General features: G+C 61.0%; 44 protein-coding genes and 1 pseudogene. 22 read left to right on the top strand and 23 right to left on the bottom strand.

What is annotated here, in order from left to right:
- Nucleotides 1-172: 172 nt before the first annotated feature.
- Complete coding sequence (locus QTL94_RS14790) at nt 173-844, bottom strand: DsbA family oxidoreductase (RefSeq protein WP_289802388.1); 672 nt, start codon at nt 842-844, stop codon at nt 173-175.
- 105 nt (nt 845-949) lie between these two features.
- On the bottom strand, nt 950-2,755 hold the full coding sequence (locus tag QTL94_RS14785; protein ID WP_289802387.1) for an extracellular solute-binding protein: 1,806 nt from the start codon (nt 2,753-2,755) through the stop codon (nt 950-952).
- A gap of 270 nt (nt 2,756-3,025) precedes the next feature.
- Between QTL94_RS14785 and QTL94_RS14780 the strand changes: the two genes are divergently transcribed.
- Nucleotides 3,026-3,676, top strand: coding sequence for an invasion associated locus B family protein (locus tag QTL94_RS14780; protein WP_113521228.1), 651 nt, complete (start codon nt 3,026-3,028; stop codon nt 3,674-3,676).
- A 113-nt stretch (nt 3,677-3,789) separates the two neighbouring features.
- Here the strand turns inward: QTL94_RS14780 and hspQ are convergent, their stop codons facing one another.
- The 3 genes from hspQ to QTL94_RS14765 form a co-directional block, all read right to left on the bottom strand.
- Nucleotides 3,790-4,119 carry a heat shock protein HspQ gene (gene hspQ, locus QTL94_RS14775; protein WP_065693929.1) on the bottom strand — a complete coding sequence of 110 codons (330 nt, stop codon included), beginning with the start codon at nt 4,117-4,119 and terminating at the stop codon, nt 3,790-3,792.
- 152 nt (nt 4,120-4,271) lie between these two features.
- Nucleotides 4,272-5,681, bottom strand: coding sequence for a type I glutamate--ammonia ligase (glnA, locus tag QTL94_RS14770; RefSeq protein ID WP_065693928.1), 1,410 nt, complete (start codon nt 5,679-5,681; stop codon nt 4,272-4,274).
- Nucleotides 5,682-5,738: 57 nt separating this feature from the next.
- The gene (locus QTL94_RS14765; protein ID WP_018900556.1) at nt 5,739-6,077 is read right to left on the bottom strand and encodes a P-II family nitrogen regulator; all 339 of its coding nucleotides are present in this window, start codon (nt 6,075-6,077) and stop codon (nt 5,739-5,741) included.
- A 341-nt stretch (nt 6,078-6,418) separates the two neighbouring features.
- On the opposite strand from QTL94_RS14765, the gene QTL94_RS14760 reads away from it, so the two are divergent.
- The gene (locus tag QTL94_RS14760; RefSeq protein ID WP_289802386.1) at nt 6,419-7,894 is read left to right on the top strand and encodes an NAD(P)H-hydrate dehydratase; all 1,476 of its coding nucleotides are present in this window, start codon (nt 6,419-6,421) and stop codon (nt 7,892-7,894) included.
- A gap of 6 nt (nt 7,895-7,900) precedes the next feature.
- Here QTL94_RS14760 and QTL94_RS14755 read toward each other — a convergent pair whose 3' ends face one another.
- The 3 genes and pseudogenes from QTL94_RS14755 to uvrA form a co-directional block, all read right to left on the bottom strand.
- Nucleotides 7,901-8,707, bottom strand: a complete 807-nt coding sequence (locus QTL94_RS14755; RefSeq protein ID WP_289802385.1) for a DUF72 domain-containing protein — start codon at nt 8,705-8,707, stop codon at nt 7,901-7,903.
- Nucleotides 8,708-8,728: 21 nt separating this feature from the next.
- A pseudogene (locus tag QTL94_RS14750) lies at nt 8,729-9,186 on the bottom strand (GNAT family N-acetyltransferase).
- Complete coding sequence (gene uvrA / locus QTL94_RS14745; protein WP_289802384.1) at nt 9,183-12,104, bottom strand: excinuclease ABC subunit UvrA; 2,922 nt, start codon at nt 12,102-12,104, stop codon at nt 9,183-9,185. Before uvrA ends, QTL94_RS14750 begins: the two are co-directional and overlap by 4 nt.
- A 250-nt stretch (nt 12,105-12,354) precedes the next feature.
- On the opposite strand from uvrA, the gene QTL94_RS14740 reads away from it, so the two are divergent.
- Nucleotides 12,355-12,897 (top strand): single-stranded DNA-binding protein, encoded by a 543-nt coding sequence (locus QTL94_RS14740; protein ID WP_289802383.1) that lies wholly within the window; start codon nt 12,355-12,357, stop codon nt 12,895-12,897.
- A 61-nt stretch (nt 12,898-12,958) separates the two neighbouring features.
- Here the strand turns inward: QTL94_RS14740 and QTL94_RS14735 are convergent, their stop codons facing one another.
- Complete coding sequence (locus tag QTL94_RS14735; RefSeq protein WP_289802382.1) at nt 12,959-13,600, bottom strand: MarC family protein; 642 nt, start codon at nt 13,598-13,600, stop codon at nt 12,959-12,961.
- A gap of 225 nt (nt 13,601-13,825) precedes the next feature.
- Here QTL94_RS14735 and gyrA point away from each other — a divergent pair, with 225 nt between their 5' ends.
- Nucleotides 13,826-16,612 carry a DNA gyrase subunit A gene (gene gyrA / locus QTL94_RS14730; protein WP_289802381.1) on the top strand — a complete coding sequence of 929 codons (2,787 nt, stop codon included), beginning with the start codon at nt 13,826-13,828 and terminating at the stop codon, nt 16,610-16,612.
- Nucleotides 16,613-16,791: 179 nt separating this feature from the next.
- Here the strand turns inward: gyrA and QTL94_RS14725 are convergent, their stop codons facing one another.
- Nucleotides 16,792-17,190, bottom strand: a complete 399-nt coding sequence (locus tag QTL94_RS14725; protein WP_289802380.1) for a GFA family protein — start codon at nt 17,188-17,190, stop codon at nt 16,792-16,794.
- A 197-nt stretch (nt 17,191-17,387) separates the two neighbouring features.
- Complete coding sequence (locus QTL94_RS14720) at nt 17,388-23,900, bottom strand: apolipoprotein A-IV repeat region-like domain-containing protein (protein ID WP_289802379.1); 6,513 nt, start codon at nt 23,898-23,900, stop codon at nt 17,388-17,390.
- A gap of 461 nt (nt 23,901-24,361) precedes the next feature.
- On the opposite strand from QTL94_RS14720, the gene QTL94_RS14715 reads away from it, so the two are divergent.
- Nucleotides 24,362-24,730 carry an Hpt domain-containing protein gene (locus QTL94_RS14715; RefSeq protein ID WP_065693918.1) on the top strand — a complete coding sequence of 123 codons (369 nt, stop codon included), beginning with the start codon at nt 24,362-24,364 and terminating at the stop codon, nt 24,728-24,730.
- Between the two features lie 206 nt (nt 24,731-24,936).
- Nucleotides 24,937-25,257, top strand: a complete 321-nt coding sequence (locus QTL94_RS14710) for a 2Fe-2S iron-sulfur cluster-binding protein (protein ID WP_289802378.1) — start codon at nt 24,937-24,939, stop codon at nt 25,255-25,257.
- A gap of 290 nt (nt 25,258-25,547) precedes the next feature.
- On the opposite strand, the gene QTL94_RS14705 is transcribed toward QTL94_RS14710, so the two are convergent.
- Nucleotides 25,548-26,174, bottom strand: coding sequence for a DUF922 domain-containing Zn-dependent protease (locus tag QTL94_RS14705; protein WP_065693916.1), 627 nt, complete (start codon nt 26,172-26,174; stop codon nt 25,548-25,550).
- Nucleotides 26,175-26,272: 98 nt separating this feature from the next.
- On the opposite strand from QTL94_RS14705, the gene folP reads away from it, so the two are divergent.
- From folP to folK, 3 genes are read left to right on the top strand one after another with little or no spacing between them, the layout of a single operon-like run.
- On the top strand, nt 26,273-27,139 hold the full coding sequence (gene folP, locus QTL94_RS14700) for a dihydropteroate synthase (RefSeq protein ID WP_502944138.1): 867 nt from the start codon (nt 26,273-26,275) through the stop codon (nt 27,137-27,139).
- A complete protein-coding gene (gene folB, locus QTL94_RS14695) occupies nt 27,136-27,504 on the top strand; it encodes a dihydroneopterin aldolase (RefSeq protein WP_065693914.1) in 369 nt (122 codons plus the stop codon). The genes folP and folB overlap by 4 nt, the downstream gene beginning before the upstream one ends.
- Nucleotides 27,497-28,015, top strand: coding sequence for a 2-amino-4-hydroxy-6-hydroxymethyldihydropteridine diphosphokinase (gene folK, locus QTL94_RS14690; RefSeq protein ID WP_289802377.1), 519 nt, complete (start codon nt 27,497-27,499; stop codon nt 28,013-28,015). Before folB ends, folK begins: the two co-directional genes overlap by 8 nt.
- Before the next feature lie 34 nt (nt 28,016-28,049).
- Here folK and QTL94_RS14685 read toward each other — a convergent pair whose 3' ends face one another.
- The 4 genes from QTL94_RS14685 to QTL94_RS14670 form a co-directional block, all read right to left on the bottom strand.
- Nucleotides 28,050-28,601, bottom strand: a complete 552-nt coding sequence (locus QTL94_RS14685; RefSeq protein ID WP_289802376.1) for a hypothetical protein — start codon at nt 28,599-28,601, stop codon at nt 28,050-28,052.
- 201 nt (nt 28,602-28,802) lie between these two features.
- A complete protein-coding gene (locus QTL94_RS14680) occupies nt 28,803-29,891 on the bottom strand; it encodes a YcjF family protein (RefSeq protein WP_289802375.1) in 1,089 nt (362 codons plus the stop codon).
- The gene (locus QTL94_RS14675) at nt 29,888-31,363 is read right to left on the bottom strand and encodes a YcjX family GTP-binding protein (RefSeq protein ID WP_289802374.1); all 1,476 of its coding nucleotides are present in this window, start codon (nt 31,361-31,363) and stop codon (nt 29,888-29,890) included. Before QTL94_RS14675 ends, QTL94_RS14680 begins: the two co-directional genes overlap by 4 nt.
- A gap of 75 nt (nt 31,364-31,438) precedes the next feature.
- Entirely contained in the window at nt 31,439-31,930 is a 492-nt protein-coding gene (locus tag QTL94_RS14670) for a SixA phosphatase family protein (protein ID WP_113521076.1), read from the bottom strand.
- 273 nt (nt 31,931-32,203) lie between these two features.
- On the opposite strand from QTL94_RS14670, the gene dksA reads away from it, so the two are divergent.
- Nucleotides 32,204-32,623, top strand: coding sequence for an RNA polymerase-binding protein DksA (gene dksA / locus QTL94_RS14665; protein WP_065693908.1), 420 nt, complete (start codon nt 32,204-32,206; stop codon nt 32,621-32,623).
- 82 nt (nt 32,624-32,705) lie between these two features.
- On the opposite strand, the gene QTL94_RS14660 is transcribed toward dksA, so the two are convergent.
- Entirely contained in the window at nt 32,706-33,692 is a 987-nt protein-coding gene (locus QTL94_RS14660; RefSeq protein WP_289802373.1) for a flagellar biosynthetic protein FliO, read from the bottom strand.
- A 284-nt stretch (nt 33,693-33,976) separates the two neighbouring features.
- Between QTL94_RS14660 and cckA the strand changes: the two genes are divergently transcribed.
- Nucleotides 33,977-36,577: a cell cycle histidine kinase CckA gene (gene cckA / locus QTL94_RS14655; RefSeq protein ID WP_289802372.1), complete on the top strand. Its 2,601-nt coding sequence runs from the start codon at nt 33,977-33,979 to the stop codon at nt 36,575-36,577.
- 531 nt (nt 36,578-37,108) lie between these two features.
- Here the strand turns inward: cckA and QTL94_RS14650 are convergent.
- Together QTL94_RS14650 and QTL94_RS14645 are read right to left on the bottom strand one after the other, a co-directional pair.
- Nucleotides 37,109-38,035, bottom strand: coding sequence for a pseudouridine-5'-phosphate glycosidase (locus QTL94_RS14650; RefSeq protein WP_289802371.1), 927 nt, complete (start codon nt 38,033-38,035; stop codon nt 37,109-37,111).
- Nucleotides 38,036-38,063: 28 nt separating this feature from the next.
- Complete coding sequence (locus QTL94_RS14645; protein ID WP_289802370.1) at nt 38,064-39,008, bottom strand: carbohydrate kinase family protein; 945 nt, start codon at nt 39,006-39,008, stop codon at nt 38,064-38,066.
- Between the two features lie 240 nt (nt 39,009-39,248).
- Here QTL94_RS14645 and recA point away from each other — a divergent pair, with 240 nt between their 5' ends.
- Nucleotides 39,249-40,328: a recombinase RecA gene (gene recA / locus QTL94_RS14640; protein WP_289802369.1), complete on the top strand. Its 1,080-nt coding sequence runs from the start codon at nt 39,249-39,251 to the stop codon at nt 40,326-40,328.
- Between the two features lie 152 nt (nt 40,329-40,480).
- Nucleotides 40,481-43,141, top strand: coding sequence for an alanine--tRNA ligase (gene alaS, locus QTL94_RS14635; protein WP_289802368.1), 2,661 nt, complete (start codon nt 40,481-40,483; stop codon nt 43,139-43,141).
- Between the two features lie 240 nt (nt 43,142-43,381).
- On the opposite strand, the gene QTL94_RS14630 is transcribed toward alaS, so the two are convergent.
- Nucleotides 43,382-43,708 carry a hypothetical protein gene (locus QTL94_RS14630; protein WP_289802367.1) on the bottom strand — a complete coding sequence of 109 codons (327 nt, stop codon included), beginning with the start codon at nt 43,706-43,708 and terminating at the stop codon, nt 43,382-43,384.
- Nucleotides 43,709-43,976: 268 nt separating this feature from the next.
- On the opposite strand from QTL94_RS14630, the gene QTL94_RS14625 reads away from it, so the two are divergent.
- Nucleotides 43,977-44,828, top strand: coding sequence for an AraC family transcriptional regulator (locus tag QTL94_RS14625; protein WP_289802366.1), 852 nt, complete (start codon nt 43,977-43,979; stop codon nt 44,826-44,828).
- A gap of 2 nt (nt 44,829-44,830) precedes the next feature.
- Here the strand turns inward: QTL94_RS14625 and QTL94_RS14620 are convergent, their stop codons facing one another.
- From QTL94_RS14620 to QTL94_RS14610, 3 genes are all read right to left on the bottom strand, one after another.
- Nucleotides 44,831-45,460, bottom strand: coding sequence for a glutathione S-transferase family protein (locus QTL94_RS14620; RefSeq protein WP_289802365.1), 630 nt, complete (start codon nt 45,458-45,460; stop codon nt 44,831-44,833).
- A gap of 84 nt (nt 45,461-45,544) precedes the next feature.
- Nucleotides 45,545-45,991, bottom strand: a complete 447-nt coding sequence (locus tag QTL94_RS14615) for a GNAT family N-acetyltransferase (RefSeq protein WP_289802364.1) — start codon at nt 45,989-45,991, stop codon at nt 45,545-45,547.
- A gap of 80 nt (nt 45,992-46,071) precedes the next feature.
- Nucleotides 46,072-47,283: an NADP-dependent isocitrate dehydrogenase gene (locus QTL94_RS14610; protein ID WP_018902180.1), complete on the bottom strand. Its 1,212-nt coding sequence runs from the start codon at nt 47,281-47,283 to the stop codon at nt 46,072-46,074.
- 189 nt (nt 47,284-47,472) lie between these two features.
- Between QTL94_RS14610 and QTL94_RS14605 the strand changes: the two genes are divergently transcribed.
- The 8 genes from QTL94_RS14605 (at nt 47,473) to rpsD (ending at nt 57,114) form a co-directional block, all read left to right on the top strand.
- On the top strand, nt 47,473-48,003 hold the full coding sequence (locus QTL94_RS14605) for a hypothetical protein (protein WP_289802363.1): 531 nt from the start codon (nt 47,473-47,475) through the stop codon (nt 48,001-48,003).
- Between the two features lie 87 nt (nt 48,004-48,090).
- Nucleotides 48,091-50,052, top strand: coding sequence for an FUSC family protein (locus QTL94_RS14600; RefSeq protein ID WP_289802362.1), 1,962 nt, complete (start codon nt 48,091-48,093; stop codon nt 50,050-50,052).
- Between the two features lie 59 nt (nt 50,053-50,111).
- The gene (locus QTL94_RS14595; protein ID WP_289802361.1) at nt 50,112-50,942 is read left to right on the top strand and encodes an RNA methyltransferase; all 831 of its coding nucleotides are present in this window, start codon (nt 50,112-50,114) and stop codon (nt 50,940-50,942) included.
- The gene (murI, locus tag QTL94_RS14590) at nt 50,923-51,726 is read left to right on the top strand and encodes a glutamate racemase (protein ID WP_289802360.1); all 804 of its coding nucleotides are present in this window, start codon (nt 50,923-50,925) and stop codon (nt 51,724-51,726) included. Before QTL94_RS14595 ends, murI begins: the two co-directional genes overlap by 20 nt.
- Before the next feature lie 99 nt (nt 51,727-51,825).
- The gene (locus QTL94_RS14585; RefSeq protein ID WP_289802359.1) at nt 51,826-53,001 is read left to right on the top strand and encodes an MFS transporter; all 1,176 of its coding nucleotides are present in this window, start codon (nt 51,826-51,828) and stop codon (nt 52,999-53,001) included.
- Between the two features lie 96 nt (nt 53,002-53,097).
- Nucleotides 53,098-54,612 (top strand): ATP-binding protein, encoded by a 1,515-nt coding sequence (locus tag QTL94_RS14580; protein WP_289802358.1) that lies wholly within the window; start codon nt 53,098-53,100, stop codon nt 54,610-54,612.
- A gap of 171 nt (nt 54,613-54,783) precedes the next feature.
- Complete coding sequence (gene phoA, locus QTL94_RS14575; RefSeq protein ID WP_289802357.1) at nt 54,784-56,241, top strand: alkaline phosphatase; 1,458 nt, start codon at nt 54,784-54,786, stop codon at nt 56,239-56,241.
- Nucleotides 56,242-56,496: 255 nt separating this feature from the next.
- Nucleotides 56,497-57,114 carry a 30S ribosomal protein S4 gene (rpsD, locus tag QTL94_RS14570; RefSeq protein ID WP_065693889.1) on the top strand — a complete coding sequence of 206 codons (618 nt, stop codon included), beginning with the start codon at nt 56,497-56,499 and terminating at the stop codon, nt 57,112-57,114.
- The last annotated feature ends 158 nt before the right edge of the window (nt 57,115-57,272 follow it).

Below are 57,272 nucleotides of genomic sequence, written 5' to 3'. Positions count from 1 at the left end.
TCTATGTCTCGGCCAGCATAACGGTCCAAGCACGGAGGTCTCTCAATCACAATGTAGAACACGTCCAGTCCTCCACCGAAGGTGGAGGTTTATTTTGCTTACAAACAAATCCGGACGGCAAGCCTACGCTCGCCGTCCGGATTTGCATGCAACAGTTTCAGGAATCAGTCGATCAGTTCATCCCGGCGCGGGCTTCGGCCTTGGCCTTGGCGATGTCGCGCAGCGCGCCGGCGATCACGTCGGGCGTCTGGGCGCCGCTGACAGCGTATTGCTGGTCGAAGATGAAGAAGGGCACACCGTTCACGCCCATCTTCTGCGCCGATTCGATTTCCTCGACGACGAGAACCTTGTCGGCATCGGAGGTGAGCAGGGAGGCGGTCACCGCGCGGTCGAGGCCAGCCTTCTCGGCGATATCGAGCAGCACGGCGTGGTCGCCGACATTCAAGCCTTGCTCGAAATTCGCCTTGAACAGCGCATTGACCACCTTGTCGGCCTTGTCGCGATCCTCGATCATTGCCCAGTGAATGAGCCGGTGGGCATCGAGCGTGTTCGGGCCAATCTTGATGGCGTCGAAATTGAAATGAATTCCGACCTCACGGCCGAGATCCGTCAGCATCTTGTGACCCTGGGCCACACGCTCGGCGCCGCCCAACTTTGCTTCCAGCGCTTTCTTCTGATCAACGCCTTCCAGCGGATAGTCCGGGTTGAGCCTATAGGGACGCCAGTTGATATCGACGCCGACCTCGTCCTGGACTTCGGCGATCGCGAGCTCCAGTCGCGCTTTGCCGAGATAGCACCACGGGCAGACGACATCCGAGACGACATCGATCGTTATGCGTTCCATGGGCTTTCCTTTCCTGGATTCGACCTTGATTCAGCGGCTTCCGTTTCCAGCCATCTAGTCGTTGAGGGCGGAGACTTCAACCAGGCAGGAAAAGAGAACCACCTCCTATTGCGCGCTCTGGTCCCACCAGGTGGGCAGCTGGTAGCCGTAGAGCGGCACGGTATCCGGGTGGCCGATACGCTTGCTGCGCGCCACCCATTGCTTGTCGACGTGGTAGAGCGGCAGCACGTAATGGCCCGACAGCAGCATGCGGTCATGCGAGCGCACGGCGGCAGTGAAGTCTTCGGCCGAACGGGCGGTGAGGATGTGCTGGATCAGTGTGTCGACATCTGGATCGGCGACGCCGGCGAAATTGTCGGTGCCTTCCCGATCCTTCGAGGCGGACGACCAGCGGCCCAGCTGCTCGATGCCTGGCGACAGCGAAGAAGTATAGGACTTCACGATGACATCGTAGTCGAAGCTGCTGGTGCGGCTCTGATACTGCGAATCGTCGACCGTGCGGATCGACGCCCCGATCCCGAGCAGCTGCAGCGAGCGCTGGTAGGAAACCGCAAGCTTCTCCTGGTCGGTATTCTGGGTCATGATCTCGAAGGTCAGGGGTCTGCCGCTGGCTTCGCTCATCTTGCCGTTCTTGATCGTGTAGCCTGCCTCCTTGAGCAAGGCGGCCGCCTGCTTCAGGACATTGCGGTCGCGGCCTGAACCGTCGGTCACCGGCAGCTTGTAGGTGCCGTCAAGAATTGCCGGATTGATGCGATCCTTGATCGGACCGAGCAGCTTCAGTTCGCGCTCGTCGGCCGGAACGCCGAAACTCGAGAGCTCCGAATTCTGCCAGTAGCTTTGCGTCCTGATATAGGCGCTCGAGAACAGGTTCTTGTTTGCCCATTCGAAATCGAAGATCAGCGACAGGCCTTCGCGCAGCTTCTCATTGGCGAATACCGGCCTGCGCGTGTTGAAGACGAAGCCGAACATGCCGCTCGGCAGTTTCGGTTCAAAGACATCCTTGACGACGTTGCCCGAGGTCACCGCCGGGAAATTGTAGGCGCTCGCCCAGTGGCCGGGGCTGCCGTCCGGGTAGACATCGACGTCACCCTTCTTGAAGGATTCGAAGAGTGTCGTGTCCTGCAGGAAGTATTGAACGGTGATCTGGTCGTAATTGTCCATGCCGACCTTTGCCGGAATGTCCTTGCCCCAGTAGTTGGGATCGCGCTCGAAGGTGATGCTCTCGCCGGGTTTCAGCGATTTGACCTTGTACGGGCCGGAGCCAATCGGCGGCTCAAGGGAGGAGCGGTCGAAGCTGTCCGGCTTGATCGCATGCTGCGGCAGGATGGGCGTCGAACCGGCCAGGATGAGCGGGAATTCCCGGTCCGCCTTGTCGTTGAAGGTGAAGCGAACGCTGTGGTCGCCGACCTTCTCCATCTTCTCGACGGCATTCAATCGCGTGCTGAACGGTACGCGGCCTTTTTCCTTCAGCAGGTTGAACGAGAAGATGACGTCGTCAGGCGTGACGGGCTGCCCATCCGACCACTTGGCGGCCGGGTTGAGATTGAACTGGATATAGGTCCGGTCGTCGTTCCATTCGACGGATTCAGCCAGCAGTCCATACAGCGTGAAAGGTTCGTCACGTGAGCGCAACATCAGTGTCTCGTAGACGAGGTTGCCGTATTCCGGATCCCACATTCCGCGCGCGGTCGTGCGCATGCTCTTAAGGATGAATGGATTGAGGTTGTCGAACGTGCCGACCACGCCATAGGCGATCTTGCCACCCTTTTTCACATCGGGATTGACGTAGGGCAGGTGCTTGAAATCGGCGGGCAGCGCCGGGGCTCCGTGCATAGCGATTCCATGCACTGGTTCGGCAACGGCTGCCTCGCAAATCAGAGTGAAGACGATGGGAAGAACGATCCGGAGCATCCCTGAAATCCTTTCCGGAAGACGGTACGATTCGATCCCGACAGTATCATGCAGCTCAAGCAGTTCACCATCGGCAGCAGATTCTTTCCGGCGATGGTCAAATCGCCAAAGAAATACTGGATATCTTTAGCGACGCAATGTAACAGGAGAACCCGAAGCCGGGGGGTCATGCATTTGCCTCATTTTTTTAAGAGGTGGGGTGCGAACAACCCTGTTGGTGAGGACGGCATATCCGCTGTCCCAATGGGATACCAGGAGACGGAATTCGTTATGTTCAAGTCTGAAAAGAAAACGCGGGCAGCTCTGTCCGTTCTGGCCGTGATGCTCGGCGCCGCAGCGGCTCCGGTGTCTTCTTTCGCGCAGGATGCGTCGGCTGATGCTCCGGCCCAGGCTGCAGGCGCGCCCCGCCTTGGCTGGTACAAGACCTGCAGCAAGCAGGAAGACAACGACGTCTGCGTTGTACAGAACGTCGTTCTCGCCGGCGGCGGTCAGCTGGTCACGGGCGTTGGCCTCATCAGCGTTACGGGCAAGATCAACAACAAGAGCCTCCAGGTTTCGGTTCCTCCGGCACGCCTGATCCCGCCAGGCATCGCGATGCAGATCGACGGTGGCAAGGCCCAGAAGATCGACTACCTGATGTGCATGCCTGACCGTTGCGTCGCGCAGATCCCGCTGACCGACGCGATGATCGCAAGCCTGAAGAAAGGCACGGATCTCGTTCTGACCTCGATCAACTTCCGCCGCGCGCCGAACCCGATCAAGATTTCGCTTGAAGGCTTCACCGGTGCATACGACGGCGAGGCTGTATCCCAGTCGAAGCTGGCTGAAAGCCAGAAGAGCCTGCAGGACAGCATGCAGAAGAAGGCCGACGAAGCGCGCAAGAAGCTTGAAGACGCTCAGAAGGCCGCCAAGGCTCAGTAATCTGATCCTCTTGGAATTCACGAAGAACCCGGCTCCAAGCCGGGTTTTTTGTTGCGGGAAGGGCAAAGAAAAACCCCGCCGGGAAGCGGGGTTTGAATTGAGTATGCCTGGAGTTAGTGGGCGAAGCTCATCTTGGGTTTGAACTGCCCGGTCGGCGCCATATCGAAGATCTGATAGACCTGTTCGTTGCGGAGCGGGACGCCGCTCTCGTCATTCACGAGGTTCTGCTCAGATACGTAGGCAACATATTCGTTCTCGTCATTTTCGGCGAGCAGATGGTAGAAGGGTTGGTCCTTGCTAGGGCGCACTTCGGCGGGGATTGAGTTCCACCATTCTTCCGTGTTCGCAAATTCCGGATCGACATCGAAGATGACGCCGCGAAACGGAAATACCTTGTGCCGAACCACTTCACCGATACTGAACTTAGCTGTTTTTTCTTTCATGGTACGACTTCCTTTCATCACCTGATTTGGTGATTGGTCTCGCTCAAATCAAGATTTGTGCGAGATCTCGTCACATGAGTGTCACATCCACATAGATCGTCCGTGACGTCGGGCAGGCAAGAAGCCCCGGAAGACCGGGGCTTCTTCTATCATCAGGCAGAATAGTACATGTCGTATTCGACAGGATGCGGCGTCATGTCGTAGCGCATGACCTCGATCATCTTCAGTTCGATGAAGCTGTCGATCTGGTCGTCGTCGAACACGCCGCCGGCGGTCAGGAACTTGCGATCCTTGTCGAGGCTTTCCAGCGCTTCGCGCAGCGAACCGCAGACAGTCGGGATCTTCTTCAGTTCCTTCGGCGGCAGGTCATAGAGATCCTTGTCCATGGCCTTGCCGGGATGGATCTTGTTCTTGATGCCGTCGAGGCCAGCCATCAGCATCGCTGCGAAGGCGAGGTAGGGGTTCGCCATCGGATCCGGGAAGCGGACTTCGACGCGCTTTGCCTTCGGGTTGTTGCCGAACGGAATGCGGCACGAGGCCGAACGGTTGCGGGCCGAGTAGGCGAGCAGGACCGGTGCCTCATAGCCCGGGACGAGACGCTTGTAGGAGTTCGTCGACGGGTTGGTGAAGGCATTCAGCGCCTTGGCGTGCTTGATGACGCCGCCGATGAAATAGAGGCAGCTCTCGGACAGGCCCGCGTATTCGTCACCGGCAAAGCTCGGCTTGCCGCCCTTCCAGATCGAAAGGTGGACGTGCATGCCAGAGCCGTTGTCGCCGAAGATCGGCTTCGGCATGAAGGTTGCCGTTTTGCCATAGGCATTGGCGACCTGGTGCACGACGTACTTGTAGATCTGCATCTTGTCGGCGTTGCGAACGAGCGTGTCGAACTTGATGCCGAGCTCGTGCTGGGCGGCCGCCACTTCGTGGTGGTGCTTCTCGACGACGACGCCCATCTCCGACAGGACCGTCAGCATTTCGGAGCGCATGTCCTGGCAGCTGTCGATCGGAGGAACCGGGAAGTAGCCGCCCTTGACACGCGGACGGTGGCCCAGGTTGCCGGTCTCGTATTCGGTGTCGTCGTTGGACGGCAGTTCGGTGGAGTCGAGCTTGAAGCCGGTGTTGTAGGGATCGGCCTTGTAGCGCACGTCATCGAAAATGAAGAACTCTGCTTCAGGACCGACGAAGACGGTGTCGCCGATGCCCGATGCCTTGAGGTAGGCTTCGGCCTTCTTGGCGGTGCCGCGCGGATCGCGGTTATAGGCTTCGCCCGAAACCGGGTCCAGGATATCGCAGAGGATGACCATGGTGGACTGCGCGAAGAACGGATCCATGTGAACCGTTTCGGGGTCCGGCATCAGCACCATGTCGGATTCATTGATGGCCTTCCAGCCGCCGATCGAGGAGCCGTCGAACATGACGCCATCGGCGAACATGTCTTCGTCGACGCAAACCACGTCCATCGTTACGTGCTGCAGCTTGCCCTTCGGGTCAGTAAAGCGCAGGTCCACGAACTTGACGTCGTTATCCTTGATTTGCTTGAGGATTTCGCTTGCGGTCGCCATTAAATAGTTCCTTTATTTGAGATGACGATACGTTGTTTCGCCGGAAGGCGACAAAGGTCAGATGGCATCGACACCGGTTTCCCCGGTGCGGATGCGGATAACCTCTTCGATATTGGATACAAAAATCTTGCCGTCGCCAATACGTCCGGTCTGTGCGGCCTTGCGGATCGCGTCGATCACGGCTTCCGCGTTCTCGTCGGCGAGGACGACTTCGACCTTCACCTTCGGCAGGAAGTCGACGACGTATTCCGCGCCACGGTAAAGTTCCGTGTGGCCTTTCTGGCGACCGAAGCCCTTTGCTTCCGTGACTGTAATACCCTGCAGGCCAACTTCCTGAAGGGCTTCCTTCACTTCGTCCAGCTTGAAGGGCTTAATGATCGCTTCGATCTTTTTCATGAGAAAATGACTCTCCGCTTCTCCTGTTATAGCAGGTCGATACCCACCCGCTGACATGATGCAGTTATCGTGCCAGTTGGAAAGTGGAATTTTCGAAAAATTGGTTCTCGCGCGCTTAAAATGGCCAGATTTCAAGCGAAATCGGTGCGTTCTTCGCTAAAATGAGCGAAAAATATCGCCGTTTGAAGAAAATTTCGTCCAAATTCATAATATTTTCCCTTGCTTATATGGCCTGGCTGCAGCTTTGGTAGAACTAAGAAATAGGCAAATGATTAAATAATGGCCATCATCAATCTTCGGCAAACGGTTGTTATTTAGGCGGTTTCTGATTGAATGCCGACATGAACCAGAGTCTCTCACACCTCCTTTTGTCTCCCTCCGAAATGGCCGCTGCCGACGCGGCGGCGGCGGCTTCCGGGATCGACAGCTTTGGCCTGATGCTGATCGCGGGGGCGGGGGTCGCTGCTTCCTTTCTCCGCTTCCATTCAGGAGCTGTCCGGGCGGTCATCCTATGTGGTCCGGGCAACAACGGCGGCGACGGGTATGTGGCTGCGCGATGTCTTGCGGATAGCGGCGTAGAGGTCGAGGTATTTCATCTGGGTGATCCGGCGAAGTTGAAAGGCGACGCCGCCCGGGCGCGCGATGGTTGGGGCGAGAGGGCGTCACCACTCGAAGACTACCGGCCGACACCGGGAGACGTGGTCATCGATGCACTGTTCGGTGCCGGGTTGAGCCGGGACGTGCCTGAGGCCGTGGTCGCCGTGATCGATCGTGTCGCGGCAGCCCGCGTGCCCGTTCTCGCCGTCGACCTGCCGTCTGGCCTCGACGGGCGCACTGGGGCAGTTCTCGGTGCTGCGTTTGTTGCGGATCAAACCATTACGTTCATGACGCGGAAGCCTGGGCAACTGCTTCTGCCGGGCCGGGAGTTGTGCGGTTCGCTTGAGGTGCTGGATATTGGCATACCGGCGCGGATCGTCCGGGCGGCGGCCAAGGGACAAATCGCGGAAAACCTGCCCGAACACTGGATACCGACGTTGCATTCCGCGGGGCAGGAGACCCACAAATATACGCGTGGGCATCTGGCGGTGTTTTCCGGTGGTGCCGGCAAGACAGGAGCTGCACGCATGTCGGCGATGGCGGGTCTGAGAGCTGGGGCGGGACTGGCGACGATCGCAGCGCCGAGCGAAGCAATGGCCGAAAATGCTACGCATCTGACCGCAGTCATGCTGCATGCGATCGACGGCGAAGCGGATCTCCTCGCATGGCTGCAGGACGAACGGCTGCAGACATTCGTTCTCGGGCCCGGTTTCGGCGCCGGGGCGAAGGCGCGCGCCTTCGTGGCCGCGCTTCGTGAGCGTCGCCTTGTTCTCGATGCCGACGGCATCTCGTCGTTTCGGGAAGACCCCGCAGAGTTGTTCGGCCTGTTTGCGGATGGCGAGACCCGTTTGGTGATGACCCCGCACGGCGGCGAATTTGGCCGGCTCTTTCCCGACATTGCGGCGGATGCGACGCTCGGCAAGGTCGACAAGGCACAGAAAGCGGCCACCCGCGCCAATGCCGCTATCGTCTACAAGGGAGCCGATACCGTGATCGCCGCTCCCGATGGCCGCGCGTTGATCAACACCAACGCGCCGGCCTGGCTCGCTACAGCGGGATCGGGCGATGTGCTTGCCGGTATTATTGGCGCGCTCATGGCGCAGGGTATGCCTGCATTCGAGGCTGCCGCCGCAGGCGTTTACCTGCATGGCGAGGCAGGCACTCGGGCAGGCAAGGGGCTGACCGCCGAGGACCTTGTTTCGCATGTCCTGCCGCTTTGAACGGCGCTAGCCGGAGACTTCCTCTTGCAGCGCGATCGCGCCGAAGGGTGCATTGACCTTGCCCTCGTGAATCATGAAGGCGAAGACGTCGCGCGGTGCCGGCGCCACCGTGCGGCTTGCGTCGATCAACGGCAGGTCATCCGGCACCTTGCCGGCAGCCCATGTTTCCAGCCGTTTTGCCCAGGCTTTCAAATCACTCGGCGGGTAGCAGGTCTTGATTTCGTCCGAGCCCTTCTGCAGCCGCGCATAGACGAAATCGGCCGTGACGTCGGCGACCATCGGATAGTCGAAATGCTCGGCACAAACCGGCGCAACGCCGTATTTCGCGAGCAGCGCGACGAACTCCGGTACCTTGAAGGAATCGTGGCGGACCTCGACGACGTGCTTCAGCGGCAGGCCGTCCTGCTTGCTTGGCAGGAGCTTGAGAAAGCCCTCGAAATCGTCCGGCTCGAACTTCTTTGTCGGCGCAAACTGCCAGAGGATAGGCCCGAGATGAGGACCGAGTTCGACAATGCCCTGGCCGAGAAAGCGCTCGACCGATTCACCGGCTTCCGCGAGGATCTTGCGATTGGTGCTGAAGCGGCTGGCCTTCAGTGAAAATATGAAGCCCTCGGGCACATCGGCCGCCCACTTGGCAAAGGTTTCCGGCTTCTGGGAGCTGTAATAGGTTCCGTTGACCTCGATGACTTTCAGTTGACGGCTGGCATAATGCAGCTCGTCCTTCTGCTTGAGGTCGGAGGGAAAGAAGTGGTTGCGCCACGGCTCGAACGTCCAGCCGCCGATGCCGACGCGAATAGTGCCGGATTTTGTCATTCCTTCCTCCTCTGATCACATCTAGTCGCTGACTTGCTTTGCCATGTCGACGATAACCCATCCTGGCCTGTGTGGATTTTCGCGGCGACCCGTTTCCTGGAAGCCGAACGCTCGATAGAGCGCAATATTCCGTTCCATTCGTGCATTCGTATAGAGACGAACTTCTGGCAGCCCCCATTCCCTCGTCGTGTCTTCCACCCATCGCAATAGTGCAAGGCCGTGACCTCCGCCTTGGAATTCCGGAGAGACGGCAATGCTGAAGAGCATAGCATGGTCGGCGTGCCGCTCGACAACGGCCAGACCGGCAAGTTCGTCGTGCACCTCCCGCAACCACACTTCACCGCGAGCAATGCGCGGTGCGTAGTCTTCAGTCACGGGGATCGGTGGCCGCCCGAGGAGGCGCGTATACTGAGCATAGGCTTCGGCGGTCAGCACATTGACCGCTGGAGATCATCGAGCGACGCCGCTCTCACCATCACTCCGCTGCCTGCACTTTCTTCACCGGCCGCCGTTCCAGCAATTCCTTGAGGAACTGACCGGTATAGGAACGCTTCTCCTTGACGATCACCTCGGGTGTTCCAGATGCAACGATCTCGCCACCGCCATCGCCACCTTCGGGTCCGAAATCGAGGACCCAGTCGGCTGTTTTGATGACTTCGAGATTGTGCTCGATGACCACGACGGAATTGCCCTGATTGACGAGCTCATGCAGCATCTCGAGCAGCTTGGCGACGTCGTGGAAGTGCAGGCCCGTCGTCGGCTCGTCGAGGATGTAAAGCGTGCGTCCGGTCGAGCGCTTCGACAGCTCCTTGGCTAGCTTGACGCGCTGGGCCTCACCGCCCGAAAGCGTGTTCGCCTGCTGGCCGACCTTGATATAGCCGAGGCCCACGTCCTTCAGCGCCTGCAGCTTGTCGCGCACGGCAGGGACGGCGGCGAAGAAGTCGACGCCTTCCTCGACCGTCATGTCGAGCACGTCCGCGATCGACTTCTGCTTGAAGGTGACGTCGAGCGTTTCGCGGTTATAGCGCTTGCCGTGGCAGACGTCGCAAGTGACGTAGACGTCGGGCAGGAAGTGCATTTCGATCTTGATGACACCGTCGCCTTGGCACGCCTCGCAGCGGCCACCCTTAACGTTGAAGGAGAAGCGGCCGGGCTGGTAGCCGCGCGCCTTGGCTTCCGGCAGGCCGGCGAACCAGTCGCGGATCGGCGTGAAGGCGCCGGTATAGGTTGCCGGGTTGGAACGCGGCGTGCGGCCGATCGGCGACTGGTCGATGTCGATGACCTTGTCGATGTGCTCGAAGCCGTCGATACGATCGTGATCCGCCGGGATTTCGCGCGCGCCCATGACACGGCGGGCGGCGGACTTGTAAAGCGTCTCAATCAGGAAGGTGGACTTGCCGCCGCCGGATACACCCGTAACCGCCGTGAAGACGCCGAGCGGAATCGATGCCGTGACGTTCTTCAGGTTGTTGCCGCGGGCACCGACGACCTTGATTTCCTTGCCCTTCTTCACCTTGCGGCGCTCGTCGGGAACGGGAACGCCAAGCTCGCCCGACAGGTATTTACCGGTCAGTGACTTCGGGTTCGCCATGATATCCTGCGGCGTGCCGTGGGCGATGACCTCGCCGCCATGAATGCCGGCCGCCGGCCCGATGTCGACCACGTCGTCGGCCGTCAGGATGGCGTCTTCGTCATGCTCGACGACGATAACCGTGTTGCCGATGTCGCGCAGGTGCTTCAGCGTCTCCAGCAGGCGGGCATTGTCGCGCTGGTGCAGGCCGATTGACGGCTCGTCGAGCACGTAGAGAACGCCGGTCAGGCCGGAGCCGATCTGCGAGGCGAGGCGGATACGCTGGCTTTCGCCGCCCGACAGCGTGCCTGAGTTACGCGATAGGCTCAGATATTCGAGGCCGACGTCGTTGAGGAAGCGCAGGCGGTCCCTGATTTCCTTCAGGATGCGGACGGCGATCTCGTTCTGCTTGGCGTTGAAACTGCCAGGCAGTGTTTCGAACCAGTCGCGAGCCACGCGGATCGACATGTCGGTGACTTGGCCGATGTGCAGCTTGTTGACCTTCACGGCCAGCGCTTCAGGCTTCAGACGGAAGCCGTTGCAGGACGGGCAGGGCGCGGCCGACATGTAGCGCTCGATTTCCTCGCGAGCCCAGGCGCTGTCGGTTTCCTTCCAGCGGCGCTCGAGATTGGTGATGATACCTTCGAAGTTCTTGTGCGTGGTGTAGGAGCGCGCACCGTCGGCATAATGGAACTCGATCTTCTCGTCCGTTCCGTTGAGGATGACGTCCTGCGCGGTTGCCGAGAGGTCGTTCCAGCGAGCGGCGAGCTTGAAACCGAAATGCTTGCCGAGCGCTTCCAGCGTCTGGTTGTAATAGGGCGAAGACGACTTGGCCCATGGGGCGATGGCGCCATCGCGCAGCGTGCGCTCGGGTTCCGGCACGATGAGGTTGGCGTCGATCTTCTGCTGCGCGCCGAGACCGTCGCAGGTCGGGCAGGCGCCGGCCGGATTGTTGAAGGAGAACAGGCGCGGCTCGATTTCCGAAATCGTGAAGCCGGAGACGGGGCAGGCGAATTTTTCGGAAAACAGCACGCGCTCATGCGTTTCGTTGAGCGACTTGTTGGCCGAGCCGCCGGCGGCGGTTTCCTCCGGTGGCAGCGGCTTGTCGGCGAATTCGGCGATCGCGAGGCCGTCGGCGAGCTTCAGCGAGGTCTCCAGGCTGTCGGCGAGGCGCGCCGAGACATCGGCGCGAACGACGACGCGGTCGACGACGATATCAATGTCGTGCTTGTACTTCTTGTCGAGCGCGGGCGCATCGGCGATCTCGTAGAACTGGCCGTCGATCTTGACGCGCTGGAAGCCCTTCTTCATGAGCTCCGCGAGTTCCTTCTTGTACTCGCCCTTGCGGCCGCGCACGAGCGGCGCGAGGATGAAGAGGCGTGTGCCTTCCTCGAAGGCGAGGATGCGATCGACCATCTGGCTGACGGTCTGGCTCTCGATCGGCAGGCCGGTGGCCGGCGAATAGGGGACGCCGACGCGGGCGAAGAGCAGGCGCATGTAGTCGTAGATTTCGGTGACGGTACCGACCGTCGAGCGCGGGTTGCGCGAGGTCGTCTTCTGCTCGATCGAGATCGCCGGCGAGAGGCCGTCGATCTGGTCGACATCTGGCTTCTGCATCATTTCGAGGAACTGGCGGGCATAGGCCGACAGGCTCTCGACGTAGCGGCGCTGGCCCTCGGCATAGATGGTGTCGAAGGCGAGCGAGGATTTGCCCGATCCCGACAGCCCCGTCATGACGATAAGCTTGTTGCGCGGCAGATCGAGGTCGATGCCCTTCAGATTGTGCTCGCGCGCGCCACGGATTGAAATCGTCTTCAGTTCGCTCATCGTCTTCTGCTTCTGTGCTGGAACAAGCCCCTTATTTAGTGATGCCGGCTGGCGAGTCGAGGCTGAATGTCCATCTGGTGCAAGGTTTTCGATTCGGTTGACAGGATCATAGGGATAAAATAGAACAAATAAAGAACAAAATTCCTTGTGGATGAACCGGCAATGGACGCCCATAGGCGGCGCGCTATAGTTTAAGGTACATCGATTATTTCAAGCGCCGCCGGGCAGGGCGGCAGGTAGGGTGAAAAGTATGGCTGGTAGCGTAAACAAGGTAATTCTGATCGGAAACGTGGGCGCCGACCCCGAAATCCGGCGCACGCAGGATGGCCGGCCGATCGCCAACCTTCGTATCGCGACGTCCGAGACGTGGCGCGACCGCAACTCCGGCGAACGCCGCGAGAAGACGGAATGGCACAATGTCGTCGTCTTCAACGAAGGCCTCTGCAAGGTCGTCGAGCAGTATGTGAAGAAGGGCGCCAAGCTCTATATCGAAGGCGCGCTGCAGACCCGCAAGTGGCAGGACCAGCAGGGCCAGGACCGCTATTCCACGGAAGTGGTGCTGCAGGGCTTCGGCTCGACGCTGACCATGCTCGATGGGCGCGGCGAAGGCGGTGGTGCGAGCTCCGGATTCGGCGGCGGTGGTCGCAGCAACAACAGCAATGACTACGGCGGTGGCAGTGGTGGTGGCTATGGTGACGACTACGGCGCACCGTCGCAGTCGTCCGGCCGTGGTGGCGCGTCCTCCGGCGGCGGCAACTTCTCGCGCGATCTCGACGACGATATCCCGTTCTGATCGGACGTTCGCATCAAGCTTTGAAACGGCGCGCCTTGGGTGCGCCGTTTTCGTTTTGAGGTCAGACCGGCGGGGCGAGGTTCATCGCCGACTTGACGCCGTCGACGACAAACTGGGTCGCCAGAGCCGCCAGGATGACGCCGAGCAGGCGGGTTAGGATCGCCCGGCCGGTAACGCCGAGGAAGCGGTCGAGCCTGTCTGCGATCAGAAGCGCCAGGAACAGGAGCATCAGGCTGGCGGCGATGACCATGATCAGCTGCGCCCGCTCGAACGACGTCTGCATCGAGCCTGCTATCAGGATGGTCGCCGAGATGGCGCCAGGGCCTGAAATCAGCGGTATGGCCAGCGGAAACACCGAGATGTTGTGGATGTGGTCAATGGTGATGGCCGCCGTGCTGGTCTTTTCCTTTCGGTCCTGACGCTTTTCGAAGACCATTTCGAAGGCAATCCAGAAGAGCAGCAGCCCACCGGCGATGCGGAACGCGCCGATCGAAATGCCGAGGACACCAAGCACGCTGGAGCCGAACAGGGCAAAGACCGCCAGGATGATGAAGGCGATGACCGAACCGCGGATCGCGACCTGCTTGCGCTGGCTCCGGCTCATGCCTGTCGTCAGGCCCAGAAAGATCGGCGCAAGCCCCGGCGGATCGATGGTCACCAGCAGTGTGGTGAAGGCGTTGATCAATTGGTCCGCGCTTGCCATCGTGTCTCCCTGAGCCCATATAACGCCACGGTTCCGAGCGATTGTGATGCGGAGAAATGGATTTGGCAAACAGCTCCGCTCGCATGACGTGAAGACGGCCGCAAAACCCTTGTTTTGCCCTCATAAGACCGCAAAAGACTGTTCAAAACCCTTGGCAAAATTGGCGTACTAACAGCCTTTCCGCTATAAATCTTCAAGTGATTCTAGAAGAGATCGTGATCCGTTTTGACTGAGCAAACACCCCCCGGCGGCGGGAAGCTCCCGCCAGGCATCGAGCCCATCTCCATTATGGAGGAAATGCAGCGGTCGTATCTCGATTACGCGATGAGCGTTATCGTCAGCCGCGCTTTGCCTGATGTGCGCGACGGCCTCAAGCCTGTGCATCGGCGCATCCTCTACGGCATGTCGGAACTCGGCATCGACTGGAACAAGAAATACGTCAAATGCGCCCGCGTCACCGGGGACGTGATGGGTAAATACCATCCGCACGGCAACTCGGCGATTTACGATGCTCTTGCCCGTATGGCGCAGGACTGGTCTCTTCGCCTGCCGTTGATCGATGGCCAGGGCAACTTCGGCTCCGTCGACGGCGATCCGCCGGCGGCTGAACGCTACACCGAATGCCGCCTTGAAAAGGCCGCGCATTCGCTGCTTGACGATCTCGACAAGGAAACGGTCGATTTCCGCGACAACTACGACGGCACGTTATCCGAGCCCGTGGTCGTTCCCGCGAAATTCCCGAACCTCCTGGTCAACGGGGCAGGCGGTATCGCCGTCGGCATGGCGACGAACATTCCGCCGCACAATCTCGTCGAAGTCATCAACGGTTGCGTGGCGCTGATCGACAATCCGGCAATTGAACTGCCGGAGATCATGGAAATCATCCCGGGGCCCGACTTCCCGACGGGCGCCAAGATCCTCGGTCGTTCGGGCATTCGCTCGGCCTACGAAACCGGCCGCGGCTCCGTCATCATGCGTGGCGTCGCGACCATCGAGCCGATGCGCGGCGATCGCGAGCAGATCATCATCACCGAGATTCCGTATCAGGTGAACAAGTCCACGATGATCGAAAAGATGGCCGAGTTGGTGCGCGACAAGCGTATCGAGGGCATCTCCGACCTGCGCGACGAATCCGACCGCCAGGGCTACCGCGTCGTCGTCGAGCTGAAGCGCGACGCCAACGCCGATGTCATCCTGAACCAGCTTTACCGTTACACGCCGCTGCAGACCTCCTTCGGCTGCAACATGGTGGCACTGAACGGCGGCAAGCCGGAACAGCTGACGCTGCTCGACATGCTGCGCGCTTTCGTCTCGTTCCGCGAGGAAGTGGTTAGCCGGAGAACGAAATTCCTTCTCCGCAAGGCTCGCGAGCGCGCTCACGTCTTGGTTGGTCTGGCCATTGCTGTCGCCAATATCGATGAAGTCATCCGGGTTATCCGGCAGGCTCCGGATCCGCAGTCGGCCCGCGAAGAGCTGATGACGCGCCGCTGGCCGGCGCATGACGTCGAAAGCCTGATCCGCCTGATCGACGATCCGCGCCACCGCATCAACGAGGACATGACGTACAACCTCTCGGAAGAGCAGGCGCGCGCCATCCTCGAGCTGCGTCTTGCCCGTCTGACGGCTCTTGGCCGCGACGAAATCGGCGACGAACTCAACAAGATCGGCGAAGAGATCAAGGATTACCTCGAAATCTTGTCGTCGCGTATCCGCATCCAGACCATCGTCAAGGAAGAACTTGCCGCGGTTCGCGACGAGTTCGGCACGCCGCGCCGCACCGAGATCATGGATGGTGGCCTGGAGATGGACGATGAGGATCTCATCGCCCGCGAGGATATGGTCGTCACCGTCTCGCATCTTGGCTACATCAAGCGCGTGCCGCTCAGCACCTATCGTGCGCAGCGGCGCGGCGGCAAGGGCCGCTCCGGCATGGCGACACGCGACGAGGATTTTGTTAGCCAGCTATTCGTGCTGAACACGCATACGCCGGTTCTGTTCTTCTCCTCACGCGGTATCGTCTACAAGGAAAAGGTCTATCGCCTGCCGATCGGAACGCCGACGTCGCGTGGCAAGGCGCTGATCAACATGCTGCCGCTTGAACCAGGCGAGCGCATCACCACCGTTCTGCCGTTGCCCGAGGATGAAGACAGCTGGGATAGCCTGGACGTCATGTTCTCGACGACGCGTGGCACGGTGCGCCGTAACAAGCTGTCCGACTTCGTCCAGGTCAACCGCAACGGCAAGATCGCGATGAAGCTCGAGGAAGAGGGCGACGAGATCCTGTCCGTTGAGACCTGCACCGAGCATGACGACGTGCTTCTGACGACCGCGCTCGGCCAGTGCATACGCTTCTCCGTCGACGACGTCCGCGTCTTTGCGGGCCGGAATTCGATCGGTGTCCGCGGCATCAACCTTGGCGAAGGCGACCGTATCATCTCGATGACGATCGTCGGCCACGTCGATGCGGAGCCATGGGAGCGTGCTGCCTATCTCAAGCGCGCTGCGAACGAACGCCGCCTGACGACCGGCGACGCCGAAGAGATCTCGCTGGTCGGCGAAGAAGTCACCGAAGAGGGACAGTTAGGCGACGAACGCTACGAAGAGCTGAAGGCGCGGGAACAGTTCGTCCTGACGGTTTCCGAAAAGGGCTTCGGCAAGCGCTCCTCGTCCTACGACTTCCGTATTTCGGGACGCGGCGGCAAGGGTATCCGTGCCACGGACACCTCGAAGACGGCGGAGATCGGCGAACTCGTTGCGGCCTTCCCGGTCGACGAAGGCGATCAGATCATGCTCGTCTCGGATGGCGGTCAGTTGATCCGCGTACCGGTCGGCGGCATCCGCATCGCCAGCCGTGCGACCAAGGGTGTGACGATCTTCTCGACCGCTAAGGACGAAAAGGTGGTGTCGGTCGAACGCATCAGCGAATCGGAGGAAGAGTCCGAGGACGCCGAGGGAAATGGTGACGACAACGTCGTTGCAGCTGGCGAGGAAACGCCTGACGCGGAAGCTTAAGGCGTAGGGCGGTTCGAGTTCTGACCGCTTGATGCTGAACAAATAGAGCCCGGGACGATCGCTGGTATCGTCCCGGGCTTTTCTATGGGCAGTGACCAGTCGTCACGAGAGTGGGAGCTCCTTCTCAGCTGGTCATGCAGCGATACGTCAGCTCACAATGAGGGGCTGCGCGCGAGATCCTAAGTTGGCAGCCCATCGACTTTCGGAACCTGGTCCAGGGCGTTGTCCCAATCGGCGCGGCTGGAGTAGCAGATGTGTGCGGTCGGTTTGACGGTAACTGCACTATCCAGGCTTCCCGCCGGCACGACGACCACGGCGCCATCCATCTGAACGCTCGGCAGCGCCGACCCGCACTCGATACAGAAGCTCCGCTCATGGCGGGTTTGCGGGAGCCGATAGGTCTTGATCTGATCGCGGCCTGACAGCCAGGTCAATTCGGCGTTCGTCGAGAACAGATTTGCCGCATGCGACGACCCGGTGTCCCTGCGGCAGCGTGAGCAGTGGCAAAGGAAGAAGCTCTTGAACTCGCCTGAGATCTGAAATCTGACGGCGCCGCAAAGGCAAGCGCCTGTATTCATTCGCTGCATGCTCTAACTCGCTAGGTCTCGTGAGGGCACAGGCACGAGCCTCGTATCATGGCGTTTGATTGTAAAGGTTCGGCTCGTGCGGCCAGAAGTCATCAGTTCTACCGAGCGTGGCTCTCTCTTAGAATCAAAAAGACCGCATCGAGGATGCGGCCTTTTTGATTGTTTGTTCGGATCAAGCCGGGTTGAGCTTAGCTCAGGCGACCAGCCGCGTGGGCAAGCATTGTGTAGACCTTGCCAGTGTCGGAGGTCAGGTAGGACTGAGTGATCGTCTTGTCGCGATCGGTCTTCGCAACGTCGGCCAACAGTCTCTCGAAATCGGCGATGTAGCGATTGACGGCCGTGCGGAACTCCGGCTCGTGGTCGAACTTGCGCTTGATTTCGTCAAACGTCTGCTGGCCCTTCAGCGTGTAGAGACGACGCGTGAACACGTCGCGCTCGCCGCGCTGGTAACGGCGCCACAGATCGACCGAGGCGTCATGATCGATGGCGCGGGCGATATCGACGGAGAGCGAGTTCAGCGACTCGACCACCTGGCGCGGATTGCGGTTCTCGGCCGCGCGTGGCGCCGGCTGCGGTGCTTCCGCACGCGGTGCGGGCTGACGCTGCTGGGCTTCCTCGGCCGCCTCTTCGCGCGATGCACCGCGCAGGAGATCGCTAATCCAGCCGCTTGACGTCGGCGCGCTGGCCGGCGGTGCGGCGACGGGCGCCCGCTGCTGGGTGGTTGCCGGCGTCGCAGGCGTCAGCGTGCCACGCAGACCGAAGCTTTCGATCGGCGAGGGAGCGACCGGGGCGGGCGCTGCGACAGCGGCGGGTGCCGGAGGCTGCGGTGCCTGCTGAACGGGCTGAGGTGGCTGCTGGGCGATTGCCGGTGCGGTGGGACGCGGAGCAGGCTGCGCCTGGGCGAGTGCCCGTGCGTTCGGTTCCGAAATCTCGAGCTGTTGCGTCGAGCGCCCGACGATGTGCGAGATGTCCTGCAGGGCCTTGATCTGCTCGGAAACGGCGCGGCGCATGGCTGCCGCACTTTCCTTGGCTTCCTCGGGGAGGTCGAAGGCGCCGCGCTTCAGCTCGCTGCGCGTCATGTTGAGCTCGTTGCGGATATCGCCGGCGGAGCGACGGATCTCTTCGGTTGCGCCGGAGAAGCGCGATACCGCCTCCTCGACCGCTTCACGGAGGGATTCGCGCATCTGCTGTGCTGCGCCGTCCGATACGCGGCCGGCTTCGCCGAAGACGCGCTCGACTTCCGACAGGGATGCCGTCAGGCCGCCGCGTAGGCGGTTGGAGAGCTCACCGGACCGACGCTCGGCGTTGCCGAAGGCGCCATCGATCGTCGAATTGGCATCTTCGCTCGCCTTGACGACAGAGGTGCGGATCGCTTCCGCCGCCTGTTCGGCGCGCTTTTCTGCGTCCGACAGCACATTTCCGATATCGGCGAAGGAGGACTGAACACTCTGCCTGAGGTTGCCGCTGACCTGGTTGGAGCGCTGCTCGGCGCGGTCGAATGCAGATTCCACCATGCTGCCGAGAGCACGCATGGTCTGTTCGATCTCTTCCGAGCGCTGCACGAGGCCGACCGACAGGTTCTGGAGCGCGGATTCGCGGTCTTCCAGCGTCGAGACGAGGTTGGATTGGGCGGCTGCGAGCAGGCCGGAGGCCTGGCCAAGCACCTTCGAATGTTCGTCGAAGCGGCTGATGATGCTGCCGACCTGCGACAGGGTTTGGCCAGAGATATCGGAGAGCCTATCGACCTTGCCCTCGAGGAGGCGCGTCGACGCCGAGACCATTTCCGCCGCCTTCGAGGCGGATTCGGTGAAGCGCGAGGTGGTGTCACCGAGGCGGCTGTCTACGGCCGTCAGGTCCTCGGCCGCGCGGCCCATCATCGCACCCATGGAGGCGCTGTTGTCGGACAGGCGTTCGATCAGCCTGTTAACGTTGGCGAGCAGGCTGTTTTCCATCGCGTTGACTGCGGAGGATGCGCTTTCGGTGCGTGCCGCGATTGCGTCGATCAGCGCCGAATTCTCGCTCCGCAGGCGCTCGGCGCTCTGCTGTGCTGCCGTCGTGATCTGCTCGGCCGCTGCCTTGCCGGTCTCCGCATAGCGGTCGATCATCGGGCGTGCAGTCTCGTCGAGGAGACGCGACAGTTCCGACGAGCGACCGGCAAGCATCGAATTGAGTTCGCGGGTCCGTTCGTCCAGTGCTGTGCGGATGGAGTTGCCACGAGCCTCGAGCGCCTTGTCGACATTGCCGAGGGTCGCGTCGATCTCACGTGTCCGGTCTTCGAGGCCGGTACGGATAGCGTTGCCGCGTGCTTCCAGGGCGCGATCGACGTCGGCCATGGTGGTGGCGATTTCCTGGCTGGCGCTGGAAATGGTCGAGCGGAGGTCGGTGCCACGGCTTTCGAAGGTGGCCTGCGCGTCGCTGAGGGCGCGCGAGATGGCGCCTACTTGGCCGCTGACCAGGGTTTCGGCTTCAGCGACCTTGCTGATGATCGAATTGCCAGCCTCGGAGAAAGTCTGTGCAACAGCTGCAGCCTGACCGGCAAGCCGGTTCTGTGCTTCGGCAACGCGGCTGACGATCTGCTCGGCACGCTCGTCGATGGACCGTGTCAGTTCGCCGCTGCGTGCGTCCAGGCTATCGGCGAACTGCCGGCCGGTGAGGCCGAGGCTCTCGGCTGCACGGGTTGCCTCTGCGTCCATGCCCTGGGTCGCTTCGACGACGGCGCTGCGCAGGGAGGAGGCAAGACCGGCGGCCTTGCCTTCGATCGTCCGGTTGACGGCGTCGAGACCGACGGTGAGGGCGCGGTCCATTGTGGTCAGGCGCTCTTCCAGATGCGCCGTGCCGCGGTCCATGGCCTCGCCAAGATTGGCGGTGCGCGCGTCGATGCCGGAGGTGAGGTTCGCGGTACGAGCGTCGATGGTCTCCGCCATCTTTGAAGCGCTGCCGTCGAGTGCCGAGGCGATGCGACCGGTCGTCTCGTCACCCAGCGCGCCGAGGCGGCTGATGCCGTCGGTGAGCGTGGTGGACAGGCGTTCGCCAGCAGCATCCACCTGGCGGGCGACACCGCCAACGCCATCGCGAATGCGGTCTTCAAGCGCGGAGAGGCCTGCCTCGACACGCGAACCGGTGTCGGCGAAGCGTCCGGTCATGCCTTCGATCGACTGATCGAGATGCGACGAGAAGGACTCGGCGGAGCGCGAAATCTCGCCCGCCGCATCCTGGAAGCGCACGGCGATGTCACCGGCGCTATTGCGCAGGCGCTCTTCCAGCGTCTTGGCGCTGTTGTCGATCGCATTGCGCAGTGACGCTTCCTGGTCTTCCAGCGTCATTTCCAGCATGCCGACGCTTGCGGCGATCGAGGTCCCGATCGTCGTTGCCTGGTCTGCCAGCGTATCGTTGATGCGTGCATGCGCATCGCCGAGCGTGAGGTTGATCGCCTGCGTGCGGTCGTCGAGCGTTGCGCGAATGCGGTCGTGAGCCGAATCGAGGCCTCCCTCGATCCTCGACGTGGCATTGCCCGTCAGGGCTTCGAAACGGTCGGCTGCTGCCGCAAGACCACCTTCGATGCGGTTGGCGGCTTCGCCATGCAACGCTTCGAGACGCTGGTGACCGGCGCTCAGGCTCGTTTCGAGGCGCGACGCCGCGCCACCGGTGACCGATTCAATGCGATCGCCGGCGCTGGAGAGTGTTCCAGCGAGGCTATTGGCATGATCGGCCAGGGTCCGTTCGAGACGGTCGTGATTGTCGGTGTAGGCGCTGCGAATTGCGTCCGTCTTGTCGGCAAACGCACCTGCAACGCGTGCCTCTGCGCCGGCGACGGAGTCGAGAAGCGCGTTGGTACGGGCCTCGAGCGCGTCGTCGAAACGGCTCTGGCTGTCGCCGAAGGAAATGGCCAGCGCCATCGTCTTTTCGTCAAGCGTGTCGGCCAGGCGCTCATGGACATTGGCGATCGAGTTGGTGATCGCGTCGACCCTGCGGCCAAGCGTGTCCTCGATGCGCTCGTGTCCTTCGTTGAGCGACACGGCCATCGCCATCACGCGGTCATCCAGCGCCTCGGTGATGCGGTCATGACCGCTGGTCAAGGAGTTCGCGATGTTTTCAGCCTGATGGCCGAGCGTGTCTTCGAGGCGGGCATGGCCTTCATTGAGCGAAATTGCAAATGCCATCGCCTTCTCGTCCAGGGCGTCGGAAAGCTTTTCCTGGCCGCTGGCGATGGAGTTTACGATGCTGTCCGCGTGGTGGCCGAGGGTCTCGGCCAACTGGGTCTGGCTCTCGTTGAGCGAGATGGCCAGCGCCATCGCCCGGTCGTCGAGCGTCTCGGCGAGCTTCTCGTGGCCGCTGACGAAGGAGTGTTCGATTGCCTTGGCGTGCTGCCCCAGCGTCTCGTCGATGCGGGACTGGCCCTCGTTGAGCGAGATCGCCAGCGCCATGGCCTTTTCGTCCAGCGCGTCGGCGAGCTTGCTGTGGCCGGATGCGATCGAGTTGGTGATCGCATCGACGCGGGTTCCGAGCGTGTCTTCGAAACGGCTCTGGCTTTCGTTGAGCGAGATGGCGAGTGCCATCGCCTTGTCGTCCAGCGTATCGGCGAGGCGTTCCTGGCTTCCCGTAACGGCGGTGATAATCGCTTCGGAGCGGCTGGCCAGCGTGTTTTCGAAATGAGACTGGCTATCCGAGAGAGCGCTCACCAGCTTGCCGCTGCGTTCGGACAGGACGCCATCGATCCGTTCATGAGCGGAATCAAGCGCCTGCGTGATATCGGACGCGCGCTGGGCGATCATCGTGTTCAGGTCGTCGGCACGGCCAAACGCGGACGTGATCTGCTCCGTACCGGCAGCGACTGCCGAGCTCAGATCCGTTGTTGTCGACAGCAGCGTATCGCGGAATTCGGCCGAACGCACAGACAGGTTGTTGTGCAGGTCAGAGGTGCCGGCAGCGAGTGCGAGCGAGATTTCCGAGGTGGCGTGGCCCAGCGCCGAGGTCATTTCGGTGGAGCGGGCATGGATGGCGCTGGTGAACTCGTCGACCTTGCTCGAGAGCGAGCTTTCCAGCACTTCCTGGCCCGTGGCGAGCGCGGTGGTGATCGCGAAGGACTGATCGGTGAGCGAAGAACCGATCCGTTCGACGCTCGAACTCAGGATGCCGTTCAGCGATTCCGTGCCGCCGGTCAGCGTATCGTTAATCCGGTTGAGGCTTTCCATGAGCTTGGTGTCGAGCGTGCCGGCGCGCTTGTCGAAGGCATTCGCGAATTCGGCGACGCGGTCGTCGAAGGACGTCGAGAGCTGCGCGACGGTGGCCTGCAGGCGTTCGTCGAAGAAGCCTGAACGCAGATCCAGATCCATGATCGTGTCGTCAACGCTGGACTGCAAGCTGTGACGGAAGCTCGTGCCGCGCTCGTCGAGAGCGGTGTTGAGCTTGGCGAGAACGTCGTCGAGCGTGCTGCTGATGGTGCGCTCGCCGCCCGTGAGGCTCTCGTTGATGTCGCGGGTGCGGGCGATCAGGATTTCGTTCAGCTGGCGCGCGCGGTCGTTGAGAGCCGCATTGAGCTTCTCAGCGTTGCTGTCCATGGTGGACGCACGCGTTTCAAACTGGCTGAGGATGGTGTCGCCATGCTCGCTGAGGCCGTGGGTTAGCGCTTCCAGGCGGGTATCGAACTCGTTGGCGAGCGCGAAGCCGGAGGAGGTCAGCGTCTGGAGCAGGGAGTCTGTCTTTGCCGCCAGCAGCGTGCCGAGGGATTGGATTGCGGATTCGGACTTTTCGGTGATCGTCGCTGCGCGCGTGTCGATCATGGATGCGAAAGCTTCGCCCGAGGTGGCGAGGCGTACAGCGATCTCTTCGGTCGCGAGCGAGAGGTCTTCACGCAGCTGATCGTGAACGCCGACGATCGAGGTGCGGATGCGCTCGGCGTGATTGACGATCGCTTCGCGTTCCGACCCCAGTTCGTGGACGAGGCCGCGAACACGCAGCTCGTTATCAGCATAGCTGCGCTCAAGGGCATTCACTTCGGAATGCACAAGCGTTTCGAGTTCGGAAGCGCGCGCGATGGTGCGCTCGATGCCTTCGTTCATGGCCGACACTTCGCGGCGCACGGCCTGACCAACGGTCATGATGCGTTCAGAGGCGATCGTTTCCGGTTCGGATAGGCGCAGGGCAACCTCGGCCATCGAACGGGCGGCGTTGCGCATGTCCTGGGCGCGGGCCATCATGATGGCGAATGCGTAGAACAGCAGGACCGGAACGATAATGCCGACGAGGCCGGCGATAGCGCCGGGCAGGGCAATCAGGTCCGAGATCGAGCGGATCTGCCAGATCTGCGGCGAATAGAGTAGGGCGGCCAAGCCTAATCCGGCGACGATCCAGAGAAGCGAGATGATGGTCGCGTTCCGAATGGCGGATCGGCTGGAACCGTTGTCCAGGGACTTCAGGAGCGACGCCGGGCTCGCGCGGCTCGCATCATTGGCGGCGAAGGACGGGGCGCGAGATCCCTGCTCGGGGCGGGGAGCGGCCGCGCCGCTTCGACGACCTTTGGCTTCATCCTTGGTCTGGCTGCTGCGCGCGCTAGGTGTTTCAGACACTTTGGCCTCCGGGGCGTCGGGCTTCTTGTCTTTTAGAGACGGCGTATTATCGTCCTCGAAGTCGATCTGAAGCGCCTCGTCCAATGCCTTGAACGCCTTGTCCTCAATCGATTCGTTGTACTTGTTATTCGCCATTCCGTTACGCCTCGTTACATCTCAGCCGGTTCACACTCGCTCGGGCTTCCGCCTCACCCGAACCAAACCCTTGCCTCTGAACTCGTCCGCACCGGTTACCAGAGCGGATAAGCATATCATTTCAGAGTGGATAGCTGCTTTTTCATACAGACGGTATCAAAACATTACCATTATCCACTTGGCGAGCAAAGGCAGGTGCCGCAAAGCTCGCCCAATAGTATCGTAGTGACACATCCGTGCCCGCTAGACAATTAACGCGGTGCTGCAAATCCCCCGATATTAATGCTTCGTTAACGCATTTCGCACGGATGCGGACCAAAAAATCCAACGGTTTAGGCGGGTTTAACGGGTATTAACCATAACGGGAGAAATCCGCCCTGAATGCGCCCGAATTTAACGCGATTGCCACGCCGCAACCCGCACCATGCTTGTAGGCGGGACACAGGACTGGAGAGTAGCACATGGCAGCAGTGAGTATTGCGTTCGCAGCGCCGGACAACTGCAAGGGCTCACGCCCTTCGCAGGAGCGCCCGGTCGACCTCGTCCATCTGGCCAACCAGACGATGGGCGACAAGGCGCTTGAGTTGGAAGTCTTGCAGATGTTCGCGCGACAGGCGCGCGCTTGCCTGCATGAAATATCGTCCGGCGATGCGAAGACGATCGCCGCGGCCGCGCATCGGCTGAAGGGGGCTGCCGGCTCGATCGGTGCCTTCCGGGTGCGCGCGGCGGCGGAAGCGCTCGAAGAACACAGCGGTGACGCGGTCAGCATCGCGTCGGTTGGCGTGGCGGTCATTGAGGCCGAGAACTTCATTCTGAAGCTTTGCCGCTGAGACTGCGATCGCCGGCGTGATTGCCAACACCCGTTGTTCCATTCCGGAACAGCGGGTCTTTTTATGGCTGTCCCAGTGGCGCAATCTGGCAAGCGTGTCGCTTCCCAATCTGGAATGAAAGACGTGTCGGCGGTCGTTGTTGACTGCCTCGCCGATTTGTTGGAAGTAAATTCAAACCTCCCTTTGATGATTTACCGGAACTTGCCATGCCCAAACTGACTATTGTCGCCTTCGACGGCACACGCTTCGATCTTGATGTCGATCAGGGTTCGACCGTCATGGAAAATGCCGTCCGCAACTCGGTGCCCGGCATCGAAGCGGAATGTGGCGGCGCCTGCGCTTGCGCTACCTGTCATGTCTACGTCGATGACGAATGGACCGAACGTGTCGGCGCGCCCGAGGCGATGGAAGAAGACATGCTGGACTTCGCCTTCGACGTCCGTCCGACGTCGCGCCTGTCCTGTCAGATCCGCATGAAGGCCGCGCTTGACGGTCTGATCGTGCACGTGCCTGAACGGCAGGCCTGATCCGTCTCCCTCGCAAAAAAATGCCTCGCTGGTCGAAGACGAGCGAGGCGAGGTAGGCGCATTACCTACGGACGAGGGAGGATCATCCGCGGCTTCGCAACGCGCCAGGAGAACCCAGGAACGAAAGTTCCGGCTAACCGACCTGAACTTTCGAATGTTTGAATATTAGCGCGTTGTTGTTGATTTTACTAGGGTGATAAATAACCGGTAAATCACTGGGGCGACGAGGCTTTTGCACAATTTTCGTTGTTCGGCTAAGCTCTCGTGGTCGTTTTTGGGTGACGAATCAGCTAATGTACGCCGCCCGAAGATTTAATCCGATTGTTGAGCAATCGCAGGATGCGATTCTGGAAATTCACGGCCTCGACCTGATCGAATCGGGCCTGAAGGCGATCATGTTCCTCGATTCCCCGAGTCGATGTGACGGTCACCAGTTCCTGCATGGCCTCGCAAGTGCGCTGAGGCGGTAGCGCCAAGATGCGCTTTTCCATCTTTTTTGCCTGCTCCCTGGCGATTTCAGCGTGACGCTCTTCGTGGCGCTTGATGTCGCTCGACAGCGTATCCCAGATCATCGACAGCTGCTTGCTGGCACCGTTGCGGTTGCTCCAGCGGGGCAGGATGATCTGCGTATGGACGGTCACCTTGGCGTGTGAAACGCGGCAGCGACCGCCATCCTGGATGTAGGTCGCTTCGCCTCCGAATCGGATCTTCGTGGCGCCCGGATGACGGGCGGAGGACCCGCTTGCGGTCGGGCCGCGCGTGCTCAACTGCTGATCCAGTTCGTCGGCTGTTTTTCCCTTGATATCGAAATAGGAATAGCTCTTCGTCGCCACGACCGCGGCAACGGCCGGACTGCAGATCGAAGCCGTCAGGCAAAGGGCCGCGAGAAGGAACATGTGGCGCGTCGGGGAAGGCATTCTGCGAATACTCATGTTGAAGTTTGCGGGAGCTTGGGGCATAGCCACGATCAGCGCAATATCGTGTCGCTGTTTTTCGTTTGATAGGATGAACGCCGTTGGCACAGCGTGGAAGCAGTTGGTGGCGCGTCGGGCATGGCCGCGAGATCGAACTTGGTCCGCGCGCCATAATTATGGGGATCGTCAACGTAACGCCGGACTCTTTTTCCGATGGCGGCAGCTACGGTAGCGTCGACGCTGCCATAGCACATGCGCTAAGGGCTGTGGAGGACGGGGCGTCGATCATCGATATCGGCGGCGAATCCACCAAGCCCGACGCTGACGCGGTCAGCCCCGAAGAGGAGCAGACGCGCGTGCTGCCTGTCATCGAGGCACTGCGAGACAGGAGCCAGGTTCTGATTTCCATCGATACCTATCGCGCCGAGACGGCGAGGCTTGCCTTGAGCGCCGGCGCCCATATCGTCAACGACGTCTTTGGCCTGCAGAAAGAGCCGGAGATTGCCGACGTTGCAGCGGCCAACGGCGCGGGGCTTTGCGTCATGCATACCGGTCGTGACCGCGACAAGCTGGACGACGTGATCGCGGACCAGTTTCTGTTTCTTGAACGGTCGCTCGAGATTGCTGCCTTTGCCGGCGTGGAACGCGATCGGATCGTTCTGGATCCCGGTTTCGGTTTTGCCAAGGATACGGCAGAGAATGTCGAGCTCATGGCTCGTTTCACTGAGCTCGAGCGGCTGGGGTTGCCTTTGCTGGCAGGCACCTCGCGCAAGCGGTTCATCGGGGCGTTGACGGGGCGAGAGGCGCCGCAGCGCGATGCCGGCACGGCGGCCACCAGCGTTCTGCTGCGCTTGCAGGGAGCGGCGATCTTTCGCGTGCACGATGTCGCAATCAATAGGGACGCGCTGGCCGTCGCGGATGCTATGCTAGAAGCACGCGACGCGTTTGATCGGAAGGGCACGGCATGAGTACCGGATACACTATCACTTTGCAGAACTGCGCATTCTTCGCGCGCCATGGTGTCCATGACGAAGAGGAATTCCTCGGTCAGCGGTTCTTTGTCGATGCTGAACTCGATGTCATTGCGAGCGACGCGCTGGAAACTGATTCAATCGCCGACACGGTGAACTACGGCATCGCATTCACCGTCATCGAGGAGATTGTCACCGGTCGGCGACGTTACCTGATCGAGGCGTTGGCGCTGGATATCGCCAAGGGCCTTTGCGAGAAATTCCCGCAGATCAAGCGCGCCAAGATCACGGTTCGCAAGCCGAACGCGCCTGTCCCCGGCGTTCTCGATTTCGTTCAGGTGAGTGTCGAACATTTTGCCTGACGCAGCTTTCAAGACAGCGACACTCGGGCTTGGCGGTAATCTCGGCGATCCGGTGAAATCCATGGCTTTGGCGCTGCGAGCGCTCGACGAGCGCGAGGACTGTCGCGTCTCGGCGGTTTCACGCCTCTATCGCACACCGCCCTGGGGGAAGACGGACCAATCCTTCTTCTTCAATTCATGCGCTCGCGTGGAAACCACACTTGCTCCGGAGGCGCTCCTGGATGTCTGTCTGGAGATCGAGCGGGGGATGAAGCGGGAGCGGATCGAGCGATGGGGGCCGCGCACGCTCGATATGGACATACTGACATATGCCGGCGTGAGCCAGGATGCGCCACGGCTGGCATTGCCACATCCGCGGATGACCGATCGCGGCTTCGTGCTGATGCCGCTGGCTGATTTCGCGGCGGACATGATCGTGGATGGCAGGTCAGTGGGCGAATGGCTTGCAAAGGCCGATATAGCGGGGATCGAGGTTGCGGATCAGTCGCCGGATTGGTGGCAGCGTTCCTGAGAACGCAGCCCCGCGCCCATGACGATCAAGGCAGTTATTGAACCGAGCCGACTGTCATTTCATCGACTTGGCGGGTCAGCGTCATGCCGATGACGGGGATCATCTGGCTTTCGACCTTGACGGAAACCGTGACGTTCATCGTCTTGTCGTCGCGGATACGGGCAATCATGGCGCCGTTGAGCTTGGCGCGGTTGAGGCCCATGACGACCGTATCCGGGGTGACCGTGCCTGAGACAACATCGAGGCCCTTGCCGGCCGCACCATCAAGGAACTTGCCCTTGTAGGTATTGCCCGACTGGGAAATTACTGCGCTCATCGGCTGCTTGAAGACGCCGACCCGGCAACTGCCATCGAGCTTCATGCCTGTCTCGCCGCCGGGGGCAGGCTCACCCACGAGGCTGCAGGTGAATTTCGTGCCCTTGTATTTGCCGGCCACAATCTCGCCCGGTCCCTTCCAGGAGCCTCCGACGCTCTCGAAAAACGCCTTGTCGCGAGTAGCCGCCGTCGCTGCCGGAGCCGCGTCCACGACCGGTGAAAGGGCAACTGCGGCGAGGCCGCATAGAAGAAGAAGCTTGCGCGAGTACATGGTTTTTCCCTGGCGAACGGTATCGCTGAATTGTTTTGAGTTTTGCCGAAAATGGTTAATGCTTGGTTTCGGAGGCGCCGAATTGCGCCCAGGCGAGAGCCTCAAACGCCGCGGCGCGCAGCATGGGTTCTCGCGCAAGCCATTGATCAGGCTTGTTTATCCGGAGCCCGTTGGCGATTGGCCGAAAACGACCGTGCTGCATTAAGATTTGGGGTTGTCGCCGCGTTGCGACATCGATGGCGTGAGGTCACCGATGAAATCACCGATTCCCGGACGCTTGAGGGCGCGAAATGCCATAGGGCGGCAGAGATCCATTGCAGCGATTCCGATGCGGGCGGTCATCAGTCCGTTGATGACGCCTTCGCCGAGCCGGGCGGAGAGTTTGGACGCCAGGCCGTGGCCCAGGACCTGCTGGACGAGGCTGTCGCCGACGGCGATCGATCCGGTGACGGCGAGGTGGGCAAGGACGTCGCGCATGAGGCGAATCATGCCGAGGGTACCCGGCCGACCGCCGTACAATTCCGCCATGGCCCGGATGAGGCGGGCGGCCTCGTAAAGGACATAGAGCAGATCGACGATGGCGCGAGGGCTGACGGCCGTAACGATCGACACGCGCTTCGATGCATTGACGATCAAGCCGCGCGCCTGCCGGTCGAGTGGCGCCAGCAATTCGCGCTCGGCCAGCGCCAGGAGATGCGGCGCGTCGATGATGTCACCTTCGGCAGCCTTCAGCGTCGCGCGCCCCTTGGCAGTCTCCGGCTTGCCGGCGAGCAGGCCCTCGAGGCTCTTTACAAGGGCGCGGGCCTTGGCGGGCTTGGTCTCGACAATGGCCGCTTCCGCTTCTGCCTTGATGGTCTGGACGGCGGCAAGCCGCATCATGCCGGCGGTTTCCCGCAGGACGATGGCGATGACGGCCAAGATGCCGATCGCGAGGGCTGCGAGGGCCGTATAGCCGAGCCAGTCCGCACGGGTGAAGAGGTTGCGGATGAGACTGTCGGTCCAGAGCCCGAATGCCAGCGAGAACAGGACGCCGAAGGCACCGAGCGCAATCTTGCCGAACGAGGTGCGGCGCTTGCGGGGCAGCGCGATGGGAACGGCGGGAAGATCCTTGTCAGGATTGATGAAGGGGTCGTCTTCGTCGGCGGTCAGCACGATATGATCGCTGAAGCTTCGCGGTTTCCGCGGCGCCGACATGGTCTCTGTGCGTTGCGGTTCCTTTTCCTCCTCGTAGGCAAATGCCGCGGGGACACGGCCTGCATGTGGCGGCTTCTCCGATGGCGGCTTGATCATACGAGGCGGTCTCCGAACAGGAACTGCATGGCTCGATCGAGCCGGATATGCGGCACCGAAAGCTTGATGCCACCGCCTGTTTCTTCCAGCTGCGGCGGACGAAAGCGGACGACGTTCACATCCGGCAATTGGACATTGGCACTGTCTGATTCAATGCTTTCGAAGAGGCTTTGGGGATCTTCTGGCAGATCTCCCGGAAATATCGCTGTCTTCTTGAGACCGTCGAAGCGCTCGCCGGCGATGGTTTCGCCTTCCATCGGCGTGCCGATAATGACGGGGAGTTCGTGCCCATCGCGCTTGACGGTAGCCTCACGCGTCGCGCGCACGGAGGCGAGCGCCATCACGTCGATACCGGCTCCCGCCATTCCGATGCGCTGAATGGCGCGGTCGACAAGGCGGCGGGTGAGGGCGTCGAGCCGGTGGTGGCTCTCGTGGTGCAGATGGTCGGCCTTCGTGGCTGCCACGAGGACGCGGTCTATGCGCCGGCCAAGCAGGGAGGAAAGGATCGAATTCTTGCCTGGTCGAAAACAGGCGAGCACATCCGTGAGAGCCCGTTCGAGATCCTGAACTGCCTCCGGGCCGCGGTTGATGGCCTGAAGCGCGTCGACGAGCACGATCTGGCGGTCGAGGCGTGCGAAGTGCTCCCGGAAGAAGGGTTTGACGACAACGGACTTATAGGCCTCGTAGCGGCGCTCCATCATGGCCCACAGCGAGCCTTTTTCCGGCTTTCCGTCCAGGGGCAGTTGCAAGGGTGCGAAGGTCAGCGCAGGCGAGCCATCCAGATCTCCTGGTAGCAGGAAGCGTCCGGGCGGAAGGGTCGACAAGGAGCGTTCGTCGGCCTTGCAGGCCTTGAGGTAATCCGCAAAGGCGGTCGCGAGGTTGCGGGCCTGCATTTCGTCGGCGGGGGCGTTGATATCCGTGGTGCTCGTCTGTGCCAGCCAGTTGCCGGATAGTTCCGCGCGGATACCGGTTCGGGCAAGGGCGATCGTCTCTTCGCTGAAGGTGCGATAATCCTTCGTCAATAGAGGCAGGTCGAGCAGCCATTCGCCGGGGTAGTCGACGATGTCGATCGATAGTCGCCCGGGTGAGAAGAAGCGGTTCCAGCCGCTGGCGCTCTGATAATCGAGCGTGATCCGAAGTTCCGATATGGCGCGGGTGGAATCGGGCCAGATACGGTCCTTTACCAGTGCGCGAATATGGTCCTCGTATTGGAAGCGGGGAACGGCGTCATCGGGCTGCTGTTCGAGCCTAGCCCCGGAAATGCGCCCCGATTGCATCGCCTCGAACAGCGGCAGGCGGCCACCGTGCAGCAGATTGTGGACAAGAGATGAAATGAAGACCGTTTTACCGGCACGCGACAGGCCGGTCACCCCCAGGCGCACGGTCGGATTGATGAGGCCGGATGCTCGATCGGACAAGGTATCGAGAGCAATGCGTGCGTCGTCGGTGAAGGATGTCAGACTGGGCGGCAAGGCGGAATTCCGATTGGATCTGCAACGCCATATAGGAAGCCGGGCGTAAAACGCAAAGACGCCGGCAGGGCGATGTCAGTCGATTACGAAGTCGACAAGGCTCCAGCCGTCGTTGACATAATCGAGAACGGCGAGGCCCGCCGTCGGAAAGCCTGTCGGTAGGTCACGCAGGAGCGCGTCGTGGCCGATCAGCGCTTCCAGCGTCTGCTCCATGGTCGGGTTGTGCCCGACAAGCATGACGGAGCTCGCCTCTTCCTGCGCGTCGAGGATTTCGAGGTAGGTGTCGGGGGAGGCGTTGTAGAGCGCATCGACAAAACGAACTTCGACGGTCGCGCCCATCGCGCGGTGCATCGCATCGGTCGTCTCGCGGCAGCGTATGGCGGTCGAACTCAGAATGAGATCCGGGCGGTAGCCCTTGTCGGCGGCCTTGTCGGCAACCAGCTCGGCATCGGCATAGCCCTTGTCATTGAGCGGCCGGTCGAAATCGTTCTGTCCGGATGTGGCCCATGCGGCTTCCGCATGTCGCAGGAGAAATATCCGGATAGGCGGAGGCAGGATTGCGGCCATAGGAGAATCCCCGATCGGTGAGCTTTTTTCAGTAACTGTTGGGCAGGCTCTGCGTCAACCTTACCGCTCAAGGTTAGGGCCAAAGCAGCCGACGATCGTATCGGTAGAATTGACATACAATATGATTTAAGTCGAATAATGATGGAAAAATAGCCTCTTAGCCTAAAATTGTGACAGATTTAAAAATCTGTTTACCTAGCGTATGGGGCTTGAATCTGCCGGGGCGGTCGGGATATACAGCCGCCAGATGAGATGTTCTTCAGGAGAATCGCGTTGAGTGAGAAGATCGATCTTAGCAACTACGTCCCCTCGGAAGAGGAAGAGTTCATGAATGGCAACCAGAGGGCCTATTTCAGGTCCAAATTGGTTGCCTGGAAGAATGATATTCTCAGAGAGGCGCGTGAAACCCTCGATCATTTGGCCGAGGAAAGCGCAAACCATCCCGATCTCGCGGACCGAGCGTCCTCGGAAACGGACCGGGCAATCGAGCTGCGTGCTCGCGATCGACAGAGAAAACTGATCTCGAAGATCGATGCAGCCCTGCAGCGTATAGAAGACGGCACTTACGGATACTGCGAAGAGACGGGAGAGCCGATTGGCCTCAAGCGTCTTGATGCACGACCGATCGCAACACTGTCGATCGAGGCGCAAGAGCGCCACGAGCGTCGCGAGAAGGTCTATAGGGACGAATAAGTCCAGGTAGGTGGTAAAAAATTGAAGGCACTGCGGCGATCGCAGTGCCTTTTTTCGTTGCGGCGCCCGCCGTGAAGAGCGCCTACTTGTCGCGGTTGACGCTCATTTCGCCAAAGATTCTGGCGACCTCGTTCTGCAAAGCCGCATCGGCGCCGGTAATCGGTGCCATTTCGGGATCGCGCCGTGGCATGTTGGTGGCAGGTGCTGCCGGCGCCGGACGGACAGGCGGGGTCGGCGCGCGAACGATTCGCTCTGCAGCGAGGGTGCTCGTCATCTCGTCTTCGAGGATACGCTGGAAGTCGCTCGGCTGGCTTGCAGGTGCAGCGTTTCCGAGATCCGCCACCTGGGCAGGCTGCGTCGGAACCGGCGTGGCTATCTGCGGCTCGATCCGTTGCTGTGGAAGGACACGCTGGCGCGCGGCGTCCAGGATATCGGCTGCCGCGGATGCTTCGATCGGCGCCGGGCTCGGCGGAGCAAAGGTTTGCGTCTGCGGGCGAGGTTCGACCACAGGCGACGGGCGAAGCGCTCGCTCGGTCTCGGTATCGATCGGGATGCGCGGCTGCGGTGCCGGAAATACAACCGGTGCCTCGGCCTGAGCGATCTGCACCGGCTCCGGCACGGGTGCTCTCTGGATCGTCGCCACGTTTGCCGGCATGGCAGGCTGCGCCGCTTCGGCAATCATCACCGGCTGCTCCTTGGCGCGCGAGGGTGACGGCGCTGCAGGAATCGGTGCGGGCTGTGCTGCCGGAGCAGCAGGAACGGGTTCCTGCACGGCGGCGCCTGCCGGCAGGATACGGCTTTCAATAACGATATCGGTCGGCCCGCCGATCATCACCAGATGCTCGACATCGTCGCGACGCACCAGAACGAGGCGCCGGCGTGCATCCACGGCGGCGGCATCCAGCACCTGCAGCCGAGGCTGGCGGTTACGGCCACCCCGGACAAACGGCGACGGCGCGCGATTGCGCATGATCCACAGGATGGCGACGAGAAGCAAAAGAGCGATGGCGACACCGCCGGCCGCAAGGAGGAAACGGCTGCCGTAGGCTCCCATGAGGTCATCGAACATTTCTTTTACTCCTTCGCGGTTTTCACCACATGACGATCTTTATGCTTCGTAGACAAGAGGTGGGCGTCTTGTCCAGCCGGGGGAGGAGCGAGTGGAAGCGGACAAGTTGGCAAGTCCGTCCATTCTAAGCGAAAAACTGGCGCTGTTCCTTGTGAATTCAATCAGTCTTCGCAGTTCCCGGTGTTTTTGGCGGGGCAGCAAATTGCTAAGAAGAAGAGAAGTGTCTGATTCCTGCTTCGCTCTCTGTTACGAGTTGAAGACCGGCGGGCAATGCGAGGAAGTACATGACGAAACCGCGTCAGGCCGAAAAGTTTAGCGAACCGCTCGTGGACCGTGGAGGGCGCGCGGGAACGGCCTTGCGCATTGTCTTGCTGGCCCTGGTCCTGATCGGCGCCGCCGCAGGCTTCGTGGTGTTCAAGAATTCACTCAATAACGAGATGGTTCTCGGCGTCCTTGGCGTGCTTGCCATGGTCGGGATCTTCTTCCTGGTGTCGTCGATCATCGGCTTCATTGAAGTAATGCCGCAGCGCCAATCGGACAGTCTTGCTCGCGCGTTTCTGAATAGTCATCCTGACGGATCGTTGATCACGGACGACAAGGGTCGGATCGTCTACGCCAATGCCGCCTATGGCGAACTGACGGGTGCTCGCAAGCCGACCGAGGTGCAGACGCTGGAAGCCCTGCTGTCGCGTCACCGCGAATCGAACGAAGCGCTCTACCGGCTTTCGAACGGGCTGCGAGAGGGGAAAGAGGGGCGCGAGGAGTTCCGGCTGCTGCGTGCTCTTGGACCGTCTGCAAACGGCTCGGGTGCGCACTGGTATCGTCTCAAGGCCAGGACGCTGAAGGACGAGGAGGGTGGCGGAAAGCCTCTGCAGATCTGGCAGATCAGCGATATCACCTCCGAGCGCGATGACCAGGAGCGCTTCTTCAAGGAGTTGCAGAACGCGATCGATTATCTCGACCATGCGCCGGCAGGTTTCTTTTCCGCGGGGCGGAAGGGCGAAATCTTCTATCTCAACGCGACTTTGGCAGAGTGGCTCGGCCTCGATCTCACGAAGTTCATTCCGGGCTCCGTGACGATCGGCGACCTCGTCGCAGGCGAGGGCTTGGCGCTTATCCAGTCGGTGCAGGCCGATCCGGGCCTCAAGAAGACCGTTACGCTCGATCTCGATTTCAAGAAATCAAATGGTCAGAGCCTTCCGGTACAGATCATCCATAGTGTGACGTCGATGCGAGACGGGGCGCCGGGCGAGAGCCGGACGATCGTCCTGACGCGGCGCGAAAGCGGCGAGAACGAGCAATCGGCCTCCTCGGCGGTCATGCGCTTTACGCGTTTCTTCAACAATACGCCGATGGCGATCGCTTCCGTCGATGGCAATGGGCGGATTCTTCGAACCAACGCGCCTTTCCTGAAACTGTTCTCCGGCATTGTCTCGCGTGACGACGTGGAGAATGGCGCGCTGTTCGAGACCATCGTGCAGGACGTCGATAAGGCGCGGTTGCAACAGGCGCTGGCTGCCGCCAAGGACCGTCAGGGCGACATTGCGCCGATCGACTCCAAAACGCCGACCGACGACGGTCGACATTTCCGTTTCTACGTCAACGCGGTCATCGACCAGAGCGACGAGGCGCCGGAAGAAGCCGCCATCGTCTATGCCGTCGAGGTGACGGAACAGAAGGCGCTCGAGGCGCAGATGGCCCAGACGCAGAAGATGAACGCGGTGGGAACGCTGGCCGGCGGCATCGCGCACGACTTCAACAACGTCCTGACCGCGATACTGCTGTCCTCCGATCACCTGCTCCTGCAGGCGCGACCGGCCGACCCTGGATTTGCGGATCTCATGGAGATCAAGCGCAACGCCAATCGCGCAGCCGTGCTTGTTCGCCAGTTGCTTGCCTTCTCCCGCAAGCAGACTATGCGGCCGACGGTACTGAACCTCACCGATGTGGTCGGCGATCTCCGTATGCTCGTGGACCGGCTTCTCTCGGGCACGAACGTCAAGCTCAATGTCGAATACGGTCGCGATCTCTGGCCGGTAAAGACCGACCTGTCGCAATTCGAGCAGGTGCTGATCAACCTTTGCGTCAACGCTCGCGATGCCATGCCGCAAGGCGGCAATCTCACGCTTCGCACAAGGAACGTTACCGCTGCCGAAGTCGCGGCGTTTAACTATTCCTACATGCCGCATGACGACATGGTCCTCATTGAGGTCAGCGATAACGGAACCGGTATCGCGCCCGAAATCATGGACAAGATCTTCGAACCCTTCTTCACAACCAAGGAAGTGGGCAAGGGAACAGGTCTCGGTCTTGCTATGGTCTACGGCATCGTCAAGCAGTCGGGCGGCTATATCCAGCCGGAGTCCGAGGTCGGCAAGGGAACGACGTTCCGTGTCTTCCTACCGCGCCATATCGTCGAGCCAGCCATTGCCGCCGAGGCCGATGCCGTCACGCCCGATGCGACCGCACCGGCCCTGCAGGCGCCTGCTGCAGCGGAACAGCCGGAGGATCTCACGGGATCGGCCGTCATTCTGCTGGTCGAGGATGAGGAAGCGGTTCGTCGCGGCGGCAAGCGCATGCTGGAGACCCGCGGCTATACCGTTCACGAGGCTGGCTCTGGTGTCGAGGCGCTCGACATCATGGAGGAACTGGACGGCAAGGTCGATATCGTGGTGTCGGACGTGGTGATGCCTGAGATGGACGGCCCGTCGCTGTTGCGCGAACTGCGCAAGAAATACCCGGATCTGAAGTTCATCTTCGTCTCAGGCTATGCCGAGGACGCCTTCGCCCGCAACCTGCCGCCGGATTCGAAGTTCGGTTTCCTGCCGAAGCCGTTCTCGCTGAAGCAGCTTGCTGTCGTCGTCAAGGAGACGCTCGACAGCTGATGGATCTCTAGAGTTTTAGCCATTTCCGGAACCGGGCGTCAGCGATTGTCTGTTATGAAAATCGCAACCTGGGGGTGATTATGCGCTGGAAACTCTTTGCCGTTCTTATGGCTGCTTGGTATATCTGGACGGTTTTCGCTGATTTCGGTGGAGTGCCGCGATCACAATTCCGGATGGTCGGTGATGCGTGTCTCGGTCTCTTTGCCACGATAGGCGTTCTTCTATACGCCTTCGAGCTGCAATTGTTCAGTGGGCAATTCTGGTCGTGGTTTTCACGGTTATACTTGGCATGGGTTTGTGTGTGGCTGGCGTTCTATGTCGTGCGCGTGACCGTCTTCTTCCACGCAAATATGGACGCTCCCTCCGTGGGGAGGGCGATCTTGCTGACATCTTGCTTGGTCGCGCTCTTAGCCAGAGTCTACTCCCTGCAGTGGGTGGCTCTTACGCGCCATGCGAGGGGAGAAAAGCTTGGGTGACAGTTCGCGCTTCACCCGACTTTGGGAGGCGCCGAAACGCCTCCCGACACTCATATCAGCCGCCAAGAGCGACTGCGATTTCGGCCGCGAGGCGAGCGTTGTTCTCGACCAGCGCGATATTGGTCTTCAGGCTCTGACCGTCGGTGAGATCGAAGATCGTGCTGAGAAGGTATGGTGTGACTGATTTGCCGCTGACTTCGTCACGTTCGGCACTGTCGAGCGCGCGCTGGATATAGATTTCCATTTCTTCGCGCGGGATCTCGTCGGCTTCCGGGACCGGATTGGCGATCAGCATGCCGCCGTCGATGCCGAGCTGCTCGCGAACCGTCTGGAAGTTGGCGATGGCAGCGGGGCTGTTCAGGGTGAGGGGGCTCGGCAGGCCGGAGGAGCGCGACCAGAAGGCGGGAAATTCGTCGCTTTCATAGGTCACGACAGGAACGCCTGCCGTTTCAAGCACCTCGAGGGTCTTCGGGATATCGAGGATCGCCTTTGCGCCGGCGCAAACGACGATGACGCCGGTGCGGCCTAGTTCCTCGAGGTCCGCGGAAATGTCGAAGCTTTCCTCTGCACCGCGATGCACGCCGCCGATGCCGCCGGTTGCGAAAACCTTGATGCCGGCACGCGCGGCCGCAATCATTGTCGCTGCAACCGTTGTTGCACCATGACGGCGCTCGGCGATGGCGAAGGCGAGGTCGGCGCGGGACACCTTGAGCACATCCTTTGCCTGTGCGAGCTGTTCGAGCTCTTCGGCTTCAAGACCGATATGAAGGGTGCCGTGGATGACCGCGATCGTCGCCGGGACGGCGCCCTGTTCGCGGATGATCGCTTCGACGCTACGCGCCATCTCGATATTGCCCGGATAAGGCATTCCGTGCGTGATGATCGTGGATTCGAGTGCCACGATCGGTGCGCCACGCTGCTTGGCGCTTGCGACTTCCTGGGAATAGGAGATTGGCAGCAGGGGGGAGATCGGTTTCGTCATCGTCTTTTCCATTTCATCGGTAGGGGCTTCAATGCAGAATTCTTGCCTGCGGAACAAGGGCAAGTGTTTCCTGCAGCCTTTCGGGGGATAGGTTTTCGTTCACTGCATGCGGTGATCTTACGGTCATGGCTGCTGCCGCGGCACCTTCTCTCACGGCGTCGGCGAGCGGCAGGCCGCGCATCAGGGCGGATATGACGCCGGCTGCCAGCGAATCTCCTGCACCTGTCACGTCGGCCACATCTTCGACGTTTGCTGGCTGCAGCGCGACGACGCGTCCGCCCGCGAATGCGATAAGGTCGCGTTGGCCGCGTGTAACGACGCCACCCTTGAGACCTATGTCGCCAAGCAGTGACGGCCAGTGAGAAGGGTCATTCGGCCGTTCGCCGGTCAGCGCGATTGCCTCCGCTTCGTTGAGGAAGAGATAGTCTATACCGCTCATGCAAGGCTTCAGCTTCACCGCCTTCGCAGGCGAGATGGCGATCGCGGCGACCGGCTTTCCGAGCGAATTGGCGCGGGAGACGATGGCCGACAGCGTTTCTTCCGGAAGGTTGGCGTCAAAGAGGATGAAGTCGGTTCCCGCAAACGCGTCGCGCACGGCGCGAATAGAAAGCCGCCGGGGCACGAACATGCGGTAGAGATCCATGTCGGCGAGGGCGATAACGAGATTGCCGTCGCGTTCCATAATGGCGGTGTAGCTCGGAGTCTTGCGGTCCAGGAAGACGAAGGGGCGGTCGTTGATGCCGGCGAAATCGGCGGCTTCTCCCACCATCTCGCCTGTCGGATCGCCGCCACGCGGGGAAATCATCGTAACGTCGAACCCCAGCCGCGCGAGATTGCGGGCCGCATTGAAGCCGCCGCCGCCGGGCTCCTCGAACCACGAACCGGGATTGCTTGCGCCTGGCGCCGTATCGCCGGAGATGCGTCCGCGCCGGTCGATATGAGCGCCACCGAGGATGAGAATCTTATTGCGCATTTTTCTGTCCAGCATGAGCAAAAGAGACGAATCGTCCGGCCGGCATCAGAGGGCCAGCGATCGTTGCCGGACCGATAAGCCTTTGCTTTCCATCGATAAAACAAACATAGAACACAGGGCGTTTTACCTTTTTCTTTCAAATATTTGAGCTGCGCTTGCGCGATGAGAACAAATAGAGTACATAATCGACATCGGCGGCGACATTGCTTGAGCGGCTTCAATAACCTAAAGGTGGATCGAATGTCACAGAATTCATTGCGGCTCGTAGAGGACAAATCGGTGGACAAAAGCAAGGCACTTGAAGCGGCACTCTCACAGATCGAGCGGTCGTTCGGCAAGGGCTCAATCATGAAGCTGGGCTCGAACGAGAGCGTGGTCGAGATCGAGACGGTATCGACCGGCTCTCTCGGCCTCGATATCGCGCTCGGCATTGGCGGTCTGCCGAAGGGCCGCATTATCGAAATTTATGGGCCGGAAAGCTCGGGTAAGACGACGCTGGCGCTGCAGACCATTGCGGAAGCGCAGAAGAAGGGCGGCATCTGCGCCTTCGTCGACGCCGAGCACGCGCTCGATCCGGTTTACGCTCGCAAGCTTGGGGTCGATCTGCACAACCTGCTGATCTCCCAACCGGATACTGGCGAGCAGGCACTCGAAATCACCGATACGCTGGTGCGCTCCGGCGCGGTCGACGTGCTGGTAGTGGATTCTGTTGCGGCTCTGACGCCGCGCGCCGAAATCGAAGGCGAAATGGGCGACAGCCTGCCGGGCCTCCAGGCTCGACTGATGAGCCAGGCGCTGCGCAAGCTGACCGCGTCGATCTCGAAGTCGAAGACCATGGTGATCTTCATCAACCAGATCCGCATGAAGATCGGCGTCATGTTCGGTTCGCCGGAAACGACGACCGGCGGCAACGCGCTGAAGTTCTACGCTTCCGTGCGCCTCGACATTCGCCGTATCGGCCAGGTCAAGGAGCGCGAAGAGGTGATCGGCAACCAGACGCGCGTCAAGGTCGTCAAGAACAAGATGGCGCCTCCCTTCAAGCAGGTCGAATTCGACATCATGTATGGCGAAGGTGTCTCCAAGACCGGCGAGTTGGTCGATCTGGGCGTCAAGGCCGGCATCGTGGAGAAGTCGGGCGCGTGGTTCTCCTACAGCAGCCAGCGCCTCGGCCAGGGTCGCGAGAACGCCAAGATCTTCCTGCGTGACAATCCCGAAGTGATGCGTGAAATCGAGACGTCGATCCGTCAGAATGCCGGCCTGATCGCCGATCAGCTTCAAAATGGCGGCCCCGACGCCAATGACAGCGATGATGACTCGTAAGTCTTCCGCAGCTTAATCGTTTAAAACCGGCCGCATTCCTTGATCAGAATGCGGCCGGTTTTGTTTGTCTGCTGGACAGTGGTTAACGCGAGCGATAAAAGCCACTGAATTTAAGATTTGACCTGCTTCCAGGCAGCATTGAAGGGCATAGCATGAGCGGCGTGAATGATATCCGGTCGACCTTCCTCGACTACTTCAAGAAGAACGGCCACGAAATCGTTCCATCGAGCCCGTTGGTGCCGCGTAACGACCCGACGCTGATGTTCACCAACGCCGGCATGGTGCAGTTCAAGAACGTTTTCACTGGTCTTGAGCAGCGCCCTTACAAGACTGCATCGACAGCGCAGAAGTGCGTGCGTGCCGGTGGCAAGCATAACGACCTCGACAATGTCGGCTATACCGCGCGCCACCACACTTTCTTCGAAATGCTCGGAAACTTCTCCTTCGGCGATTACTTCAAGGAACAGGCGATCGAACATGCCTGGACCCTGATCACCAAGGAGTTCGGGCTCGACGCCAAGCGCCTGCTCGTCACCGTCTACCACACCGACGATGAGGCCTTTAATCTCTGGAAGAAGATTGCCGGTCTTTCCGACAACAAGATCATCCGCATTCCGACCAGCGATAACTTCTGGGCGATGGGCGATACCGGCCCTTGCGGTCCGTGCTCGGAAATCTTCTACGACCATGGCGATCACATCTGGGGCGGTCCTCCCGGCTCGCCGGAAGAGGACGGCGACCGCTTCATCGAGATCTGGAACCTCGTCTTCATGCAGTACGAGCAGCTGACGAAGGAAGAGCGCGTCGACCTGCCGCGCCCGTCGATCGACACCGGCATGGGCCTCGAGCGCGTGGCGGCCGTTCTGCAGGGCAAGCACGACAACTATGATATCGACCTGTTCCGCGCTCTGATTGCCGCTTCGGAAGAAGCGACTGGCGTGAAGGCCGAGGGTGAGCAGCGCGCAAGCCATCGCGTCATCGCCGATCACTTGCGCTCGTCGGCCTTCCTGATCGCCGACGGCGTTCTGCCGTCAGCCGAAGGCCGTGGCTACGTGCTGCGCCGTATCATGCGCCGCGCCATGCGCCATGCCGAACTGCTCGGCGCCCGCGAGCCGCTGATGTGGAAGCTTTTGCCGGCGTTGATCCAGCAGATGGGCCGCGCCTATCCGGAGCTGGTGCGCGCCGAAGCACTCATCACCGAAACGCTGAAGCTTGAGGAAACCAAGTTCCGCACGACGTTGAAGCGCGGCCTGTCGCTGCTCTCCGACGCCACGACGACGCTCGGCAAGGGCGACATGCTCGACGGCGAGACCGCGTTCAAGCTCTATGACACATACGGCTTCCCGCTCGACCTGACGCAGGACGCGCTGCGTGCCCGCGAAATCAACGTCGATCTCGCCGGCTTCACCGACGCCATGGAGCGCCAGAAGGCCGAAGCCCGTTCGCACTGGGCCGGCTCCGGCGACAAGGCCACGGAAACTATCTGGTTTGAGCTACGCGACAAGCACGGGGCCACCGAATTCCTCGGCTATGACACCGAGACGGCCGAAGGCGTGGTGCAGGCGATCGTCAAGGACGGCGTTGCCGTTGGCGAAGCCGCCAAGGGCGACAAGGTGCAGATCGTCGTCAACCAGACGCCGTTCTATGGAGAGTCCGGCGGCCAGATGGGCGACGCTGGCGTCATTTCGTCCGATAATGCGAAGATCGAGATCACCGATACGCAGAAACGCGGCGAAGGCCTGTTCGTTCACACGGGCACTGTCGTTGAAGGCACGCTGAAGGCTGGTGATGCCGTTGCGCTGACCGTCGATCACGCGCGCCGTTCGCATATCCGCGCCAACCATTCGGCGACCCACCTGCTGCATGAGGCGCTGCGCGAGGTACTCGGCACCCACGTTGCCCAGAAGGGCTCGCTGGTTACGCCGGATCGCCTGCGCTTCGACGTTTCGCATCCAAAGCCGATGACGGCGGAAGAGCTGAAGGTGGTCGAGGACATGGCGAACGAGATCATTCTGCAGAATTCGCCGGTCACGACCCGCCTGATGAGCGTCGACGACGCCCGCGCCGAGGGCGCGATGGCGCTGTTCGGCGAAAAATACGGTGATGAGGTTCGCGTGGTGTCCATGGGCCAGGGGCTGCATGGGGCGAAAACAGGCAAGCCTTACTCGATCGAACTCTGCGGCGGCACGCACGTGTCGGCCACCGGCGACATCGGTCTCGTGCGCATTCTCGGCGACAGCGCCGTGAGCTCCGGCGTTCGCCGTCTCGAAGCGGTGACCGGTGAAGCGGCGCGTGCCTATCTCGCCGAACAGGACGAGCGCGTGAAGTCGCTTGCGGCTTCGCTCAAGGTGCAGCCGGGCGAGGTTCTGTCGCGCGTCGAGGCGCTGATGGACGAGCGCCGCAAGCTCGAGAAGGAACTGGCTGATGCCAAGCGGAAGCTTGCGATGGGCGGCGGGCAGGGTGGCTCAGCGGATGCCGTTCGTGATGTCGCCGGTGTGAAGTTCCTTGGCAAGGCGATCTCGGGTGTCGATCCGAAGGATCTCAAGGGCCTCGCTGATGATGGCAAGGCAAGCCTCGGCTCCGGCATCGTGGCTTTGATCGGCGTTGGCGAAGATGGCAAGGCGAGCGCTGTGGTGGCCGTCACGCCTGATCTGACCGGCCGGTTCAGCGCCGTGGATCTCGTGCGCGTTGCTTCGGCTGCCCTTGGTGGCAAGGGTGGCGGCGGGCGTCCCGACATGGCGCAGGCTGGCGGCCCGGATGGCTCGAAGGCCGACGACGCGATCGAAGCCGTGGCACTTGCCTTGGCGAGCTAAGCTGCTGTCGAAGAAGCGTTTTGAGGGGCGGGGGCTGGTCTCCCGCCACTGAATTAAAGGTGGATGTGCTAGAATTTTGGGGCGCGAAGCCTCGGCGACTTTGACCCATCGAGGACTTGGTCGCCAGCAGCCGGAACGCTGTAGCGCTGCAAGTGGGCTAGCTTCTATGGTTCCCCAGCTGGGGATTATAGAGAAGCCAGGCGGCTCACGTGCCGCCTGGGATAAAAATCGAAACAGGCGCTATTCCACCGTAAACGTTCCGGCCCCCTTGGAGTATTTCTTGCCTCCAAGCGAATTGATCGTTGCGCATTTTTCCTTGTCGAACTTCTCGCAAATCTTGTTGCCCTTGATGCTCCAAGTGCCCTTGTAGGTGGCCTTGTCGCCGTCGACAGTCGCTTCAATGGTTCCGTCTGGCTTGTAGGTTGTGACGCCGGATTGTGTCTTTGACTTCCAGTGGATTGGGTGGCCTACCAACTCGCTTTTCAGCTGCTCCCCCGTCAAGGTCGCGGCATACGCACCAGATGCGAAGGCTAGTATAATGAGGCCAGAAACCGTGATCGCTTTCATCGTTCACTCCCTCCATCTTAAGCCGCATCTGCCGTCTATCTATACTCCGTGACGGTCGCTCTCACTAGCGATCCAAGGCCCGTCGATCATCTCCCAAAGGCGTAGTGCGGCCTTGTCTGGCGTTCTAGAACCAGATGGGCTCGTGCAGATCACTTCAGACCGCTAGACCAATCCCGCCTTTTTCTTTTCGGGCCTGGCCGAGGTCCGCAGGATTTGTCAAATCGAGGTATGGTTGTCTGTAGCCGATCGATTTGCACGGGGTTCCAACATGAATGGCGAAACGGCATGGGCACTTTATGAAAACCGCCTGCGGCGGGTTTCTGCCTATATCCATGATCATCTCGATGAAGAGCTCGACATGGAAAAGCTTGCCGAGATCGCCTGCATGTCGAGCTATCATTGGCACAGGATCTATCGCGCGATCTATGGCGAGACGCTGGCGGCCACCGTCAAGCGGCTGCGTCTGCATCGCGCGGCGGGCGATATCGTCGGCACGGATCTTCGCGTCAGTGAGATTGCAAAGCGATCCGGCTATCCCAACCTCCAATCCTTCAATCGGATCTTCAAGTCGGTCTACGGCATGCCGCCGGCCCGTTACCGGAAGGAGGGAAGCCACGCAGCTTTCGCACCCTCACCTAACGGAAGGATACAAGCCATGTTCGACATCACCTTACGTAAGATTGCGCCGATCACTCTCGTCGGCGTGGCTCATACCGGTTCCTATATGCAGATCGGCAGATCGTTCGAGACGCTGTTCGGCACGCTCTATGCGCGCGGGCTGGCACAGCCCGAGATGCGCATGATCGGCGTCTATCTCGATGATCCCGATATCGTGCCAGCGGACGAGCTGCGCTCGATCGCCTGTGTGACTGCCGATGATATCGCTGTATCCGAGCCGCCTTTGCAGCAGACGTCGGTGGAAGGCGGAGAATATGCGGTGCTCCGGCACAAGGGACCCTATGCGGACATGCACAAGGCCTACCAGTGGCTCTATGCCGAATGGCTTCCAAAATCCGGCCGGCAACTGCGCGATAGCGTGATGTTCGAGGAGTATCTCAACAATCCGCGCGAGGTGCCGCCGACCGAACTCCTGACGGAGATCTATATGCCGCTTGCCTGAGCTCAGGCGCTCTTCTGCATGGCCTGCATCGCTTCCTCGTCGATGGCGTGGGCACGCTTGTAGGCGGGGCGGTCGGTGACGCGGCCGACATAGTCGGCAAAGGCCTGGCGCTTCTCGATCGTACCGAATCCCAGGCCCCAGGCGACATGGGAGCCGACATAAACGTCGGCGGCCGTGAAGCGATTGCCGGCGATATAGGGCGAGGCGCTGACAGCCTTTTCCAGCGTGTCCATGACGTCGGCATAGCTGCCGTACCCTGCCATGCGGCTCTTGTCCGGTGGTATGTGATAGCCGAGGGCATGGTTGGTCACCGCAGCCTCCAGCGGGCCGGCGGCGAAGAACATCCAGCGGTGATAATTGCCGCGCTCTTCGGGCCGCGGGGCAAGCCCTGTGTCCGCAAAGGTATCAGCGAGATAGGCGCAGATGGCGGCACATTCGGTGACGACGGTCTTGCCGTGCAGGATCGTCGGCACCTTTCCCATGGGGTTCACGGCCAGATATTCCGGTGCCTTGATGCTGCCGCCGAAGGTGAGCAGTTCCGTCGTGTAGGGAACGCCCGTTTCCTCGAGCATCCAGCGGGCAATGCGCCCGCGCGACATCGGGTTCGTGTAGAAAACCAATTCGTCTGCCATGCTGTCCTCCTCGTTGTTCCGGCACGCGATCGGTGCCGGCACTGGTAAACATAAGACGGGTCGGCGGGCTGGAAAGATGTCGGTCTACAAGGCCTTGCGATATTGGATGAAGCCGGAGCGTTCGGCGATGTGATCGTAAAGGCGTCGCGCGATCGCGTTGGTCTCGTGTGTCATCCAGTAGAGGCGGCCGGCGCCGTTCTTCCTGGCGAGGTCGGCAACGGCCTCGATCAGCGCGGCGCCGGTCCCGAGACCACGCTGCGTATCGTCGACATAGAGATCCTGCAGATAGCAGGTCCACTTTGGGAGCCAGGTAGAGCGGTGGAAGATGGCGTGGACGATGCCGACCAGGCGGTTGCCGTCGTCGAAAGCGCCGAGCGCATACATTTCCTCGGCCGGGTCGTGGAAGCGACCCCATGTCAGGTCGGTCGTGTCGGAGGGAATGGCGACTTCATAGAAGCGCTGGTAGCCTGCCCAGAGCGGCTCCCAGGCGGCTCGATCGGACGGCTGCAGCGGACGGATTTCAACGGTCATTTTATTGTTCCCCCTTGGTTGTCGTAGAAATGAAAACGGCGGGGAAGACCCCGCCGTATCGTTCGCATATCGCTGATGGCTTATGCCATCGCCTTCTGCAGGTTTTCGTCGATCTTGTCGAGGAAAGCCGTGGTCGAGAGCCAAGGCTGATCCGGGCCGATCAGCAGCGCCAGGTCCTTGGTCATGAAGCCAGCTTCGACGGTGTCGACGCAGACCTTTTCGAGCGTGGCTGCGAACTTCGCCAGTTCGGCGTTGTCGTCGAGCTTGGCGCGGTGCGCGAGGCCACGGGTCCAGGCGAAGATCGAGGCGATCGAGTTGGTCGAGGTTTCCTGGCCCTTCTGGTGCTGGCGGTAGTGACGCGTCACCGTGCCGTGTGCGGCTTCGGCTTCGACGGTCTTGCCATCCGGCGTCAGAAGAACGGAGGTCATCAGGCCGAGCGAGCCGAAGCCCTGGGCAACGGTGTCGGACTGAACGTCGCCGTCGTAGTTCTTGCAGGCCCAGACGTAGCCGCCGGACCACTTCAGAGCGGATGCGACCATGTCGTCGATCAGGCGGTGCTCGTAGGTGATGCCGATTTCCTTGAACTGATCCTGGAATTCAGCCTCATAGACTTCCTGGAAGATATCCTTGAAGCGGCCATCATAGGCCTTGAGAATGGTATTCTTGGTCGACAGGTAGACCGGCCACTTGCGCATCAGGCCGTACATCATCGAGGCGCGGGCGAATTCGCGGATCGACTCGTCGAGGTTGTACATGGCCATGGCCACGCCGGCGCCGGGAGCGTCGAACACTTCCTTTTCGATGACCTGGCCGTCTTCACCGACGAACTTGATGGTCAGCTTGCCCTTGCCCGGGAACTTGAAATCGGTGGCGCGGTACTGGTCGCCGAACGCGTGACGGCCGACAACGATCGGCTTCGTCCAGCCGGGAACAAGGCGCGGAACGTTCTGGCAGATGATCGGCTCGCGGAAGATGACGCCGCCGAGGATGTTGCGGATCGTGCCGTTCGGGCTCTTCCACATCTGCTTGAGGTTGAATTCCTTGACGCGATCTTCATCCGGCGTGATCGTCGCGCACTTGATGCCTACGCCGTGCTTCTTGATGGCGTTGGCGGCGTCGATTGTCACCTGGTCGTTGGTGGCGTCGCGGTTTTCGACGGAAAGGTCGAAATAGTCGATGTCGAGGTCGAGATACGGATGGATCAGCTTATCCTTGATGAGCTGCCAAATGATGCGAGTCATTTCATCGCCGTCGAGATCGGCGACGGGATTGGCGACCTTGATCTTCTTCATGTATCTGCCTCGTTAAGCTTAGAAGGGACGGGCGTCCCGGGTGGGTGATATCAAATCCCGAGCGCTATAGCACTGTGAGCCCGGAGTGCAAAGCCGCAAGCGCTCAGGACCGGTGTGTTTTTGCGGGCATTGCCAAGCCAGTGAAAATGGCTAGTCTCCGCGCGAAACCATTGCCCCGGACATTTCATCATGAAGAAGATCTCGCTCCCGCTCGCCATTCTCCTCGGCCTGTCCGCACCTGCCTTTGCAGGCGACGCCACCGCGCCCGTCAAGGAGATCATGGATGCCACCATGAAGAACTGGTCGGGCACCGACGCCGACTGGATCGACATTTTCGACGACAGCCGTTTGACGCGGCTCTACAGCAAGGACTTCGTGACGAAGTACCAGGCCGCGGTGCAGAACCCGGCCGCCGACGAGGACGGCATTTCGCCGTTCGACTACGACGTGATCGTCAACGGCCAGGATGCATGCCCGCTGCAGGATCTTGCCTATGCGCCCAAGCCGGCGGCGAACGGGACGACCGAAGTGGTCGTTACCTTCAAGAAGGCCACCTGCATGGACGATGGGTCGGACAAGCAGGCCGTCACCACGGTGCGGTTCGAGGTGATCGACGAGGCCGGCAAGCCAGTGATCGACGACGTAATCACGGCGGGGGATCCGGGTCAGCCAGATAACTCGCTCAAGAATACCATGGTGCAGATCGCCAAGGGCGAGTGACGGCCCGACTTGATTTGATTTCCTGACCGGTCAAGTTATCCGGTCAGGTTGGGACGCATATTCCTCTGCTTTTAGGGGCCTTGGCGCTTGCTTTCGGGTTTTGACTTCCGCGATTGGCTGCTTGCAAACGATCCGGCACTGTCGCGCTTGCGCGTCGCGTCGCGTGTCACGTTGACCATTGCGTTGTCTTTCGGCGCGTTGCTGGCCATCAACTACCTGCTGGTTCCGCTTCCCACAGCATCCTACGGCCTGGGGATCGTGCTCTCGATCGAAGGCGGCGTTGCCGTGCGCGACAAGGGCGGCATGCCACAGCTGATCACACGGTTGCTGGGGTGCCTTGCGAGCATTGTCGTGGTGGGGATTGCCGCGAGCCTGGAGGCCTACCGCTACGTTTCCGACTGCGTCTTCCTGCTTGTGATCTTTCTTGCCGCATCGGCGCGGGTGTTCGGTGCGCGGGGACATGCAGTCGGTATGTTCGCCTTCACCTCCTACTTCATGGGCGCCTATTTTCGGCCGCCGCTCGCCGAACTTCCGCTGGTGGCGATCGGTCCCGTCGTTTCGGCTCTGATCGGGCATCTGGTGCGTTCGGTCGTGCTGGCGGACGATTGGCGACGCGACCTGCTGCGGTCGCTCGAAAGCGTGCGCGGGCGGATCAATCAGATCCTGTTCAAGATCGCTGCATTGTCGGCACACGGGCGGTTTCTGGAAACGGACCGGCCGGAACTGAACCAGCTCGAGGAGCGACTGAAGGAAGTCGTGCTGATGGCGGAGAGTTTCATTCCCCGACCACCGAGCGGCGTCCTGGATGCGGCGACCGAGCCGGCGGGCGAACTTGCGATCCGTCTTTTCGACGCGCATCTCGCGGCGGAGACTGCGATCGTGCTTAGCGCCCAGAGCCTGCCGTCGTTCGAGATGGTTCATGCGATCATCGAAGGCGACGTGATTCAGGCGCCCAAGGTTGTCGACGGTGCGCAAGCGGAAACCATTCAGGCGCTTGCACGCCTTGGTGAGGCACGTAGTGACCTCAGCAGGACGATCGAGCTCGGATATGCCACTGGCTTTGCGGAGATCGCGGCGGTGACCGAGACTGCGGCATCCGCGGAGAATCCCGACTTTTCCCTGAGCAATCCTCTGATCCGTTCGGCGCTGCAGATTACCTTGGCGTCGGCGATTGCCATGACGCTCGGGCTGGCGCTTTCGCGTGAGCGCTGGTTCTGGGCAGTGCTGGCCTCCTTTCTGGTTTTCACCAACACCAATTCACGCGGCGATACCGCGATGAAGGCGTTGCAGCGGTCGGTGGGTACGCTCTTCGGAATCTCGATCGGGTTGGGGCTTGCGACATTGCTCAACGAGCAGATGGCTGCTGCCCTCGTGGTCACCGGCATCTCGATCTTCCTGGCGTTCTACTTCCTGCAGACCTCCTACGCGACGATGACATTTTTCGTTTCGATCGCGCTCTGCCTGGTCTACGGGATGATCGGCTCCCTGACGGTCGATCTGCTCTTGTTGCGCATCGAAGAAACCGCTCTTGGTGCTGCAGCCGGAACCCTGGTGGCATTCCTGGTCTTTCCAGCGCGCACCCGCGGCGCGCTGGACGTGGTACTCGCCAAGTGGTATGCGGCGCTTCAGGAGATGCTCGCCGCAGCCTCGGCGGGTGAACCGTCAAACGCCCTGATCGTCCGGTCGCAGAAGCTCGACGCAGCCTACCGTGATCTGACGGCTGCCGCTCGGCCCCTGGGATCTACGTGGTCCATTGTCACCAAGCCGGGACATATCCGCCAAACGCTGGCAATTTTCCTGGCGGCAACCTACTGGGCAAGGATCATGGCGAAGAACCATGATGCGGCGGCTGCCGGGGCGGATGGTCAGGCGTTGATCGACGCCGATCTGGCCCGGATAACGACTGTCGCCAAGCGCGGGTCCGAATGCTTCTTCGTCGACAGCAGGAACCATAGCGGTGGGCGGCATTTGCCGCTGTCAAATGCGGGTGCGCGGCTCGGGGCCGAAATGATCGGGGTGACGCTCGATCGACTTTATCCCGACGCTTAAGTCTTGCCGTTTGGGGTGGTCTTGGCTATTCCCGCGCATAGCAAAAGGATCGAGACTTCATGGCAGGCACGAATAGCGAGCGGCAACTTCTGACGGAAGGTCCCGTCATCATTCTGGTCGAACCGCAGATGGGCGAGAACATCGGGATGGTGGCGCGCGCCATGGCGAATTTCGGGCTCTCCGAACTGAGGCTCGTCAACCCGCGCGACGGGTGGCCGAACGAGAAGGCGCAGGCCGCCGCCTCTAAGGCCGACCATGTGATCGAGGGCACGAAGGTCTTCGATACGCTTGAGGAGGCGATTGCCGACCTGAACTTCGTCTACGCGACGACGGCGCGCGAGCGCGACGGCTTCAAGCCCGTGCGCTCGCCGGTCGTTGCTGCGCAAACGCTGCGGGCGCGTTTTGCAGCGGGCGAGGGCACCGGCATCCTTTTTGGGCGCGAACGCTGGGGGCTCTCCAACGAGGAGGTGGCGCTGGCCGACGAGATCGTGACCTTCCCGGTCAATCCCGCCTTTGCCTCGCTCAACATCGCCCAGGCAGTACTCCTGATGTCCTATGAATGGATGAAATCGGGCATGGAGGATCTTGGCAGCGTTCCCTTCCAGGCGATGTCGCAGACACAATCCACGAAGGAACAGTTGCACGGGCTCTACGATCAGTTGGAAGAAGCGCTGGAAGCGCGCAATTATTTCCATCCGCCCGCGAAAAAGCCGAAAATGATCGACAACCTCCGCGCAGTCCTTTCCCGCCGCGCCTTCACGGAGCAGGAAATCAGCGTGATGCGCGGTGTTATTTCCTCCCTCGACCGTTTCTCGCGGCAATATCCGCGCGGGAGCCGGGCGCCCGCAGATGTCAAGGAACGCCTGAGCGATGACAACAGCGACGAATGAGCTGAAACCCGTCCTGGTTTTTGATTCAGGGATCGGCGGGCTGACGGTGCTGCGTGAGGCGCGCGTATTGATGCCCGAGCGCGGTTTCATCTATGTCGCCGACGACGCCGGGTTTCCCTACGGCGGCTGGGAAGAGCAGGCGCTGAAAGAGCGCGTCATCGAACTCTTCGCACGGCTGCTCAAGGAGCATGATCCGGAGGTCTGCATCATCGCCTGCAATACGGCGTTCACGCTGGTTGGCGCCGACCTGAGGGCAGCCTTCCCACAGATGACCTTTGTCGGCACGGTGCCTGCGATCAAGCCTGCGGCCGAACGGACGCGGTCGGGTCTGGTTTCGGTGCTGGCGACGCCGGGAACGGTCAAACGAGCCTATACGCGTGATCTGATCCAGTCCTTTGCCCAGCAGTGCCACGTGCGCCTTGTCGGGTCGGAAAATCTGGCGCGCATGGCGGAGGCTTATATCCGCGGCGAAACGGTTTCGGACGAGGGTGTGCTCATGGAGATCGACGCCTGCTTCGTCGAGCAGGATAGCCGGAAGACCGATATAGTCGTGCTCGCCTGCACGCACTACCCCTTCATGGCAAACGTCTTCCGGCGTCTTGCGCCGTGGCCTGTCGACTGGCTCGACCCGGCGGAAGCGATTGCCCGGCGTGCGCGAAGCCTCGTGCCGCAGGTTGCCGACGCCGTTCATCCGGACAATTTCGACTATGCCTTCTTCACGTCAGGAAACCCGGATTTTCCGACGAAGCGGCTGATGCAGGGTTTCGGCCTGAGCACCCGCTGACGGGGCGATTTGCGCTTTCTTTCGACGGACTGATCACGCAAGCTTGCCGACGGGGAATCGCCTGCCGTTGTCACTGGTGGGCGAACAAAGGGATGTGCGATGCCGCTTCAAAGACTTGTCATGTTGATCTTCTTCCTGCAGCCGATCGCCTTCGGCAGCTGGTTGCCACGCATCCCCGATATTCAGGCAAGGCTTGGTCTCGGACCGGCCGATCTCGCCATCGCTTTGCTCGGCATGCCGGTCGGCATCCTCCTAACGCTGCCCTTCGCCGGCCGGTTCGTATCCCGGATCGGCGGGCGCGCCACGGTCATCTATGGCTTCGCGGTGTTTCTGGCCGTCGTTGCGCTTCCGGCCTTTGCGGACAGCATCGTGACGCTGTTCGCGGCCCTGGCCGTCGTCGGGGTTGCGCTCTCGACGCTTGAACTCGGCCTCAATGTGGAGGCCGATCGCGCCGAGAAGATCACGGGCCTAGTGATCATGAGCCGATGCCATGGTTTCTGGAGCCTCGGCATCATGGCGGGTAGCCTGATTGGCGCTGGCGCGGTGGCCCTCCAATTGCCGGCACAATGGTCCATCGCGGTCGTTGCATTGCTGGTGCTGCCGGTGGCGCTTGCTGCAAGCGTTCGCCTGCCGGCGGATGCTACGGCCCCGGCTGCAGTCTCCGAGGGGGCTCGCGCGCCGTTCAAGCTGCCGAGCGTTGCGCTTCTCGGAATCTGCGCCTTCACCTTCGGGATCACGATGACGGAAGGGGCGATCGCCGACTGGTCGGCGGTCTACCTGAAAGAGGTTCTGTTGGCCGGCGGAGCCGTGACGGGTCTCGGCTATTCCATCTTTGCCTGCCTTGTCGCCGCAGGGCGGTTCGGTGGCGACCATATGAAAGCGCGGTTCGGTGCGGTTGCCATCTCCCGGGTTTGCGGTTGCGCAGCGTTGCTTGGCATGCTGATCGTCCTGCTCGCTCCAAACACGTTGACGGCGCTCGTAGGCTTTGCGGCGATAGGCTTTGGCGTGTCGGTGGGCTTCCCGCTGGCGGTCACCGCAGCGGCAAGCCTGACGGACCGGCCTGCTGCGGCCAGTGTCGCCATTCTGTCGTTCATGGCGCTTCTCGGCTTCCTGATCGGTCCGCCGCTGATCGGCTTTGCCGGTGAGCTCTGGGGATTGAGGGTTGGCTTGGCGGTTCTCCTTGTGCCGCTGGCTGTGAGCCTCGCATTTACCCGGATGCTTGCTCCGAGCGCGGAAAAAGGGCAGGCGGATATTCTTGCGGATAAAGCGGCGTAAGCGCTTGCTGATTGGCTGTGGGTTTTGTCGAAGAGCGGGAGCATCATTCGACGAATCTGTTAGAGAGTGATGTTGCTATCGTAAGGGGAATTGGACTTGCAGGTTGGTATCGATATGGGAACGGCGTCCGGCGGAAATCCGGCCACGCTCGATATCGAGGAGCTTCTGGCGACCCGTCTGCTCGTACAGGGTAACTCCGGCTCCGGGAAATCGCACCTTCTGCGCCGTCTGCTTGAGCAATCCGCTCAATGGGTGCAGCAGATCATCATCGACCCCGAGGGCGATTTCGTCACGCTGAGCGACAAGTTCGGGCACGTCGTCATCGACGGTGAGCGGACCGAGGCGGAGCTTGCCGGCATTGCCAACCGCATTCGCCAGCATCGTGTTTCCTGCGTGCTGACGCTGGAAGGTCTCGACATCGAGCAGCAGATGCGTGCGGCGGCGGCCTTCCTCAACGGCATGTTCGATGCCGACCGTGAATACTGGTATCCTGTACTCGTCGTTGTCGACGAGGCGCAGATGTTTGCGCCGTCCGTCGGCGGCGATGTGTCCGAGGACGCCCGCAAGATGTCGCTTGGCGCTATGACCAACCTGATGTGCCGTGGACGTAAGCGCGGACTGGCGGGCGTCATTGCCACGCAGCGGCTTGCCAAGCTCGCCAAGAACGTTGCGGCGGAAGCCTCGAACTTCCTGATGGGGCGAACCTTCCTCGATATCGACATGGCCCGCGCCGCCGACCTTCTCGGTATGGACCGGCGCCAGGCCGAAATGTTCCGCGATCTCAAGCGCGGCAATTTCGTCGCCCTTGGACCGGCTCTTTCACGCCGCCCGTTGCCGATCCAGATCGGCATGGTCGAGACGTCGGCGCGCTCGTCGAGCCCGAAGCTGATGCCGTTGCCGGATGCGCCGCAGGACGTCGAAGACCTGATTTTCACGCCCGATCCCGAAGAGTTTCAGCGCCCGCTCGTGCGGCGCGCGGCGCCTGCGCCGCGGCCGACCACCGATATTCTGGCGGAGCTGTCACGGTCCGCGCCCGCGGCGGTGTCCCAGCCTTCGGAGCCACGCGTGAGCCAGCCAGAGGTGTCCGCCGAGGAGCGGGAGGAGCGGCTTGCGGCCGTTCTCAACGAAATTCTTGATGATCCGGGGTCGGCTTTCCGCACGGATTCCGTGCTTTATCAGGAGTTCCTCGTGCGCGTGCGCATGCGCCGCGTTCCCGGCCCGCCGATGTCGATGGCGGAGTTTCGGCGTCGCGTCGCGATCTCCCGGTCGGGTGTCGATGCCGCCACGGCGGAGACCGAAACCTGGGCAACGGCGCTTTCGCTGTCCTCAGGCGTGACCGATGACCTGCAGGGCGTCTTCCTGATGCTGGCAAAGGCTGCCGTCTGCGGCGAGCCGTGCCCTTCGGATGCGCGGATTGCCCGAGCTTACGGGACACATTCGGCGCGTCGTGCGAGGCGTCTGCTGGGCTACTTCGAGGAGCAGGGCACGGTCGTCGTCCATACGGATTTTTCCGGCAAGCGGATCGTCGCGTTCCCTGACATGAACTGCCAGACCGCTCCGGGCGATGCGAACGCCCCTGATAGCGACGACCTGCGTCCCGCCGCTGAATAGTATCTACCAGACTGCTATATCTAGGTGAGGGGTGTGGACCACACGTCCCCGACCCAGATCACTCGCGTTACGCGCGAAAAAAACTGACTTTGTCATATGTGCTTCATGCCGGCGGGGGATAAGGCGCGCGCACCCTCCGGGGTGGTGCGTATTGTCAAAGGAGATTTAGCCATGCAGACCAAACTTCGTTATCACTTGCCGCAGGTCATTGCCGCCGTCTTGCTTGCAACCGTCGCGATCCAGCCGAGCCGCGCTGACGAAGCTGCCGGCAAGCTTCTCGAGCGCGCTGCAAGCGGCGAGCTGAGCGCACCTGCGGGCGCACGCCGCCTCTCCGGCGACATTACCGAAGCGTTCCGCGGCGCGATCGTCGATGGTCGTCCGAAGAATGTGATCCTGCTCATCGGCGACGGCATGGGCGATTCCGAGATCACCATTGCGCGCAACTATGCCGTTGGCGCCGGCCAGTATTTCAAGGGTATCGACGCCCTGCCGATCACCGGCCAGTACACGCACTATTCGCTCGACAAGAAGACCGGGAAGCCGACCTACGTCACGGACTCGGCTGCCTCAGGCACGGCTTGGGCAACAGGCGTGAAGAGCTATAATGGCGCGATCGGCGTCGATATTCATGAGGCAGCGCACGAGACGCTGCTGGAGAAGGCAAAGGCTGCCGGCCTCGGCACTGGAAACGTCTCGACGGCGGAATTGCAGGATGCAACGCCAGCCGTGCAGATCGCCCACGTGACGCAGCGCAAGTGCTACGGCCCGGAAGCCACTTCCGAGAAGTGCGCCAGCAACGCGCTTGAAAACGGCGGCAAGGGCTCGATCACCGAGCAGCTTCTGAATGCGCGTGCCGATGTAACGCTCGGCGGCGGTGCCAAGAGCTTCGGCGAGACCGCGAAGGCCGGCGAATGGAAGGACAAGACCCTGCGCCAGCAGGCCGAAGAGCGTGGCTACAAGCTCGTCTCCAATCTTGATGAATTGCAGACCGTGAAGCAGGCCAACAACGATGCGCCGGTGCTCGGTCTCTTCGCGGACGGCAACATGCCTGTTCGCTGGGAAGGTCCGAAGGCGAGCCACTACGGCAACGTCGAGAAGGAGCCGGTCGTCTGCAAGCCGAACGAGAAGCGTACAGCCGCTACGCCGACGCTGGCTCAGATGACCGCCAAGGCGATCGAACTGCTGCGCACCAATGAGAAGGGCTTCTTCCTGCAGGTCGAAGGCGCTTCGATCGACAAGCAGGACCACGCCGCTAACCCGTGTGGTCAGATTGGTGAGACGGTCGATCTCGACGAAGCCGTCCAGGAAGCGCTGAAGTTCGCGCAGGAAGCCGGCGATACGCTCGTGATCGTTACGGCAGACCACGCCCATGCCAGCCAGATCGTCGATGCCGATACCAAGGCACCGGGCCTGACGGAAGCTCTGATGACCAAGGATGGCGCGGTTATGGCCGTCAGCTACGGCAACTCGGATGACGAGAACGACCAGGGCCACACCGGCGCGCAGCTGCGCATTGCCGCCTACGGCCCGCGCGCGGCCAATGTCAGCGGTCTTACGGATCAGACGGATCTGTTCTACACCATCAGCGATGCGCTGGGCCTGAAGACCGAAACGGTCGGCATGAAGTAAGCCGGACGCAGCTCGAAAATCGAGCGGCTTTGGGTGGTCGGCGTGGAACGTCATTGACATTCCAGCGACTTACCCCTAAAGACCGAGCCAGCACGGGGCAGCGATGTCCCGTGTTTCATTTGACATGTCCCGTGGATCTTTCCAGTTCGCGTAACCGGAAAATCCTGTCGGGCCTCCCAAAAGGGGCCAAAGGAGGGCGTGTTTCCTTCGAGCGGTTTGGTAACAAGCCGCCGTAACACTCTGAAAGGAAATACGATGAGCAAGCGCGAATCGTCCAAGTACAAAATTGACCGCCGTATGGGCGAAAACATCTGGGGCCGTCCTAAGTCCCCGGTGAACCGCCGCGAATACGGCCCGGGCCAGCACGGCCAGCGTCGCAAGGGCAAGCTTTCGGACTTCGGTGTGCAGCTGCGCGCCAAGCAGAAGCTCAAGGGTTACTACGGTGACCTGCGCGAGAAGCAGTTCCGCGCGATCTTCGCTGAAGCCGACCGCCGCAAGGGCGACACTTCGGAAAACCTCATCGGTCTTCTGGAATCCCGCCTGGACGCGATCGTCTACCGCGCCAAGTTCGTTCCGACCGTCTTCGCTGCTCGCCAGTTCGTCAACCACGGCCACGTGACTGTGAACGGCGTTCGCGTCAACATCGGTTCTTACCGTTGCAAGGCCGGCGACGTCATCGAAGTTCGTCAGAAGTCGAAGCAGCTCGTTTCGGTTCTCGAATCGGTGTCCCTGGCTGAACGTGATGTTCCTGAGTACATCGAAGTCGACCACAACAAGATGGTTGCTACCTTCGCTCGTGTACCGGCTCTCAGCGACGTTCCGTACGCTGTTGTCATGGAACCGCACCTGGTGGTCGAATTCTATTCGCGTTAATCAGCGCGAGGCGTTTTCGCATACGGAAAAGCCGCCTCTCGAGGCGGCTTTTTTGTTGTAAGCAAAATAAACCTCCACCTTCGGTGGAGGACTGGACGTGTTCTACATTGTGATTGAGAGACCTCCGTGCTTGGACCGTTATGCTGGCCGAGACATAG

The sequence above is a fragment of the Rhizobium sp. S96 genome (genome assembly GCF_030382195.1).
Taxonomy (GTDB): domain Bacteria; phylum Pseudomonadota; class Alphaproteobacteria; order Rhizobiales; family Rhizobiaceae; genus Rhizobium.
The sequence above is the reverse complement of the archived record's forward strand: the minus strand, read 5'-3'. Positions and strand labels throughout refer to the sequence as shown.

Bases quoted from the DNA above. Each gene is read 5' to 3' on its own strand.
- QTL94_RS14790 (WP_289802388.1), bottom strand. From the start codon at position 844: ATGGAACGCATAACGATCGATGTCGTCTCGGATGTCGTCTGCCCGTGG.
- QTL94_RS14785 (WP_289802387.1), bottom strand. From the start codon at position 2,755: ATGCTCCGGATCGTTCTTCCCATCGTCTTCACTCTGATTTGCGAGGCA.
- QTL94_RS14780 (WP_113521228.1), top strand. From the start codon at position 3,026: ATGTTCAAGTCTGAAAAGAAAACGCGGGCAGCTCTGTCCGTTCTGGCC.
- hspQ (WP_065693929.1), bottom strand. From the start codon at position 4,119: ATGAAAGAAAAAACAGCTAAGTTCAGTATCGGTGAAGTGGTTCGGCAC.
- glnA (WP_065693928.1), bottom strand. From the start codon at position 5,681: ATGGCGACCGCAAGCGAAATCCTCAAGCAAATCAAGGATAACGACGTC.
- QTL94_RS14765 (WP_018900556.1), bottom strand. From the start codon at position 6,077: ATGAAAAAGATCGAAGCGATCATTAAGCCCTTCAAGCTGGACGAAGTG.
- QTL94_RS14760 (WP_289802386.1), top strand. From the start codon at position 6,419: ATGAACCAGAGTCTCTCACACCTCCTTTTGTCTCCCTCCGAAATGGCC.
- QTL94_RS14755 (WP_289802385.1), bottom strand. From the start codon at position 8,707: ATGACAAAATCCGGCACTATTCGCGTCGGCATCGGCGGCTGGACGTTC.
- uvrA (WP_289802384.1), bottom strand. From the start codon at position 12,104: ATGAGCGAACTGAAGACGATTTCAATCCGTGGCGCGCGCGAGCACAAT.
- QTL94_RS14740 (WP_289802383.1), top strand. From the start codon at position 12,355: ATGGCTGGTAGCGTAAACAAGGTAATTCTGATCGGAAACGTGGGCGCC.
- QTL94_RS14735 (WP_289802382.1), bottom strand. From the start codon at position 13,600: ATGGCAAGCGCGGACCAATTGATCAACGCCTTCACCACACTGCTGGTG.
- QTL94_RS14725 (WP_289802380.1), bottom strand. From the start codon at position 17,190: ATGAATACAGGCGCTTGCCTTTGCGGCGCCGTCAGATTTCAGATCTCA.
- QTL94_RS14720 (WP_289802379.1), bottom strand. From the start codon at position 23,900: ATGGCGAATAACAAGTACAACGAATCGATTGAGGACAAGGCGTTCAAG.
- QTL94_RS14715 (WP_065693918.1), top strand. From the start codon at position 24,362: ATGGCAGCAGTGAGTATTGCGTTCGCAGCGCCGGACAACTGCAAGGGC.
- QTL94_RS14710 (WP_289802378.1), top strand. From the start codon at position 24,937: ATGCCCAAACTGACTATTGTCGCCTTCGACGGCACACGCTTCGATCTT.
- QTL94_RS14705 (WP_065693916.1), bottom strand. From the start codon at position 26,174: ATGCCTTCCCCGACGCGCCACATGTTCCTTCTCGCGGCCCTTTGCCTG.
- folB (WP_065693914.1), top strand. From the start codon at position 27,136: ATGAGTACCGGATACACTATCACTTTGCAGAACTGCGCATTCTTCGCG.
- QTL94_RS14685 (WP_289802376.1), bottom strand. From the start codon at position 28,601: ATGTACTCGCGCAAGCTTCTTCTTCTATGCGGCCTCGCCGCAGTTGCC.
- QTL94_RS14680 (WP_289802375.1), bottom strand. From the start codon at position 29,891: ATGATCAAGCCGCCATCGGAGAAGCCGCCACATGCAGGCCGTGTCCCC.
- QTL94_RS14670 (WP_113521076.1), bottom strand. From the start codon at position 31,930: ATGGCCGCAATCCTGCCTCCGCCTATCCGGATATTTCTCCTGCGACAT.
- QTL94_RS14660 (WP_289802373.1), bottom strand. From the start codon at position 33,692: ATGTTCGATGACCTCATGGGAGCCTACGGCAGCCGTTTCCTCCTTGCG.
- cckA (WP_289802372.1), top strand. From the start codon at position 33,977: ATGACGAAACCGCGTCAGGCCGAAAAGTTTAGCGAACCGCTCGTGGAC.
- QTL94_RS14650 (WP_289802371.1), bottom strand. From the start codon at position 38,035: ATGACGAAACCGATCTCCCCCCTGCTGCCAATCTCCTATTCCCAGGAA.
- QTL94_RS14645 (WP_289802370.1), bottom strand. From the start codon at position 39,008: ATGCGCAATAAGATTCTCATCCTCGGTGGCGCTCATATCGACCGGCGC.
- recA (WP_289802369.1), top strand. From the start codon at position 39,249: ATGTCACAGAATTCATTGCGGCTCGTAGAGGACAAATCGGTGGACAAA.
- alaS (WP_289802368.1), top strand. From the start codon at position 40,481: ATGAGCGGCGTGAATGATATCCGGTCGACCTTCCTCGACTACTTCAAG.
- QTL94_RS14630 (WP_289802367.1), bottom strand. From the start codon at position 43,708: ATGAAAGCGATCACGGTTTCTGGCCTCATTATACTAGCCTTCGCATCT.
- QTL94_RS14625 (WP_289802366.1), top strand. From the start codon at position 43,977: ATGAATGGCGAAACGGCATGGGCACTTTATGAAAACCGCCTGCGGCGG.
- QTL94_RS14620 (WP_289802365.1), bottom strand. From the start codon at position 45,460: ATGGCAGACGAATTGGTTTTCTACACGAACCCGATGTCGCGCGGGCGC.
- QTL94_RS14615 (WP_289802364.1), bottom strand. From the start codon at position 45,991: ATGACCGTTGAAATCCGTCCGCTGCAGCCGTCCGATCGAGCCGCCTGG.
- QTL94_RS14610 (WP_018902180.1), bottom strand. From the start codon at position 47,283: ATGAAGAAGATCAAGGTCGCCAATCCCGTCGCCGATCTCGACGGCGAT.
- QTL94_RS14605 (WP_289802363.1), top strand. From the start codon at position 47,473: ATGAAGAAGATCTCGCTCCCGCTCGCCATTCTCCTCGGCCTGTCCGCA.
- QTL94_RS14595 (WP_289802361.1), top strand. From the start codon at position 50,112: ATGGCAGGCACGAATAGCGAGCGGCAACTTCTGACGGAAGGTCCCGTC.
- murI (WP_289802360.1), top strand. From the start codon at position 50,923: ATGACAACAGCGACGAATGAGCTGAAACCCGTCCTGGTTTTTGATTCA.
- QTL94_RS14585 (WP_289802359.1), top strand. From the start codon at position 51,826: ATGCCGCTTCAAAGACTTGTCATGTTGATCTTCTTCCTGCAGCCGATC.
- phoA (WP_289802357.1), top strand. From the start codon at position 54,784: ATGCAGACCAAACTTCGTTATCACTTGCCGCAGGTCATTGCCGCCGTC.
- rpsD (WP_065693889.1), top strand. From the start codon at position 56,497: ATGAGCAAGCGCGAATCGTCCAAGTACAAAATTGACCGCCGTATGGGC.